Genomic DNA, 44,413 nt, shown 5'->3' with positions numbered 1-44,413 from the left:
CATGAACGTCCGACTGCACATCTGCACGACAGGTGCGGCAGAGTAACCCCTGCGGCCATGACGGCGACATCGGCTGTTCCACGCCGTCCGCCATTTTGGATGTTCAAGAGTTCTCTATAGCTCATCCTGAGCCTTATCGAGGCTCAAAGAGCCTATCTCGCCGCTGCGCCGTAGGTGCTTAGGCTCAGGATTTCTGTGGTTGCCGCCAGTGATGCAAGAGGTTTCTTACCGTGTGGGTTAGTGATCGAGTGCGGTCTTCTGTAAGGCCTTTTGACACGGCATTCAGAAGCCGCTGGCCGGTATAGTGATCCGCGGATCAGATCCAAATCTCATTGGCGAGCTTTAACGCTCTGAGTCCTGACCTGGTTTTTCTGATCCCGATCTGTTCGATCGTTTTGCCCGCTGTCGCTTCTCAACGTGCGCGTGCCTGTTCGTGATCCCATCATCGCTGCTCTCTTGAACGCCGACACAGCGGACATAGAGAACATCATCAAGACGCCTTGCTAGCTGCCTTCGGTTCACCAGGTTACGGACGAACCTGAACGTCCGGCCGTGGATCGAAAACCTACCTCTGTAAGGATCATCCCAACGCTTCGACATGCATGTCATGTCAGTTAGGTCTAATGTTACGCCAAGCTTTTGGCGTCACTCCAAAATGCCGGCGGAACAGGCGCGCGAAATGGCTGGGGTTGGCGTATCCGACCTGTAGCGAGGCTTCCATCACACCGTGACCTTGCTGGAGAAGTTGCAGGCCACCTTCCATGCGCATGCTTTGCAGATCACCGTTCACCGGCTTTCCAAATCTGAGGCGATAGCCCTCCTTCAATCTTCGCGTATTGATCGCGAACGCGCTTGCCAGTTCGGTGATCGACCATGGATGGGCCAGGTCTTGCCGCATGGTGGCACGAATTCGGTCAAGGCGGTCTTCGGTTGGTGTTGGAATCTTGCGAGGCATGGCCCGTGATGGTTCGCGCATGATCTCTCCAACGCAGCCGAAGAGAGCGAGAGCGAGTGCTTCGACATGCAGGTCGGAGGGCCGTTCTGCGAAGGCGAGTTGCAGAAGTGCTTCCGCGCGGTCGAGAATTTCGGGCGGCGCCACGCCGCTGCCCAGCCAGAACCCGGGGCACGAGGCGTGGTGCAAGGGATGTCCCGTGTCCGCGCCCGTAAAAGCCGCGATCGCGCCGGTGCGTTCCAGAAAATCTATCGACAGGCGCAGTTCCACGATACGAAACGGATCCGTCCCCTTTGCCGTTGCGACCCCTGTCACCGTTTCGCGAGCCAAGGAAATGTAGAAGTTTCCGGCACGATAGGGCGTTGCCGGTAGTCTGGTCCCCTGCCTGTCGATCTGCCCTTCACCCTCGCCGGACAGCAGCACGACAACGGCGAGGCATGGCTCTGTCGTCGCTGAGACCGGGGAAGCGCCCCGGGCATCCAGTTCGAATGCGGAAAGATCGAAGCCGGGACGGATACTAAGGCGCATGCCGCGCCCGGCGAGCGCTGCGGTCCCGTCAAAATGGGCTTCGGGCTGCAGGCCGACGGGCTTTGGCAGATCTGGTCCGGCCTGTGCCAGCAAACGTTGGGACAGGGTCAGGCGGGGATCGATGCGGTGGGGCATGAGCCCAATGTGCTCTATTGCGAATGATAGTCAATAAAGTTCCGATCGCGTTGGTTTGCGCACCGATCGCGTGCGCCGCGCCAGAATGCCGCAGCTAGGAGACCGCGCAATCGGCAGGGCATGCGGAGGCCGGAACGGAACCTCGCCTGCATATTGATAGGGGACCACCTTGAACGCACGGCATCACTTGGTTTCATCGACATTTCTGGTTGGAGCCGTCCTGTGGAGCGCGCAGGCGCGAGCACACGATGAAGCGGCCGCTCAGAACAACGGAGATTCGATCGTCGTCACCGCCGGCAAGCGGACACAACCACTCGCCAGTGTCGATGGTCAGGTCGCGATAGCAACGCCTGCCGCATTGGATCCGCGCGGGTTCCAGGGCGTGGAGCAACTGGACCGGCTGTTCGCCGACCTTTCCATCCGAGCCCGCTCCAGTCGCGCCTTCGCGAACGTAACCATTCGCGGGCAGTCGTCGGTGGACTTCTACAATCCTTCGACCCAGCTCTATGTCGACGGGTTGCCGCAGGATCAGGCGCTGTTCTTCCAGCTGATGCCGGTTGGCCTCGACCGTGTGGAAGTGCTGTACGGCCCGCAGGGCACGCTTTACGGTCGAGGCGCCGTGGGCGGTGTCATCAACGTCGTCACACAGGCGCCCGGCAACGAGCCGCATCTGCAGGCCATGGGGACAATGACGGAACTCGGCGAGACGGGCCAGGTCCGCGTAAGCACGCCGATCGTCAAGGATGCGCTGTACGCTGACGCTCTGTTTGCCGCCCGTAGGGAGCAGGGCGAATTGCGCGGCATGACCAGCGGCGACCGGCTAGGCGGCAGCAAGACGGAGACGGGCCGAGTAAGGCTTCGCTACGCGCCGGTCGACGGCAAGGTCGACCTGATGTTGTCGTGGCAGCGCAACATCGTGCGATCCGACGAAGAGTATTTCGTGCTGGAGCCGCTGTTCGCGCAGCGCCGCGCGCTGGAGATACCGTCCCACTACCGGCTGCGGACGAACAGCTATGGCCTGACTGCGGCTTTCGATCTGGGTTCGGCGACGTTGACCACGCTGACCGGCTATCAGGATCGCGATCTCGATCGCACGGTGTTCGGCAGTTATACGCCTGAAACACAGCGGACCTTCAGCCAGGAACTGCGTCTGGCGTCCAAAAGCGGCGGAGCGATCGGCTATGTTGCGGGCCTCTATTTCGAGGATCTGCGCTTCCGCCGCACCGTTCCCGCAAACGCGCTGGGCTCCTATCAGAAGATCCGTACATACGCCGCCTTCGGCGAACTCACCTGGCATGCAACCGACCGGCTCGATTTTACGCCCGGGCTGCGGGTCAGCCGGGAGGAGACGAAGGCCAACACCTATTACGGTGCGATCGGGCTGGATAACGCCACCGGGAAAACCAGCCTGCTGCCCAAGCTGTCCGTCGGCTATCAGGCAAGCGATGTCCTGCGGCTCTACGGGGTCTTCTCCACCGGGTTCAAGGCGGGCGGCTTCACCCGGGCGGTCACACCCGCGACCATTGCCTACAGCTACGCCCCCCAGCACAGCTACAATTACGAACTGGGCGCAAGGGTGCGCAGTCCCGATGGCCGTTACGAGGGGAGCGTTGCCGCCTACTATATCCTGAGCACCGACTTCCAGCTTTCGGTCGGCCCGGCGGATGGCATGTACCTTCAGAATGTCGGAAAGGTGAAGAGCAAGGGCATCAATTTCAACGCGCGCGCCGAACCGCTGGACGGACTGAAGCTGACGGTGGCGGCGGCGCTCAACGACAGCTGGTTCAGCCGTTACGACAATGCGCTGAACCCTGGCGTCGACCTGAGCGGCAATGCCATGCCCTACACGCCTTCGGGCATGCTTAACGCCAATGCCCAGTACGATATCCGCCTGCCGGGCGATGGCGGCACCATCAGCCCGCATGGCGGCATCAGCGTCATCGGCAAGACCTGGTTCGACGAAAGCAACAGCATTGCGCAAGCGCGCTATACGCTGCTCGACGCCGGGCTGCGCTGGCAGACCGGAAAGGGCATCGCCGTCGATCTCTATGGCGATAATCTGACCGACAGGCGTTATGCGGTCTATGCCTTCAATGCCGGCCCCGGGATCGGCAATGCCTATCAGCTTGGCCGGGGGCGTGAACTGGGTGTGCGACTGAGTCTGAGCTACTGACGCCCATGTCTCCGACAGCCCTGCGGCGATGGTCCGATCTGCATCGCTGGTCCTCGCTCGCCTGCACCGCGTTCCTGCTGTTGCTTTGCGCGACGGGGCTGCCGCTGATCTTTCATGACGAGATCGATCAGTGGCTGGAGCCCCGCAGCATGGCGCGGCAGGCCGGGCCGCGGCCACTCGATGAACTCGTTCAGGCCGGGAGCAAGGTCCACCCCGATCGGGTGGTCCAGTTCATCGTGTGGGAACCGGCGACGCCAGACCGGCTGATCCTGTCGATGGGCACAAGCGCCACGGCCTATCCATCCACCAATGTCAATGTCGTGCTCGATAGGGCATCCGCACTCCCTCTTGACGAGACTGCCGGCGGCGGCCTCATGGACTGGGTGCTGAAGCTGCACGGGCAATTGCTGATCGGGCCTGCAGGGCCTCCGGTTCTGGGCCTGGTCGCGCTGGCGTTCCTGCTGTCGGTGGTTTCCGGCGTGGTGCTCTATGCGCCGTTCCTGAGGCGCTTGTCGTTCGGGACGATCCGACAGGAAAAGGGCGAGCGGACCCGGCGGCTCGACCGGCACAACCTGCTGGGAATTGTACTTGCAGGCTGGTTGCTGGTCGTCGGCGGGACGGGCTGGGTGAACGCCTGGGGCGGCTATATCTTCCAGATCTGGCGGTCCACCGCCATGGCACCGGTGGCCGATGGACAGGAAGTGCCACGGCCCGCCATCTCGCCGCAGCATGCGCTGACCCGGGCCATGATCGCGCTGCCGGGCAGCGAGCCGGCCATCATCGCCTATCCGGGATCGTTGATGGCGGATGCCCGGCACTATGCGGTGTATCTGCGCGGACGCAGTGCGATCGACAGCCGCCTGATGAAAGCGGCGCTGGTCGATGCACAGACCGCGGGCTTCACGGCGGCACCGTCCACGCCCTGGTACATCGACATGTTGCTGCTGGCCCAGCCGCTGCACTTTGGCGATTATGGCGGGGTGACGCTCAAGCTGGTGTGGGCCGTGCTCGGCCTGCTGGCGATCGCGGTACTCTGGACCGGGCTGCGTCTGTGGTGGCGGCCGAGGGCGCAGCGGACATGATGCGCACTTTTGGCGTGCCTCTGCTCTGTACCGTCCTGACGATGGGCGGCCTGCTCCTCGCGCTGGCAAGCGACGGACCGATGGAGACGATCGGCGTGGCGGGCGTGGCAGCGCCTCTGCTGCTGCTCGGCTGGAAACTTCGATGAAGAATGGAGACAGGACAATGACAGACGCTGCGACGGCAAACCCGACATCCACCCTAGCAGGAGTGCCGGAGACCTTGCTCATTACACTCGCTGCAAGATTGATGGCGAACCGGCAAAATCCCGACCTACACTTTACGGATACTGCAGCGGAGGAGGTCGGCAATGCGATCGGCTTCGACCCGGCGCGTTTCTCAAGCGACAAGGCCAGCATGCGTGGTTGCGTGGCCCGTGGCCAATGGTTCGACCGCGTCGTCTCACGTTTCCTGGCTGCGCATCCCGATGGGCTTGTCGTCTCGATCGGCTCTGGCCTCGATACGCGCGCCAATCGCGTCAATTTGCCGGAACGCGCGGATTGGGTGGATATCGATTTCCCCGAAGTGATCGCGCTGCGCGAAGCGTATGTGCCTCCCCTGCCAAATGCTATCGCAATCGCGGCCGACGGGACCAACGTTGCGAGTTGGGCAGAACGAACCGGCTGGCGTGACGGACGCCCGGTCATAGTGATCGCGGAGGGCGTATCGATGTATCTTCAGCCCAGCGATGCGGAGGCATGGCTTCGGGGCCTTATCGCACAGGCCGGGATTCGTCGTTCGTCACTGACCCTCGCGCTTGATCTGGCGTCCCCCCTGATGGTGCGTCAGTCGCATCGCCATCCCAGCGTATCGAAGACCGGGGCAAGGTTTGCGTGGGGCTTGAAGCGACCACAGGATCTCGGCAAGCTTGGTGTTGGATTGCGTATCGTTGAGACATTTGACATCGCCCGACAATGCGGCCCCCTCGCATGGCTTGTCGCTAGTGCTTATCGAATGCTGACGCTCGGACGTCCGGTCTACAGCTGCGCTCTGTTTTCGACATGAATGGTACTGCCCTGCCCCCCGAAAGGTCCCTCATTTTGATGTAGAGTCTGCCCACGAAGTGTGATCCGGGACCCTTTTCTGGGCCACCCGGAGATAGCTAGAATTCCTGCCTTCTTCGGAAGACACGCCTGGTCAAGGTATTGTCGTCACCCGTTTTCGCAGCGGCATCGAACAGGCCGTTCGGACCAGCAGGCTGGGGATCACTCTCGGGGGATCTTATACCGAACGCCACCCCCAGACCCATCAGGTCGAGACCGGCTGGAACACCGTGACCGGAGCACAGGGGTGCCGCTGGGCGGCGGCGGCGACGATCTCAACGGCGATGGCCGCAACGACCCCGATCGTCTGGTCCGTATACCGGGCCTCTGCGCCAAAATGTGACCGGAGATAAAACATCATTATCTCCGGTCGTGCATTTTCAGTTCAAAATTCCTTAGAACTGGAAGTTGACCGATGCCGAAAACGTGCGAGGAGCACCGAGATAGGCATAAGTCGTTGCGGTATTGCTGATGCCTGCATCGTCGAAGGCGCCATAGTAGAACTTGTCGAACAGGTTGGTCACGTTGACCTGCACGAAGGTCTTGTCGTTGAGGCCCAGGAAGCCGAGATTAAGGCGCGCATCGAGATTGACGACCGTATAGGCCGGGACCTTGGCGGCCCAGAGCTGGTTGCCCGAACTGTCGACCACGGCACTGTTGATGCTGTTGTAGTAACGCGATCCGGTCTTTTTCACTTCCACGCCCAGCGATGCCGGTCCGGCATGCCCTTCGACGCGGCCGCCGAAGCTGTAGTGCGGGACGCCGCCTTCCATCTTGCCCGCAGTCGCGGCGTAAGTCGAAGCGCCGGTCTGCACGTCGTCGCGGATCTTCGACCAGAGATACGAACCGAACAGGTAGGCGGAGATGTGCTTGTCGGGGCGGAACGACACGCTGCCGTCGATGCCGTAGCGGTCCACGGTGCCGAGGTTGGTATATGTCGAAGTCTGGGTGTCCGGGTTGTAGGCGGACGACAGGCGGTTGGAGAAGATCGTGTACCAGCCTGCCACCGATGCCTGGAATAGTCCCGAGCGATAGCGCAGGCCGACGTCAAAGTTGTCGGTCGTCTCCGGCTTCGGGTCGGCCGAGCCGTCCGAATAGTAGAACGCGTTGGTATAGAGGTTGTCGGTGCCGGGAACCTGGAGGCCCTTCGAATAATTGGCATTCATCGACAGCGCCGGCGTGAAGTCGTAAGTGAAGCCGACGTTCGGCAGGGCCCGGCTATAGCTGAACACCTTGTTCTGCGGAGCGGCGTAAGTCGTCAGCGTGGCCTCGTAGGCCGCCAGGCTCTCGGCATCGGCAAGGCAGTTGACCGATCCGCTGCTGCTGTAGGTCACGCAGTTCTGCGTGAGATTGCGCCGGAAGAACGGTACGCGCAGGCCGCCGACGACGTGCAGCGAGTTATCCACGAAGTCGCCCGAATATTCGCCCGAGACCTGGTGCAGGATCGCGTAGGAGAGGCGGTCGCGCTTCTGGAGGACGTTGCCGTTCACGTCGGTCAGCGCACTGCCCGAATTGAAGTAGTTGGAGGCGAAGCCGTCCGCATCCAGATAGCCGAGTTCGCCGGTCTGGTGATGGCGGCCGCGGTCGTACGTATAGGCCACGCGAACGCGCTGGTTGTCCGAAAGGTCGTAACGCAGCGAGGCGATCACGCCGATGCGATAGGTTTCGGTCTGGCTGGGCGCAGAAAGGCGAACCGAGTCCAGAGTATCGCCGTCGCCATTGAGATCGACGCCGCCGAAATAGGGGGTGCCGCCGATGTAGCCGCTGGCGATCGTGCTGCTGTAACTGCCTTCCTTGGCCACGACAGTGCCGCCGCCGTTGGCGGAGGTGTACTGGAAGTAGGGGTCGACGCTCAAGGTCAGCTTGTCGCTGAGGGTGAAGCGCGAATTGATCCGGATATTCGCGGTCTTCGAGGGGTTGTAGCGATATTCCCAGGCCGAGCCGCAGGAACTGGCTGCATCGGCCACGCCTTCGGTGCCGGCGGGGATGGTGCAGCGCGCGACCGTATAGGCATCGCGCTCGCTGGCATTGGTGGGGATGCCGCTGGTGTTGGTCAGCGCCCAGTCCGACGCCATCGTGTTGTGGTTGACGTTGTAGTGGCCGGAAATCGAAATGAAATCGCCGTTGCTGCCAAGCGGCTGATAGACCTTGGCGTTGAACTGGGTCTTGTCGATCTGGCCGATACCACCGTAGAGCGCGTCGTAGGTGTCCTTGGACGCGGAGAACCAGGCGCGGGTGCCGGACGAATTGAGATCGCCGGTGTTGACCATGCCGAACACGCGCATCTTGCCGTAATCGCCGACAGTGCCAACCATGCGGGCGCCGAATTCATGGCTCGGTTCGATTGAGCGGTAGTTGACGGTCGAACCGGAGGCCGAGGCGGTCGGTGAATCGACGTCGGTGGTCCCGAGATTAACGTTGACCTGTTCGATCAGTTCGGGGTCGAGTTGCTGATTGGTATAGAGCGCATAATTGCCGGTGTCGTTCAGCGGGATACCGTCGAACGTCTGGGAAATACGGCTGTCGTCGAAACCACGGATCATCAGGCTGCCGCCCGAGGAGCCGTAGCCGTCATAGCTCTGGAAATTGACGCCGGGGATCAGGTTGATGATCTCGTCGATCGACTGGCCAGGCGTTTCCCGGCCGATCACGTCCTTGGTCAGGACCTGCTTGGCCTTGGGCGTGTTGGGAATCTCGATACCGGCAATGTCGTTCTGGGTGCGGCCGGTGACAACGATTTCCGACTTCTCGAAATCGAGGGAGCCGGTGGACTGGGCGCGAGCCGGGGCGGAACCGAGCGCGCAGGCAATCGCGAAGCTCGCCGCGGCGGCGACGAGAACGGAACGTTTCTGCATTGGATTTACGACCTCATTGGTGGTCCCCCGAAGGAACCTCATGGCTTCAGCATGCGTCTCCAAACTTCCGGAAGCACAATCGCCCGCCAACGGTCGTCTTCAAGCAGCCAGAGCGTCGCTGCTGTCGGAGTCTTAATCGGCTTTATGTGACAGTGTCGAGACAGAAGGCACCAAGTTTAATTGATAAAAACACCAACAACTCGACAGTGAGGATTCCATGCAACGCCCGAATTCTGGGTATCTCCTATATTTCAACAGAGTTTCATCAATATTAAGCGGTATGCAGAATCTGCAAACCGACTGCTACTTACAAGGAACTTCACTAAAACCCGAATCACGCCGATGCATTGTCGATGAGATTGCCAAACGCCCGGTCCACGGCATTGCGCTTTTTCCGCGCTTCACCACGAACCCTGAAGCTCATGCCGCTTGATCCCCTCATTCCCTTTCGGTTTCAAGAAAGGCCTGGATCGCGGCGGCTGCGCGGGACCACGCCTGCTCGTATTGGAGCACGAGGTGATCGCGGCTGTCGAGTTGGACAAACCTCGAATGGGGAATGCCCGCCGCCAGCGACCGTCCCGACGAAAAAGGAATGACTGCATCCTCGTCCGCATGGAGGACAAGGGTCGGCGTTGCCACCTGAGCCAGCATGTCCCGCACATCGATCGTCCCGAAGGCCTCCTGAAGCCGCACGGCATTTTCGGACGATGCTGAAACCTTCTGGAGTTCGTTGAACCAGTCAGCCGCTTCGGGGGCATGTCGGGAAAGAAAAGTGAGGTGAAAATCTGCCGGAACGCGGGGTTGTTCCGCCCCCAGCCCGTGTGCGTCAGCGTCACCATCGCTTGGCGCGTCGCCATTTCATCCGGCGTGTCGCGCAGCTTCCAGCCCAGTGCATAGCCGCCGTAGAGGACGAGCTTGCGCACGCGGCCAGGTCTTGTCGCCGGATTGGCGGCGGCGCCTTGCGGTCTCAGGAGGCTCCGCCGAGCGTCTCATCCGCACCGATCGCGCTGTAAACGGTCACGCGATTGGTGAGATCAGCCAGAATCGTCGCGATCCGCGTCTGCCGGTACGCATAGAGCGAACGCTGGGCGACAAGGGCGTTGAGCCAGGTATCCGTACCCGCTCGGTACTGTGCATCGGCCAGATCGTAGCTTTTCTGCGCCGCCGCCACCAGCCGGTCTTGCCCGGCGCGCTGTTCGGTAATGGTGCCGCGCCGTGCCAGAGCATCAGCCACGTCCTTGAAGGCCGACTGCACCGTCGCACGATAGGTCGCGAGGTAGTATTCGCGCTGCGCCTTGGCATATTCGAGGTTGCCCTTGTTGGTGCCGCCGAGGATCGGCAGGCTGGCGCTCGCGGTGCCGCTGGCGCTGAGCGCGCCGCCGGTCAACAGGTCCGATAGCGCCGTGCTGGCCAGGCCGATCGCGGAAGTCAGCGAGATGGTCGGGAAGAAGGCCGCGCGGGCGGCGCCGATCTGGGCATAGGCGCCCTTCAGCTGGTGCTCGGCCTCGACAACATCCGGACGGCGCAGCAGGACTTCGGAGGACAGGCCTGCCGGTACTTGCCCGATACGCCCATCCAGTTCGGCAAGGGAAGCGGGCAGCAGGGTATCGTCGACGGGGCCGCCGACCAGCAGTTCCAGCGCGTTGCGGTCCTGCGCCACCAGCGTCGCCTGCGAGGCGACGTCGGACTTGGCCTGTTCGAGGACGGTCTGGGCCGAAGCGAGGTCTCCGGCCGCCGCGAGGCCCGAGTTCAAAAGGCTCCGGGTCAGTTTCACCGAACGCGCCCCACTAGCCTGTGTCTGCTCGGCAAGCGCCAGGAGATCGCGGTCGGAGGCCAGCGTGACATAGGCCGTGGCCACGTTGGCCACCAGCGTCAGGCGGGCGGAGCGGTAGCCGGATTCGGTCGAAAGGTAGGTTTCCAGCGCCTCGCGGCTCTGGTTCTTGAGGCGGCCGAACAAGTCGAGTTCGAAAGCGCTGGCTCCGACATTGGCATCGTAAGTCTGGGTGTCGCCCTGCGAGGACTTGAGGCCGCGCGTTCCTGTCGCGCTCACGTTCCCGGCCAGGGTCGGCAGCTGGTAGGAGCGCTCGACATGGTATTTCGCCCGTGCCGAAGTGACATTGGCGAGGCTGGCCTGGAGGTTCTGGTTGTTCACCAGCGCCCGCTCGATCACGGTCTGGAGGCGCGGATCGGCGAACAGGGTGCGCCAGGGCATGCCCGCCTCGCCGGCTTCGGCCGGGGCATAGGCCGCGCCTTGCGGCCACTGCGCAGGCGTGGCCGCTTCGGGCTGGACGTACTTGGGCGCCATGTTGCAGCCGGCAAGAGCGGTGGCGGCGATAAGCAGCGGGATCAGGGTTCGACGCATCGACATGTTCCTCGATGAGGGTGCCCGGGACCCCGACCTGATGGGGTCCCGGGCTTCACCGGCGCGGGAGGGTGCGACTGTTCCGCGCCGGTGAAAAGGGAGTGGTGGGAAAGGCTCACGCCTCTCCTTCGGATGGGGTGCCCGGAACTTCGGCATGCGTTCCTGCCGGAAGTCCCTGGACTTCGGCATTCGGCGCGGGCCGCAGGTCCCGGGCATTGTCGTCCTTGCCTCCTCGGTGGAAGAGCTTGGCAACAACGACGAAGAACATCGGCACGTAGAAGATCGCCAGTGCCGTCGCGGTGAGCATGCCGCCGAGCACCGCGGTGCCGATGGCGATGCGGCCCTGGGCGCCCGCTCCGGTGGCGATGGCAAGCGGGATAACGCCGGCCATGAAGGCGATCGAAGTCATCATGATCGGCCGCAGGCGGACACGGGCAGCTTCGAGCGCGGCGTGGAGCATGTCCTTGCCGTCACGCCAGGCCATCTCGGCGAACTCGACGATGAGGATCGCGTTCTTGGCGGCAAGGCCGATGGTGGTGAGCAGGCCGACCTGGAAGTAGATGTCGTTTTCCAGTCCGCGCACGGCCACCGCGATTACCGCACCGATCACGCCCAGCGGGATGACGAGCAGCACGGCCAGCGGCACCGACCAGCTTTCGTAGAGCGCGGCAAGGCAGAGGAACACCACCGCGATCGACAGCGCGTAGAGGTAAACCGCCTGCCCGCTCGACTGGTTCTGCTGGTAGGACAGGTCACTCCAGGCGTAGCTGGTGCCGGGTGCGAGCTTCTGCTGAAGTGCGACCATCTCCTGCATCGCGTCACCCGAGCTGTAGCCCGACCCGGCATCGCCCTGAATCGTGTAGGACGAGCGGCCGTTGAAGCGCGAGAGACTGTTCGGGCCGGTTTCCCAACCCATCGTCGTGAAGGCGGAGAAGGGAACCATCTTGCTGGTGCCGTCGCTGTTGGTGCCCGAAGTCGAGCGGACGAACCACTTGTCGAGATCGCTCGGCAGCATGCGCGAGGTCGCCTCACCCTGGACATAGACTTTCTTCACGCGCCCGCGGTCGATGAAGTCGTTGACGTAAGTGCCGCCCCAGGCCGTGCTCAGGGTATCTGTGGCATTGCCGACCGAGAGACCGAGAACGGAAAGCTTGGCATCGTCATAGTGGATGTCGAACTGCGGCGTATCCGGCAGGGTCGAGGCACGGACTTGCGAGAGCTTGGGGTCCTGGTTGGCGGCGGCGATCAGCTTGTCGCGCAGGGCGACGAACTTCTCGCGGTCCATGTTGGTCGAATTGAGCAACTGGAAGGTGAAGCCGTTGGACTGGCCGAGGCCCTGGATCGCAGGCGGCGTCATCACGAAGACCTGCGCGTCGCGGATCTTGCCGAGCTTGGCCATGATGCGGCCGCTGATCGCCGCAGCGGTCTTGGTGGAATCCTTGCGCTCGTCGAACGGTGCCAGACTGGCGAAGCCCATGCCCGCATTCTGGCCCGCACCGTTGAAGCTGAAACCACCGATCGTGAAGCGCAGCGGCACATTGTCGCCCTCCGACTTGAAGGCTTCCTCGATCTGTTCGCGTACCTTGTCGGTCCGTTCGGACGTCGCACCGGCGGGCAGCTGGTAGACCACCATGACCTGGCCCTGATCCTCGGTCGGCAGGAAGCCGGTAGGAAGGCGGGTGAAGACGACGACGAGGACGATGATCACCAGTCCGTAGACGACCAGCCAGACACGGCGACGGGCGATCAGCTTCTCGGTCGTATCGACATAGCGGCCGGTCATGCGGTCGAACCAACGGTTGAAGCCGCCGAACCAGCCGTCGATCCGGTTCTGGACCCGCTGAACCATGCCGCGCAGGCCGGTGGCGGGCGCCCGCTCGTGATCGTCATGCGCGCGCGGCTTCAGCAAGGTGGAGCAGAGCGCGGGCGAGAGGATCAGCGCCGTCAGCACCGAAAGCCCCATGGCCGAGACGATGGTGATCGAGAACTGTCGGTAGATCACGCCGGTAGAACCGCCGAAGAACGCCATCGGCAGCAGCACGGCGGACAGCACGAGCGCGATGCCGACCAGGGCGGAACCGATCTCCTCCATCGAGCGCACGGTAGCGCGATAGGGGCTGAGGCCGTCCTCGTGCATCAGGCGCTCGACGTTCTCGACCACGACGATGGCGTCGTCGACGAGCAGGCCGATGGCCAGAACCATGGCGAAGAGGGTCAGCGTGTTGATCGAATAGCCCAGCATCGCAAGGATGCCGAAAGTGCCCATCAGCACCACCGGCACGGCGATCGCCGGAACCAGCGTCGCGCGCCAGCTCTGGAGGAAGGCGTACATGACCAGGACGACGAGCACGATCGCGATCACCAGCGTCTCGATGACTTCGTGGATCGAGAGCTTGACGAAGTCGCTGGTGTCGCGGGCGTAGGCGATCTTGTAGCCGGCGGGCAGGTCCTGCGCGAGTTCGTCCACGCGGGCCTTCACGGCGGCCACGGTCTTGAGTGCGTCGGCACCGGAAGCCAGTTCGATGCCGATGCCCGAAGCGGGATGGCCATTGAGGCGGGCCGAAGTCGAGTAGCTTTCCTGCCCGAGTTCCACCCGCGCCACGTCCGAGAGGCGGACGACGGAGCCGTCCGTCAGCGTCTTCACCACGATGTCGCGGAACTGCTCGGGCGTCTGGAGGCGCGACTTGGCCTTGACGACGGCGTTCAGCATCTGCCCCTTGGCCAGCGGCTCCGCGCCGAGCTGGCCGGCGGAAAGGTCCACGTTCTGGGCGGTGATCGCGCTGGTCACGTCGGAAGGTATCAACTGCCGCGCCACCAGCTTTGCCGGATCGAGCCAGATGCGCATCGCATATTGCGCGCCGAACACCCGCACGCCGCCCACGCCGTTCACGCGGGCGAGATCGTCCTGGAAGTTCGACACGAGATAGTCGGCTACGTCGCTGTCGGTGGTCTTGTCGGTCTCGTCATAGAGACCGACGACGAGCAACATGTCGGATGCGGACTTGGTGACGGTCAGGCCCTGCTGCTGCACCTGGGTCGGCAGGCGGGAGTTGGCCTGCTGAACCTTGTTCTGGACCTGCACCTGAGCCACGTCCGGGTCGGTGCCCTTGGCGAAAGTGGCCGTGACCGATGCCGAACCGGAACTGTCCGAACTCGACGAGAAGTAGAGCAGGTTGTCGATGCCGGTGAGCTGCTGCTCGATCACCTGGGTGACGGAATTTTCCAGCGTCTGCGCCGAAGCGCCGGGATACGTGGCGCTGACGGTGACGGAGGGCGGCGCGACGTCGGGATATTGCGCAACGGGCAGGCTCATGATGCCGGCGACGCCGGCCATCATGACGATGATGGCGATGACCCAGGCGAAGATCGGCCGGTCGACGAAATAGCGGCTGATGTTCATCGGATCAGTCGCCCAGCTTCACGGTCAAGGCCTTGACCCTGGCCCCGGCGCGGGCCTTGTCGGTGCCCTCGACGATCAGGCGGTCGCCCGCCTTGAGACCGCTGGTTATCAGCCATTTGTCGCCGATCGCCTGTCCGGTCGTGACCTTGCGCTGCTCGACTTTGCCCGAGGCATCGACGACAAGCGCCGTGCCGTTGCCCTTGGCGTCCCGGGAAATGCCCTGTTGCGGCGCAAGGATGCCGTTCTGCACCACGCCCTGCGGCGCGGAGACGTTGACGAACATTCCCGGCAGCAGAAGGCCGTCAGGATTGGGGAAACGGGCGCGCAGGGTAACCGTGCCCGCCTGCGGATCGACATTGACCTCGCTGAATTCGATCGTGCCTTCGGTGGGATATTTCGTGCCGTCCTCCAGCGTGAGCGTCACTTTCGCGCTGCCCGGCAGCATGCTGCCCTTGGCGAGCGCGCTGCGAAGGCGCAGCAGGTCGGCGGAGGACTGGGTGATGTCCACGAAGATCGGATCGAGCTGCTGGATCGTGGCCATCGCATCGCTCTGGCTGGCGGTGACGAGCGCGCCCTTGGTCACGGAAGAGCGACCGATGCGCCCGGTGATCGGCGCCAGCACGCGGGTGAACTCCAGGTTCACGGCGGCGCTGCGGCTCGTCGCCTGATACTGGTGGACGGCGGCCTGCGCGGCGCGGGCCGCGGCGATCGTGTCGTCCCGGTCCTGCCCGCTCACCGCCTCGCTGTCACCCAGAGTGCGATAGCGCTTGGCCTTTGCCTCCGCGCTGTAGAGCGTCGCTTGCGCGTTCTCCAGCTGCGCGCGAGAGGTGTCGAGCGAGGCGCGATAGAGCCTTGCGTCGATCTGGTAGAGCGGCTGCCCCGCACGGACCAGCGAGCCTTCCTCGAACAGTCGCGACTGGATCACGCCGTCCACCTGCGGGCGGACTTCGGCCACGGTCGTCGCCGCCGTTCTGCCCGAAAGCGTGGTCGAAACCGTCACCGGCTCGGCCCGTAGCGTGACCACGCCGACTTCGACGTCCTGTTGCGGCATGGCCTGTTGCTGGCCGCAGCCGCCGAGGGCCAGGGTCATCGCCCCGAGTGTTGCCCACCCGAGCGTCGCCATCGAAAGCGCTGGGGCCATGGCGAGATGTTTGAAGGAATGGCGCAAGCGGGGGGCTCCTGTGCACGATTGCAGCTTTGGTCCTGCAATTGTGCGCCGCAGCACGGAACGGCAATCAACAGCGCGTATCGTCAAGTTGCCGCCGGTAGCCTATTGTTTCATCGTGTATCATCAGGGCAGACTTCACCGGGCAGCGCGTTTATGGCCTCTTTCATGATCCCGCAGAGCGATGCGCCTGAAGGCCGCATCATCGTCCTCGAAGACGATCCCGACATTCGCGAACTGATCGCCGCGCAGCTTTCGCGCGAGCCGCAGCGCGTGGATTCGGTCGGCTCGGTCGCGGAACTGCGGGCCTGCCTCGAAGGCGATCCGGTGGACCTGCTGATCCTCGACCTCAATCTGCCTGACGGCGACGGCCTCGACATCTGCCGGGACTTGCGTGCAGCCGGACACCAGGGCGCGATCATGATGGTCACCGCGCGCGAAGGCCCGATCGACCGCGTGCTCGGTCTCGAACTGGGGGCGGACGACTACCTGACCAAACCTTTCGAACCGCGCGAGTTGCTGGCACGCGTGCGCAACCTCCTGCGCCGCTCGCGCGTGTTCGACGGCGCGCAGGGGACGGCCGGAAATCGCCCCCGCCTCGCCCGCTTCGCGCGGCTCGGCCCATGGCGGCTCGACTTGCACCAGCGCCGCCTGGTGACCGGGGACGAGCGGCTGGTCATGCTCTCGTCCGCCGAGTATCGGCTGCTTTCGCGTTTCATAGAGGCGCCCAACCATGTGCTTTCGCGCGAGGAATTGCTGCCCGAGCGTAGCGCCACCGTCGCCTTCGACCGCTCGATCGACATCCAGATCAGCCGCCTGCGCCACAAGCTGGCCAGCGAGCCCGGCGGGGACGAACTGATCCTGACCGTCCGCAGCGAAGGCTATGTCCTGCCCGGTCCCGTGGAGTTCGAATGACCTCGCCCGATCCGGCCAAGCGCACATTCCTGCAACGGCTGCGCAACTATCCTCGCTCGCTTGCCGGGCGGCTGACGCTGGTTCTTTCGCTGGGCATGGCAATTTCGGCGATCCTCGCGCTCCAGGCCTCCGACAGCCTTGGCCATTACACGTTCCGCAGGGATCAGATCGACGCCGCTCTCAACAGCGCCGTCGATATTGCGCATCGCTTCGACCAAAACCCCGAGCAGACAGCCGACCGGCTGTCGCGCGGCGTCATTCTGGGCGCGCACGATCCCAATCCCGCATGGCGCATGACCGCGCCGAATCCGGAGTTCTCACGTCGCCTGTCCGAACGCCTCGCCCGGCCTGCGCAGGTGATGCCGCTGCTGAACGGCGAATGTTTCGTCCAGCTCACACGCTATCCCCATGCCGCGGGGATGAACACCGACCCGCTGCCCGATTGCTGGCTGGTCCAGATCGATCGTGCCGATCCTCAGGGCAAAACGCTGAGCTATGTGGTCGATCTCTGGCCGGATCGAAGCTGGAACCGGCACCGCGTCGGGCCGCCCTATCTGGAACTGATCATCATCGCCGGGGCATTGCTGGGCCTACTGGCCGCCAGCCTCGCCACTGCCCCCTTGCGCCGCATGGAGCGTGCGGCGCGCGCCTTCTCCCTGGTCGGCGAATTCGAACCGATCCCGGTCAAGGGTCCCAGCGAAGTGCGTGCCGCGCTGGAAACCTTCAACCTTGCGCAAGAGCGGGTGCGCGAAGGCCTGCGCGAACGCACGCAGATACTCGCCTCCGTCACCCACGATCTTCAAACCCCGCTCACTCGCCTGCGCCTGCGGCTAGAGCAAGTGGAGGACGAAGCCCTGCGCGAACGGCTCGTCGCCGATCTTGCCGTGACGCAGCAGATGGTGCGCGATGGGCTGGACCTTGCCCGCAGCAGCGAAATCCGCGAGCCCTGGGCGGTGCTGGACATTGATTCCATCCTCTCCAGCATTGCCGAGGATGCGTCCGAATTCGGCCACCATGTGGCCTTCACCTCCGAATCCGGCGTTGAAGCGCGGGTTAAACCCAACGCTCTGGCCCGCGCTTTGGGCAATTTGGTGGACAATGCGCTGAAGTACGGCGGCAGCGCGGAATTGAGCTGCCTTCTCGAAGGCCCCGATCTGGTGATCCGCGTCGTTGACCAAGGGCCGGGCCTGCCGGAAGACGAACTGGCACTGGCATTCCAGCCATTTCGCCGCCTCTCGTCCAGCAAAGGCAACGGCACCGGGATCGGGCTGGCCATCGCCCTTGCGCAAGTCGGCACTTTCGGGGCCACGCTCCGCTTGTGCAACGGCACGCAAGGCGGACTGATAGCCGAAATCCGTATTCCCGGCAGCGCCATACAGCATAGGAAAGACGGCCTCAGAGAGTAACCTGAGGGTTGCTTCGCCTGAAGGTGCAATGAAGTAAATTCTCTCAAGATTTACACAGATGCTCTTTTAAATTTCGCTACAGTCCGGAACGAAACTGGCGGGGAGGCATCTGACTATGGTGCTGTCGATGCGCTGAGGCGATGCCGGTCATCAAACCCAAGGCCCTGCTCGCCGACAAGGCTATGATGGCAACGTTGTTCCCGAGACCCTACTGATACAGGGCATTCTTCCGGTCATACCGCCCAAATCCAATCGCAGTGGGCCCTTTCCTTGCGACTTTCGCCGCTATCGGGATCGCAACCGAATTGAACGAATGTTCAGCCATCTCAAGCAGTTCCGCCGCGTGGCCACGCGCACGACAAGACCGCTCCATCCTTCGCCAGCTTCCTCAACTTGGCCGCGCTCCGCAAATCGCTGCCTCACTTTGTCAACGCGATCTAGAGTCTTCCGGCCGTGGTCACGGTGACGGGGTGGGCGCGTCACCGGGTTTCATCAACGTGATCGGGGGCTTGTTGCCGATGGCACCCTGCGGCCGATCCTCGTTGTAGTACCTGCGCCACTCCTCCAACTTTCGCAGGCGTCTGCAAGCGTCAAGAACCTGTGAGTGTTCAAGCACTCCGCCCGGAAGCGCACGTTGAACGCTTCGATGAAGGCGTTGTCGGTTGGCTTCCCGAACTCGAAACCATTACAAATTGCGCTGGGTTCGATACGATTTAGCGGCAGCAATTAAAACATGGCGCGGACGCCGAAGACCGCCGAAACGCCAGACACACCCTCGCCAGCTCCCCGAGCGAGATCCGCCGTTCCACCAAGCTTGCGCTCCCAATTGACGCCCACATAGGGCGCCAGCGATCGGTTACGCTCATAACGAAGACGGGTGCCCAGTTCGAGACGTTCGAAGCCTGCCCCTACGCTCAGCGCCGGTACGCCCTGAAAGGCAAAATCCACCTCGACCTCGGGTTCGACTACCAGCGACTGGGTGATGCGCTGCGTATAGCCCGCCTTGCCGCGCGCATGAATGTCGCCCTTGTTCGAGACGAGCAACTGGCCTTGCAATTCGAACCAGTACGGTGCCAGCCCCTCAATGCCGATCAGTGCGTAAGTGCGCTGCGGATCCGGCCGAAAATCCTGTCGCATACCAAGTTGCAGATTGAACCACGGGTCCAGCGCGTGGCGCCAGTAGGCATTAAGTTCGATACGCTCGGCCCGCTCACCGAACGTGCCCTCACCTTCGCTGGCCAGCACGACCCGGTCGATATCGCCGCCATACCAGGCCTGTCCATCCCAGCCGAAGCCGTCGCCGCTTTTGCCGGTGCGAAATTCCAACTGGTCGACCTGAAGCGCAAAGGTGTTGAAGGTCATCTCCTTCAGCATCGCCGCGCGTGAGGCCACCATCCGGTCGGGCGCGAAGTAGCGTACGGCAGGAAAGTCTGTCGGAACCGGCGGCGGCGGGGCATCGCCCGGCTCGTCGGAATCGCTGCTTGCGGGCATGGCGTGGGTTGAGTGATCCATACCCTTCATGTCCTGCCCGCTCATATCCATGCCGGACATGTCCATCTGCGAATGGTCCATGGCGCCATGATCCATATCGGCATGCTCTTCGATTTGAAGCGGCGCAGCCTCAGCCTCCTGAACCTTCACCACAAGCGGAGTACCGGCCAGCAGCAGTGAGGTCAGGATCGGGAAGAGCCGGGCCATCAGGCTGCTCCCTCCCGGCGTACCGTAACGACGCGCATCATACCTGCGTGCATGTGCAGCAGCATGTGACAATGGAAGGCCCAATCACCCTCGGCATCGGCGGTCAGATCGAATGAGGCCTTGCCGCCCGGCAGCACGTTGACGGTGTGCTTGCGCGCACGGTTCCCCGGCTCGCCGCTGACCAGTTCGAAGAAGTGGCCGTGAATGTGGATCGGATGCGGCATCATCGTATCGTTGATAAGGTTGACGCGCACCCGCTCGCCCAGACGAAAAGGGATCGGCGCCGGGTTTGCCGACATCGTCTCACCGTCCATACTCCACATATACCGCTCCATCGCCGCGGTCAGATGCACGTCGATCTCGCGGCTCGGTACGCGGAGATCAGGATTGGGGTCTCGTGAGCGCAAGTCCGCATAAGTCAGCACGCGGTGATCGACGTTTTCCAGTCCGGTCGGGCGGTCGGCAAGCCGGTCCACCGGCATCAGCGAAAGCGTGGCGACGCCCGGCCCCATCTTCACGCCGGGCGCGACGGAAGGATCCCGCATGGACATGGAATGGCCGCTCATCGAACTGTTGGCGGGCTTGCTGAGGTCGATCACCCCGCCCTCCCCCATGTCCATGCCGTCCATGTCCATGCCCATGTCGCGCATGGTGAGAAGCGGGCGTTCACGCAGGCTCGGCGTCTCGCCAACGAGACCCGACCGCTGCGCCAGGGTCGCGCGGACGACGCCGGAGCGGTCGATAGCCTCGGCAATCACGCCGTAGCTCTCCGCCGCACCCGGTTCGACGATGAAGTCGTAGGTCTCGGCGATGGCGATCTGCACTTCGTCGGTCTCGACCGGTTGCACGGGATTGCCGTCCGCCGCCACCACGGTGAGCGGCAGGCCGGGGATCCGGAAGTTGAAGTTGGTCATCGACGAGGCGTTGATGACGCGCAGCCGCACTTTTTCGCCCGGTGCGAAAAGCCCGGTCCAGTTCTCGGCATTGCCGTGGCCGTTGACGAGGAAGCTGTAGGTCGATCCGGTCACGTCCGAGATATCGGTCGCGTCCATGCGCATCTTCCCCCAGGCGAGGCGGTCGTCCAGCGACTGGTCCTTGCCTGCCAGCAGCCCCGCCAGCGTCTGGCGCTGGCGGTTGAAATAGCCGCCCATCATCTTCAGGCGCCGCATCTGCTCGTGCGGATGGATCGGACTCCAGTCCGACAGTACCAGCACGTGCTCGCGGTCGCAGGCGATCGGATCGGAGCCGGCAGGATCGATCACGATCGGACCGAACAGCCCTTCCGCCTCCTGCATGCCGGAATGCGAATGATACCAGAACGTGCCGGAATGGGTGAGCGGGAACTCGTAGACGAACGTCTCGCCCGGATCGATGCCCGGGAAGCTGACGCCCGGTACGCCATCCATCTGGAACGGCACCAGCAGCCCGTGCCAGTGGATCGAGGTCTGCTCCTTCAGGCGATTGGTAACGGCGATGCGCACCGTTTCGCCTTCCCGCAGGCGCAGCAGCGGCGCGGGCAGCGTACCGTTGACGGTCACCGCATGACCCGAACGCCCGCCGGTCGCAAAATGGCTCTCACCGATCTGAAGCGCGATGGAGTTGCCGGAAAGAACCCCGGAATCGGTGCCGGCATGAACGATCCCCGGCGTACCGCTACGCGCCCATGCCGGGAACAGACCCCCCACACAAAAGCTGCCCGCGAAGGCGCCGCCAAGGGCCAGAAAACGTCTGCGTTGAAGCAGGGAGCGATGCAGACTGTCGTTCGGCGTCATGCAGACATTACGCCGCGATCACGCCTATCCCTCAAGTCCGAAAGAAGAAATTCAGCGAGAAAGAGAATTGCGACCGTCCCGTTCCATTTGCATTCGCTCGGCCGCATGACGTAGGCTTCGGCCATAAACCAACGCCGGAGCTTTCATGATCGACCGTCGCCGTTTCCTCTCGTCCGCATCGGCGGGAGCCGCCGTCGTAGCGGCCGGACCTGTACTTGCACGCGCATCCGCATCGCCGACGGGCTCGAACCCCGCTCTTGCCGCGTTCATGGACAAATACTTCAATGCCCAGGTCGATGCTTCGCCCGAGACTGCGACGCAGCTGGGACTGGACACAGGCACTCGCGCCGCTCTGAAGTCCCGCCTGACCGTTCCCACGCGTGAGGAAGAGGAAAAGAACCGCAATCTCGTCCGCACCGCCCACGCGCAGCTCTCCGCGCTCGACCGGACTTCCCTGAATGCAAGGGATGCGATCTACTACGACACCGTGGCCGCAAACCTCGACGCCACCATCAAGACTTACGCCATCCCTTACGGCCAGGGCGGATGGCCGCAGATCTATCGCGTCAGCCAGGGCGGCGGTGCCTACCTCAATACCGGTGATTTCCTCGACAACCAGCATACGATCAAGACTGCCGCCGATGCGGAAGCCTATGTTTCGCGCGTGAACGATTTCGCCGATGTACTCGGCGCCGAGACCGACCGGATGCGAGAGGATTTCGGCCTTGGCGTCATCCCGCCCGATTTCATCCTGAGCAAGACCATCGGCCTCCAGGCCGGAATGCTGGGGACGGCTGCCGGCGAATCCACCTTGGTCCAGTCGATCGTTCGGCGTACGCACGAGCAGTCCATCCCGGGCGATTGGGGCGACCGGGTCCGCAAACTGGTCACCGAGCGGGTCTATCCGGCCCTCCAGCGCCAGAACGATGCCCTGAAGGCCGTGCAGCCCAAGGCTGGCCACGACGCTTCGGTCTCGCGCCTGCCGCAAGGCGCGCAGTACTATGCCAATAGCCTGAACTACATCACCACGACCCGGCTCTCCGCCGAGGAGATCCATCGTATCGGGCTGGAACAGGTGGCGGACCTGACGGCGCGTTCGGACGCCTTGCTGAAGTCGCAGGGGTTCACGCAAGGGACGGTCGGAGAGCGCATGGCAGCGCTGATCGCCAACCCCGCCAATGTCTATCCCAACACCGACGCCGCGAAAGTGGAACTGGTCGCCCACCTCAACGAACAGATGGCGGCAATGCAGGCGCTCTTGCCCAAGGCCTTCGGCCGCCTGCCGAAATCCGGCGTGCAGATCAAACGCGTGCCGCCCGAAATCCAGGAAGGCGCATCGCAGGGCTACTACAATTCGCCCAGCCTCGACGGCACGCGCCCGGGCATCTACTGGATCAACCTGACCGACACCGCCAACTGGCCCAAGTTCGGCCTTCCGACCCTGACCTATCACGAGGCGATTCCGGGCCATCACCTGCAAATCGCGCTCCAGCAGGAAAGCCCGGCGGCGCCCAAGCTGATGAACCTGCTGTTCTTCTCCAGCTATTCCGAAGGCTGGGGCCTCTATGCCGAGCAACTGGCCGACGAACTGGGCGCCTATGACAACGATCCGCTGGGCCGGGTGGGCTTCTACCAGAGCCTGCTGTTCCGGGCGGTGCGCCTGGTCGTCGACACCGGTATCCACGCCAAGGGCTGGAGCCGCGAGCAGACGATCCGCTACTTCATCGACAATACCGGCCGGGCGGAAGGCGGAGCGACTTCGGAAATCGATCGCTATTGCAGTTGGCCGGGCCAGGCCTGCGCCTACAAGGTCGGGCACAACGAATGGGTCCGCCTGCGCGAAAAGGCCAAGGTAGCGCTGGGCAACCGCTTCGATATTCGCGGCTTCCACGATACCGCGCTGGCCGGCGGCGGCATGCCACTGACTGTTCTCGAACGCGTCATCGACGACTGGGTGGCAACACGCAAGTCATCTGCCGCCTGACGACGAAAATGCGGGGGAGGACGGGGCTGCGAACCTGTCCTCCCCCGCATTCCGAAAGTCAGTCGTTCAGATCCGTCTTCATGAATGCAGGAGGGGTACCACCGCCAAACTGTCCGACGAGGTCAGGAACAGCGACTTACCCCCCTGTCCTATGCTGCAATTGGCAATGGCCTTGCCGGTCTCGATAACCCCGAGCAGGCGCGCGTCGGCCGTACAGACATGGACGCCGCCGGGTCCGGTCGCGAATACGTAGCCCGAGGCGCCGACCTTTATGCCGTCCGGCAAGCCGGGTTTGCCCGCATCCAGCTGCGCTTTCATATCGAGAAACCGGCGGCTTTCGCGCGGCATGCCGTCCGGCCCGAGGGCATAGGCCAGAACTTCCGGCCGGGTTTCATCCGACAGCGAGAGATAGAGCGTGCGCTCATCGGGCGAAAGCGCCACGCCGTTGGGACGGCGATGGCTGCGGTCGAGCAGATCCACCTTGCCTGTCGGAGAGAGGCGGTAAAGGCCGCAGAACGCCAGTTCCCGCAGTGGGGAATCATCTCCTTCGGCAAGCCCGTAACTGGGATCTGTAAAGTAGACCGCACCGGACTTCGCCACGCAGACATCGTTGGGGCTGTTGAAGCGCTTGCCCTCGAAGCGATCCGCCAGGGTCGTGCGCTTGGCGGACTTGAGGTCGATCCGCACGATCGCCCGCGATCCGCTGTCGGCGCCGATCAAGGCGCCGCCGGCACCCAGCGCCAGACCGTTGAGGCCGGGTTCACGAATGCTTTCAGGCACGGGCGCCTGAAGGCCGGACGGACGCAGGAATACCTCCACACCTTTCGCCTCGCTCCAGCTATGGAGCGTATTGGCGGGCGGGTCGGTAAACAGTAGGCAGTTCTCGCCCGGAACCCAGACCGGCCCTTCCGCCCAGCGAAATCCCGAAGCGAGGCGGCGGATCGAAGTCCCCGGCGCGACGATGCGGTCCAGTTCCGGATCGAGGCGCCGCACAGTCCCGAAGGACTCTTTCGCCGCAGCCCGCGCCGCGTAAAGTAAAGGCGCGACGGCAAGACCGGCCAGCACGTTACGGCGATCGGTCATGCCGTCAGTCCGATGTGACGCCGTTCCACCATCGAGCGGTAGATCGCCTCGATAATCCGCATGTCCGCCAATCCTTCTTCGCCGGAAACGATCGGTGTCGCTCCGGTCAGCACGCATTCGGCCAGGTGATCGAGTTGCGACGCGAACTGATTGCGGGCAGCAGGTGGCAGCGTCCTCGGCGCGATGACACCGTCCTTGCGGATCGTCATTGCCTGCCCGGTATAGGACGTCGCCGGTTCCATCGCGATCCAGCCCTGCGTGCCGGTCACGCGGTAGCCGTTATGCGCGGAACTGTAGCTGGAGATGCAATTCGCCTGAATGCCGGACGGGAAATGCAGCACGAAACCGATGCGGTCCTCGACCGTGGCAAAGCGCGGATCGGAGCGGTCGGTCGATTCCACCGCGCTCACTTCGAGCGGTTCCTCCCCGGTCAGATAGCGGGCGGCGTTGAGGCTGTAGATGCCGATGTCCATCATCGAGCCGCCGCCCGAAAGCGCCTTGTCCAGTCGCCACTGGCCGGGCTGGATGGGAAAGCCATGCTCGGCGGTGATGAACCGCGTCGGGCCGACATGGCCGCCACGCGCCAGTTCGATGGCGAGCCGATTGTAAGGCTCGAACCTTGATCGATAGCCGATCATCAGCTTCTTTCCGGCCTTGCGGCAGGCTGCGATCATTGCCTGGCATTCCGCCACCGAGGTCGCCATCGGCTTTTCGCAGAGGACGTGCTTGCCCGCCTGCGCCGCACGAATGGAGTATTCCGCATGGAGACTATTGGGCAGGACTATGTAGACGGCATCGATATCCGGGTTGTCGCGAAGGGAGTCGAACTGGGCGTAGCTGTAACGATGGGTCTTCGGAATGCCGTATTGCGTGCCGTATTGCTCCAGCTTGGCAGGCGTCCCGCTGACCAGTGCGACCAGCCGCGAATGTTCACATCCGGTAAAATTGGGCATGATCTGCCGGGTGGCGTAATAGCCCAGCCCGACGACGGCATAACCGATCTTGCGGTCTCGCCTGCTTTCTGCCGCGAAGGCCCTTGAGGCGAAGCCGGGCATCAGGCCCGCCGCCGCCATGCCCGCACCGATACCGAGAATTTCGCGCCGCGATCCCATGGCCCGCTCCCCTCCGCAAGATCAGGCGCGCGCCAATTGCCCGGCCGCTATCGCCACTTGCGTACGGTTGCGCACGTTGAGCTTGCGCATCAGCGCGGTCATGTGAACTTTCACCGTCGCTTCGGCCATGCCGAGTTCGTAGGCGATCTGTTTGTTCAGCAACCCCGAACGAACGCAGCGCAGCACCTTGAGCTGGGTCGGCGTGAAATGGAGGGCCGCTGCCGGAGCGTCGCGCACGGCGACATCCTGGCTGGCGGGAACCGTGCACAGATCTGCAACGAGGTGCATCCCTTTTCTCCCTGACTGACTCGATTCTTGTGGTGCCGCCCTGAATCGAAGACCCGCCGCACCGGAGTTCGTTGAACATGGTGATATCGGAATCAGTCAGACAGGTTCAAGCAAAATCTGCATCTACGACCTAATTTCTGTAGAATATGGCGATCATCCAGCTATAATCTGTCCAACAGATTTGGGTTGGTACTGCTAGCCCGACAACAGAGCGAACAAGGGAGAGGCGAGGGATGACACCGTCATTTCGTCGAGCGCGGCCGTTCGGCCCAAGCAAGAATGCAGCCGTCGCGAAACCCGAATCGCACAGCGCAGGATCGACCGGATCATGACTTCCGAAGACATCAGGCTGATCCTTGCGGCCGTGATCGGTATCGCGCTGTCCATCGCGCTGATCGTGCGCGGGCGGCTCCATCCTTTCGTCGGACTGCTCTGCGGCGCCTTCACGGTCGGCATTCTCGCGGGGATACCACTGGAAGAGACCGCCAAGTCGGTCGAGAAAGGGGCAGGCTCGATCCTCGGCGGAACCGGGCTGGTGGTCGCCTTGGGCCTCGGCCTTGGCGCCATGCTGCAACTCTCGAACGGCGCCGCCGGTCTGGCCCATGCCGCGCTGCGCATATCGGGTGTCAAAGGAGCGCCCTGGGCCAGCCTGTTCACCGCGCTGCTGATCGGCCTGCCGCTGTTCTTCGAGACCGGCCTCGTGCTGCTGTTGCCGATCGTCGCTTCCGCCGCCGCCGCCCTGCCCAAAGGCATGGACGACGACGAATCGAAGCTGCGGCTGATGCTGCCTGCCTTGTCCGGCCTTTCGGTGGTTCACGCGCTCGTGCCGCCGCATCCGGGCCCGCTGCTCGCCGTCAATGCCCTCGGCGCAAACCTAGGGTTGACGCTTGCCTATGGCCTGCTGGTCGGCATTCCCACGGCGATCATCGCCGGGCCGGTGCTCGCCCGCTTCACTTCGCGCGGCGTCAAGCTCAGCCCGCCCCTGCTCGCGCCCGAGACGATGGACGTGCCGACACCCTCCGTCGCCCGCGCCCTGATTGCCGTGCTGCTGCCGGTGGTGCTGATCGCCGCCGGGCAAGCCGTCGCGATCGCCCCACCCGGCATCGCCGCCGGACTGGCCTGGCTCACCTGGGTCAGCGATCCGGTGGTCGCCCTGCTGATCGCCAACCTCGTCGCCCTGCCGCTACTGTTCGGCGGGCGTCTGGGCGAGCGCCGCATCCAGGATGCGATCTGGCTGGAAGCCATGGCGCCCGCGGGCGGCATCCTGCTGGCGATCGGCGCGGGCGGCGCGCTCAAGCAAGTCCTGGTGACGGCGGGCCTTTCGGACATGCTGGTCCGACTTGCGGGCGACGGCGCGATCTCTCCGATCCTGCTGGCCTGGGGCGTTTCGGTCTGCATCCGCCTTGCGACCGGCTCGGCGACCGTCGCCACGATCACCACGGCGGGCGTGATGGAAGGCCTCGTCGCCACATCGGGGGTCGCGCCGGAATGGATGGTGCTGGCCATCGGCGCCGGCTCGCTGTTCTTCTCCCACGTCAACGACCCCGGCTTCTGGCTGGTGAAGAGCTATCTCGGCACCGACATGCCCGGGACCTTCCGCACCTGGTCGATCATGGAGACCGTCGTCGCGGTGGTCGGCCTGCTGCTGGTGCTTGCCGCGAGCAGCATCATCTAACAAAGGGGGCGGCATGATGAGCAGGCAGACGTTTCGATGAACCAGGCACGGCTTTCCGACCATGCCTATGCGGGCATCGTCGAGATCATCAAGTCGAAGGATCTGGAAGTGGGCGCGCGCCTGCCTTCGGAGGCGCGGCTGGCGGAAATGTTCGGCGTGTCGCGGGCCATCGTCCGCGAGGCGCTTGTGCGACTGGCCTCCGACGGCATCACCGAAGCGCGGCGCGGGGCAGGCTCCTTCGTCAAGAGCCGCCCCTCGGACCGGCTCGCCGCCTTCATGCCGATGAGCGAGCTTCCGGCGACGCTGGGGAGCTACGAAGTGCGCTTCGTGCTGGAAGCGGAAGCCTGCCGCCTGGCCGCGACCCGGCGTACCTCGATGGAGATGGCCCATGTCGAGGAAGGCATGGAGATGCTGCGCGAGGCGCTGCTCTCCAACGCTCCCGCCCATGCCGAGGACATGGAGCTGCATCGCCGCATCGCCGCCGCGACCGGCAACCCCGCGTTTCTGATCGCTTTCGATGCACTCTGGTCCGACGTCGAGAAGGTTATGCGCGCCGGTGTCGACATCTCGCGCTCGCGCCCGCCCGAGGTCATCGCCACGATGCTGCGCGAGCATGAAGTGATCGTCGCCGCCATTCGCGCGCAGGACGCCGAAGGTGCGGCACTGGCGATGCGCTGGCACCTGTGGGAAGGTCGCCGCCGCCTGATGCCCTGAGAGTCTGTTTGGCCGAGGCTCAGTCGCTACGAAGCCTGCGCAGCACGGCGTCGCGCAGGATTTCCGGCGGCTGCTCGCTAGCCAGGATCACGGCCTGTTCGCTGTCCAGCGGCACTTCAAGCGTAGCGAGTTGGCTGTCGAGCAGGCTCGCGGGCATATAGTGGCCAGGGCGGTTTTCCAGCCGTGCGAAGAGGTTCTCGCGGCTGGTTTCCAGCAACACGAAATGCGCGCGCCCGCCTATCGCGCCGCGCAGGCGGTCGCGATAGGCCAGCCGCAACGCAGAGCAGGCGACCACGACCCTCCCCCTTTCCGCAACGTCTGCGGCCGCCGCCGCGCCCAGCCGGTCCAGCCAGGGCCAGCGGTCCTCGTCGGTCAGGGGGTGCCCTGCACGCATCTTCGCCACCGCTTCGGGCGCATGGAACGAGTCGCCTTCGAGGAAGGCACAGTCCAGCGCTTCGGCCAGCAATGCGCCGAGGGTCGACTTGCCGCAGCCGCTGACGCCCATGACGATGATCGCGCCTCGCGAAAAAGCGCCGCTTTCTGAGGATCTTGGCAAAACGAGGTCCTTGCAGCCCGGCGACGGCACAAGGCCCATCGCGATGATGGGCGAGCTATAGAAGCCCCGACCGCCGGCTGGGAACTACGACCTTTGTCGCAAGTGCCAAGCCTGCCCGCTCGCTTTAGCAAAAGGCGCGAGAACGAACCCAGAGGGATACGGCAATGATCGGACGCAGCGGAATGATGGCGGGCCTGCTGGCGGCAAGCGCGCTCGTTCCCCTCGGCAGCGCGCAGGCGTCCGGTCCCTCGGTCTTTCCCGTCGCCCCCGCCGAACCCCGCGCCGTGACCGTGAAAGCCACCGGCGACGGCCGCACCGACGATACCGCCGCGATCCAGGAAGCGCTCGACAAGGCCCGTGACGCGGGAGGACACGGCATGGTGTTCCTGCCCTCGGGCCGCTACCGCATCACCCGCACCCTGATCGTTCCGGCAGGCGTCAGGGTCTACGGCGTCGGACAGGAACGCCCCACGATCGTTCTCGCGCCGCGCACGCCGGGCTTCCAGAAGGGCGTCTCGACGATGATCGTCTTTGCGGGAGACGATCAATACACCGTCGGCAAAGTGCCCGTCCCGGTGCCGACCGTCGTCCCCCGCGACAAGACCGTCCGCGACGCCAATTCGGGCACCTTCTACTCGGCCATGAGCAATCTCGACATCGAGATCGGCGAAGGCAATCCCGCCGCCGCCGGGGTGCGCTTCCGCATGGCCCAGCACGCCTTTCTCAGCCACATGGACTTCCGCCTCAGCTCGGCCTTCGCCGGGGTCTACCAGGCCGGAAACGTCATCGAGAACGTCCACTTCCACGGCGGCCGCTACGGCATCGTGACCGAGAAGACATCTCCCGCCTGGCAGTTCACCCTGCTCGATTCCAGCTTCGACGGACAGCGCGATGCCGCCATCCGCGAGCACGAAGTCGGGCTGACCATGGTGAACGTCCTCATTCGCGACACGCCGGTGGGGATCGAGGTCGATCGCGGTTATGGCGATTCCCTCTGGGGCAAGGACGTCCGGTTCGAAAACGTCAGCAAGGCGGGCGTGGTCATCTCGAACGAGAACAACGTCTTCACCCAGATCGGCTTCGAGAATGCGCTGGCCAGCGGAACGCCGGTCTTTGCGCGTTTTCGTGACAGCGGGCGGACCGTTGCAGGCAAGGGTTCGGCCTACAAGGTCTCCGCCTTCTCCTATGGTCTCGCGGTTCCCGCGCTCGGCAGCGACGGTGCCTATGCGACCAAGGCGGAGATCGAGGGACTTGCCGCCCTCCCCGCCCCGCGCCAGGCCGCGATCCGAGATCTGCCGCCGATGACGGACTGGGTCGACGTGCACGGTCAGGGCGTAGTGGGTGACGGCAAGGCCGACGATACCGCCGCCATCCAGCGCGCCATCGACACCAACCGCGTGCTCTACTTCCCTGCGGGCTTCTACAAGGTAACCAACCGCCTGACCCTGCGGCCGGACAGCGTGCTGATCGGCCTGCACCCGGCGATGACGCAACTCTATATTCCGGACGGCAATGCCGCCCATTCCGGCCTCGGCGCGGTTCTGCCGATCCTCGAAAGCCCGCGCGGCGGCGATAACGTGCTTTCGGGCATCGGCCTGTTCACCGGCCGCGTCAATCCTCGCGCCGCCGCGCTGCTCTGGCGCTCGGGTGAGAACAGCCTGGTCGAGGACGTGAAGATCATGGGCGGCGGCGGCACCCCGACCTCCGACGGCAAGCCACTCGGCTCGCTTTCCGCGCGCAGCGGCGATCCGGTCGCGGACGGGCGCTGGGACGCGCAATACCCCAGCATCTGGGTGACGGACGGCGGCGGCGGCACTTTCGCGGACGTGTGGAGCCCGAACACTTTCGCGCAGGCCGGCTTCATGGTGACGGACACCGACACCCCCGGCCACGTCTACGAGATGTCGGTCGAACACCACGCCCGCAACGAGATCGTCCTCGACAACGTGCAGAACTGGGAGTTCCTGGCGCCGCAGACCGAGCAGGAAGTGGGCGACGGCCCCGATGCGGTCTCGCTGGAGATCCGCAATTCGCGCAATCTCCTCTTCGCCAACTACCACGCCTACCGCGTGACGCGCAGCTATCACCCGGCGCTCAGCGCGGCGAAGCTGTTCAACTCCAGCGAGATCCGGTTCCGCAACGTCCACGTCAATGGCGAAAGCGGTTACGCAACCTGCGACGACGAAGGCTGCGGCACTTTCCTGCGTGCCAGCAAGTATCCCTTCGACAACGCCATCGTGGGCGTGACCGGCAAAAGCATGGTGCGCGAGCGCGAGTTCGCGAGCCTCGATATCGGACCCGCGGGAGCAACGACCGAGGCTGCGGCATCGTCCGTCGCGGTCGAGAAACTGGCCGACGGCTTCTGGTCGATCTCCGGAGCCGCGACGGATGCCAAGGGCGTGCTCTACTTCATCGACCGCCGCTTCCAGCGCATCCACCGCTGGACCGGCGAGCGCGGTCTGGAGGTGGTACGCGACAACGCACTCGATCCGGTGAACCTCGCGGTGGATGCCTCCGGTCATCTGCTGGTGCTGTCCTCACTGGGCGCAAAAGCCGGCGTCTATTCGATCGACCCCGCCGGTCCCAAGGATCAGACGACCGTGATCGCGCCGACGCCCGTGCGCGACAAGCCTGCCGCCGAAACACTGGTTCCGGTCAACTGGTGGGTCAACGGCGAATTCCGCGACCAGCTCGATCACAAGACCTACCAGTTCACCACTCTGGCCGAACTGTTCGCTCAGGATGCCGGTTCGGCCAAGGCCCAGGAATATGTCTCGCCCGACGGCAGCCTTGCGCTTCCCGCGTTCCGCGTGTGGCAGCAAGGCCCGGTCGATCATGTCGGCTGGCGCTGGTCCCACAGCCTCAACGCCAACGGGCTGATCTCGGGCCGTCCGGGAGAACGGGTTTTCGTCACCAACGGTTCGGAGAACCGGACTTACAGCGCCACGGTCGGCAAGGGCGGTGCCCTGCAGAATCTCAAGCCCTTCGCCGATCGCGGCGGCGAGAGTGTCGCGGTCGACCGGCAGGGCCGGGTCTACGTCGCCAACGGCCAGGTCTACATCTACGCGTCGGACGGCAAGCCCCAAGGCCGCATCGACGTGCCCGACCGCCCGCTTCAGATCCTGTTCGGCGGCACCGACGGCAGCACGCTGTTCATCCTGACGCACCACGCACTCTACGCAGCAACCATAAGAGAATAGACGGCCGCCCCAAAAGCGGCCCGGAAGGAAGAGGGGAAGGATCGATGAAAGTGAGGACCATCATTCACCGCCAGCGCAGCAGGGCCAGCCTTGGGGCCAGCCTCATCGCGCTCGTCGCCGTATCGCTCGCGGGTACGGCACATGCGCAGGAACAGGCCCCGGAACCTCCGGCACCGGCCGAAACCCCCGCTGCTCCGGTTTCCGAACGCCAGGCATCGGAAATCGTGGTCACCGGCTCGCGCATCACCACCAGCGGCTTCAACGCGCCGACGCCCACGACCGTGATCGGCGAAGAGCAGATCACCGCCAATGCGCAGCCCAACATCTTCACCACGATCGCGCAGTTGCCCTCGCTTCAGGGTTCGACCGGCGCCTCGACGGGCACGTTCTCGACATCGAGCGGGCAACAGGGCCTCAGCTCCTTCTCGCTGCGCGGCCTCCAGCCGATCCGCACGCTGACCCTGCTCGACGGACAGCGCGTCGTCGGCGCCAACGTGACCGGCGTGCCCGACATCTCGATGTTCCCGCAGCTGCTGGTCAAGCGCGTGGACGTGGTGACGGGCGGCGCTTCCGCCTCCTACGGCTCCGATGCCGTGGGCGGTGTCGTCAACTTCATCACCGACACCCGGTTCGAGGGCTTCAAGGGCAACATCCTCGGCAGCATCACCAAGTACGGGGATGACGAGACCGCGCTCGTCCAGGCAGCCTGGGGCAAGTCGTTCCTCGACGACCGCCTCCATGTCGTCGTCAGCGGCGAGTACGATCACGAAGGCGGCGTCGGCGCGGGCGACTTCGGCACCGACCTTGCAGGCAGCCGCGACTGGTATCGCGCGACCACGCTGATGAACACTGGCCAGACCAACAACGGGTTGCCGCAGTTCAACTACCGCGACTACGCCCAGCCCTACCAGTATGCCCGCTACGGCCTCATCAACAACGGCCCGCTTCAGGGCATCGCCTTCGACGCCAACGGCACGCCCTACAACTTCAACTACGGCTCGAACGGCCAGCCGCTGGGCAACGGGCAGGTCAGCAACTGCTATCGCGGCAACAGCTTCTGCGAAGGCGGCGACCTTTCGGGCGCGCCGGGTTCGGGCGCCTCGCTCAAGTCCGCGCTGGAACGCATCAACGGCTATGGCCGCATCGGCTACGACTTCGCCGAGAACAACGAAGCCTACGTCACCGTCAACATCGCCCAGGTAAAGACCAACAACCAGCCCAGCCCCGGCTACGGCAGGCCCTCGCTGACAGTGCAGTGCGCCAATCCGTTCCTGCCGCAACTGGTGCGCGACCGTTGCGCCGCCGCCGGCATTACCAGCTTCGGCTTCGGCACCAGCAACGCCTCGTTCCCCGACCCGCGCGTCTATACCAACCGCAAGCAGTACCGCTTCGTCGGCGGCCTCAAGGGCGCGTTCGACGCCGCCGGAACCTCGTGGAACTATGACGCCTACTACGAGCATGGCATCACCATCTCGGACATCCGCGTCCGCGACATCGTGCTCCAGAACCGCTACGTGGCGGCGACCAATGCGATCAGCCTCAACGGCGCCATCGTCTGCGCCGACCCGGTCGCACGCGCCAACGGCTGCCAGCCGATCAACGTATTCGGCAACTTCGCACCCTCCGACGCCGCGCTCGCCTATGTCGCGCCGCACGACAATGGGCCGTTCCAGCACACCAAGCTGACCCAGGACGTCCTCAGCGCGAACCTCTCGGGCAGTCCCTTCGAATCCTGGGCAGGCCCGGTCTCGGTGGCGTTCGGCGGCGAGTACCGCCGCGAGTTCTACCGCGTGAACGCCGACCCCTATGGCGCGGGCGTTTCCGACCTCAGCCCCAACAGCGCCGACTATCCGGCCGATCCCCTGCTCAACTCCACGCTCGGCAGCAACTGGGCGGCAGGCAACTACAAGAACGGTCGCGGCAAGTACGAGGTCTACGAAGGCTATGTCGAAGTCGACCTGCCGCTGCTCAACAGCGACAGCTTCGGCCGCGCCAACCTCAACGGCGCCGCACGCGCCACGCACTACAGCACATCCGGCACCGTCTGGACCTGGAAAGTCGGCGGCACCTGGGACACCCCGCTCGACGGCATCCGCCTGCGTGCGGTGACCTCGCGCGACGTGCGCGCGCCCAATCTCTCCGAACTCTTCGCCGCGCCGACCGTCACCACGGTGCCGAACTTCAACGATCCGTTCAGCAACCAGGCCGTGCAGATCTTCCAGAACACGGTCGGCAACCCCGCCCTGAAGCCGGAAGTGGCGCGCAACACCGAACTGGGCATCGTGCTTTCCCGCCCCTCGTGGCTGCCGGGCCTCAGCCTTTCGTTCGACTACTACCACATCAAGCTCGACGGTGTGGTCTCCACTCTCTCGGCCGACCAGATCGTGCGCTTCTGCTTCGACGGTAACCAGGCCTTCTGCGGCGGCTTCCAGCTCGACGGTCCGCAGGGCACCAACTTCGTCAACGTCCAGCCGTTCAACCTCGCTTCGTGGAAGACCAGCGGCTTCGACATCGAGGCCAGCTACCAGTGGCAGCAGCCCCTGGGCTTGCCGGGCAACTTCACCGTCCGCGCGCTGGCCACGCATATCCAGAAGTTCATCGTCAGCGCAGGCATCGCGGGTGTCGATCCGGTCGACCAGGCCGGCAACAATGCCGGCGCCACGCCCGACTGGAAGTGGCTGGCCGTGCAGACCTACGACAGCGACCGCTTCAGCCTGACCGTGCAGGAACGCTGGATCAGCGACGGCACCTTCGGCAACCAGTACGTCGTCTGCCAGTCGTCCTGCCCGGTCTCGACCGGCAACCACCCGACCATCGACTACAACACGATGAAGGGCGCCTTCTACGTGGACGTCGGCGCGACGATCAAGTTCGGCGACAACCTGCAACTCTACGGCAAGATCGACAACCTGTTCGACAAGGATCCCACGGCCTCACCGCAGACCAATACCGGGCTGGACGTCAACCCGGCACTCTACGACACGCTGGGGCGGATCTATCGCGCCGGTATCCGCTTCAACTTCTGACAATTCCCGCCGTCCCGGACCCGCTCCGGGACGGCGATCCGATGACTTACGATGAAACAGGGGACATGATGCGCGCGATCTTCGGAGCCTCCACGGCGATACTGGCTCTCATGGCCGCCGCGCCGCTCGCCGCATCACCCTCCGTCTATGCGACAATGCCGGACGAGCCTACCGCCGTCACCGTCATCGCCCGGGGGGACGGCCGCGCCGACGATACGGACGCGATCCAGCAGGCGATCGACAAGGCGGCGCAGGGTCCCGCGGGCAAAGGCGTGGGCGGCGGCATCGTGTTCCTGCCGCAAGGCACCTACCGCATCACCCGCACGCTGTTCCTCTGGCCCGGCGTGCGCATCTTCGGCGTGGGCGAGAAGCGCCCGGTCATTGTGCTGGGACCGAAGACCCCCGGCTTCCAGCGCGGCGTCGCCCACATGCTCGTCTTCGCAGGCTCCGCGCGGGAGCGCGATCCCAAGGACGCCCGCGAAATCGCCTTCCCGCCGCCCGGCTCCGTACCGTTCAACAAGAACGTGGCGGACGCCAATCCGGGAACGTTCTACTCGGCACTCGGCAATATCGATTTCCGCATTCTGGACGGCAATCCCGCCGCCACGGCGATCCGCTTCCACTCGGCCCAGCACAGCTTCGTCAGCCACGTCGATTTCGACATCGGCTCCGGTCTTGCCGGACTCTATCATGTTGCCAACGAGGCCGAGGACCTGCACTTTCGCGGCGGCCGCTACGGCATTCTCGCGGAAAAGCCCTCGCCTGCCTGGCCCTTCGCGCTGGTCGATTCCACATTCGAAGGCCAGCGCGATGCCGCCATCCGCGAGCATGAGGCCGGGCTGACCCTGCTCAACGTCTCGATCCGCGACACCCCGGTCGGCATCGAGATCGACAAGGGCTACGGCGACTGGCTCTGGGGGCAGGACGTTCGGTTCGAGAACGTCTCGAAAGCGGGCGTGATCGTTTCCAACGAAAACAATGTCTACACGCAAGTCGGCTTCCAGAACGCAGTGGCCTCGCGCACGCCGGTCTTCGCCCGGTTTCGCGAGAGCGGGCGGACGGTTCCCGGCAAAGGCGAGCGTTACAAGGTCGCTTCGTTCACGCACGGGCTGACATTGCCGGCTTTCGGCAAGATGGGCGAGTATCGCACCGAGATCGATGCCGCATCGCTTTCCGACCTCCCCGCCCCTGCCGCGCCGGCCATCCGCGCCTTGCCGCCGGTGTCAGAATGGGTGAACGCCCGCAGCCTCGGCGCCAAGGGAGACGACCGAAGCGACGACACCGCCGCGCTCCAGAAGGCGATCGACACACACCGTGTCGTCTACCTGCCTGCGGGTTTCTACAAGGTCAGCGACACCCTCCGCCTGCGTCCGGACAGCGTCCTGATCGGCCTGCACCCCAGTCTCGCGCGGATCGTCCTGCCGGACGGTTCGGCGGCCTACGCCGGGATCGGCGTGCCCAAGGCACTGGTGGAGAGCGCCTCGGGCGGAGACGCGATCGTGGCCGGGATCGGACTCGACACCAGCGGCAACAACCCGCGCGCCACGGCCCTGCTGTGGAAGGCGGGAGCCCGCTCGATGGTGAACGACGTCAAGTTTCAGGGCGGCCACGGCACCAACCGTTTCGACGGCACAAGGACCGATCCCTACAACAACAACGCCACCGCCGATCCCGATGCTTCCCGGCGCTGGGACGGGCAATACGCCAGCCTCTGGGTGACGCAGGGCGGCGGGGGCACGTTCGCCAATATCTGGAGTCCCAGCACTTTCGCCAACCCCGGCATCCTGATCTCCGACACCCAGACCCCAGGCCGCTTGATCCAGGCCTCGGTCGAGCACCACGTCCGCACCGAGATCGGTCTCAATCGGGTCTCCAACTGGGAACTGCTCGCCCCGCAGACCGAAGGCGAGGCAGGCGAAAGCGGCGATGCCGTCGCGCTGGAAATCCGCGATTCCAGCAATATCCTGGTCGCCAACCTCCACGCCTATCGCGTGACCCGCACCCGCAAGGCAGCCCCTGCTGCCGTCACCCTCTACAATTCGCACGACATCCGCTTCCGCAATGTCCATGTGAATGCCGAAAGCGGTCTCGGCACATGCGACGAGAACGGCTGCGCCACCTTCCTGCGCCTGACCAAGTTCCCCTTCGAGAACGCCCTGCGCGACGTGACCCACGGCCTCGATGTCCGCGAACGCGAATTCGCGGTGCTGGACGTAACCGCCTCTCCCGCGCCGGTGGTTCCCGCGACATTCGAAGGCGCCAGGATCGAGAAACTGGCGGACGGCTTCCACTCCATCGGCGGCGGCGCGGTGGATGCGGCGGGCAAGCTCTACTTCATCGACCGCCAGTTCCAGCGCATCTGGAGCTGGTCCGACGATCGCAAGCTGGAGATCGTGCGCGACGCCGCCCTCGATCCCGTCAACCTGACGGTGGATCGATCCGGCAACCTGCTGGTGCTGTCCTCGTTCGGCCGCAACGGCACCGTCTACAGCCTCAAGCCCGGATCGCCGGATACCGAATTGACCGTGATCGCGCCGCGTCCCGCCGAACGCATCGGCAGCGCCGCCACGGTGCTTCCGGTCAATTGGTGGATCAATGGCGAGTTCAAGGATCAGATCGATCCGAAAACTTACACCTTCACCACCCTTGCCGAGATGTTCACCCGCAACATGGCCAGATCCCAGACCCGGGAATACCCCTCCCCGGACGGCAGTGTGGCGCTTCCGGCCTGGCGGGTGTTCGCACAGGGACCGTCCGACCACCGAGGCTTGCGCTTCTCGGATGCGCTGGATAGCTATGGTTTCATCCAGGCCAGACCGGGCGAGCGCGTGTTCCTGACCAATGCCTCCGAAAACCGTACCTATAGCGGCGTGGTCGGCGCGGGCGGTAGCGTCACCGGCCTCAAGGCTTTCGCCGAACGCGGCGGAGAAGGCGTGACCAGCGACACCGAAGGCCGCGTCTACGTCGCCAACGGGCAAGTCTTCGTCTACTCGCCCGAAGGCCGAGAGATCGGGCGGATCGACGTTCCGGAACGGCCGCTGCAACTCCTGTTCGGCGGCGCGGATCGCAGGACGCTTTTCGTGCTCACCCATCACGCCCTCTACGCCGCGAAAGTCGGCCGATGATGCGAATGTTCCGAGCGCTGCTGACCCTGCTCGCGCTGCTCTTGTTCTCACTGGGATTGCCGACAAGCGCCCGGGCTGACCCCCAGTACAAGCTGCTCGTCCTCGCCATCCCGAACAAGTACCACTACGAGTACATCCCCATCGCGCGCGAGAGCCTGGAACGCCTGTCCCGGCTCCACGATTTCGACCTGACTTTCACCAACGACCCGAAAGTCTTCGAAGGCGATTTGCAGCGATACGCGGCGGTCCTATTCCTGAACACGCCCGGCGAAGAGCTGAACCCGGCCCAGCGACGGAACTTCGAGACCTACATGCGCGGCGGCGGCAACGCCGTGATCGTGCACCGCGCCCTTATCATGAAACCGGACGACTGGCCCTGGTACGAAAAACTGGTCGGCCGCAGCTTCGTCATCCATCCGATGTACCAGACCGGCGTCGTCACGCCGGCCGATCCGGGGTTCCCCGCGACGTTCGGCCTCCCCTCGCGCTGGATCTGGAGCGATGAATTCTACGTGACGGCGAACCCGCACGGCGTGAAGATCGAGCCGGTGCTCAATGTCGACGAAACGAGCTACGATCCCACCCGCATCTGGCCCGGACAAGTGGCCAGGCCGATGGGCAAGGATCATCCCGTCGCCTGGTGGCATCGTTACGAAAAGGGCCGCGTTTTCGTCACCACGCTCGGCCATGACGGCAATGCCTACCGTGATTCGGCCTATCTTTCCCATCTGCTTGGCGGCATCTATTGGGCCGCGACCGGGCTTGGCCGACAGCCCTGACCCGCTCGGGAACAGGCCCTAGCGATAACGCCCCATCGTCACCTTGAGCCATTGAGGCCGTAGTCGGTCTGGTCGCCATTCCAAACGCATCGTACGGATATGTCCTCAGGGCTGGTCTTGCAGGGAAAAGATGCGGGCAGCCGGGGTCCACTTGCTGTCCGCAGAGGCCCAGGCGAGCGGGCGTTGCACGCTGTCCATCAGGCTTTCCCATGCCTGGACGTCCCCATCCGCTGCATCCGCCGCCGCCTTGTCGGCAGGATCGAAGCCGGGGTCGGTCTCCATGATCATGACCAACCGGTTCCCCGTTCGATAGATTTCCATGTCGCGAACCTGCGCGGCACGTATGCCGTTCACCACGGCGCCGGGAACCGCGCCTGCCGCGTGCCATGCCTCATATCGCGCAATGGCTTCGGCTTCGTCCGAAAGATCGATGAGCAGAACCTGTCGCATGCCCTCTCCTTTTTGCCGCTTGCTACCGGCCGTCCGGTAGCAAGCGACATCACTCCCGCAAGACGGATCAGTAGGTCAGGCGAGCCGTCAAACTGATGCGCCGATCGTTGAGCACGTTGGACTGCGGCCTGCTGGCAATGCCGTAATACGTCCGGTTCTCGGTATTGGTCAGGTTCACCCCGTCCACGGTGAGCGCGAAATTGGGCGTCACGGTGTAGGTGATCGATGCGTCCAACTGGCCGCGCGCATCGTTGAAGATCGGCAGGTTACCGCTACCATTTCCGCGCGTCGTAACCACGTACTTGCTGCGCCAGTTATAGGCCACGCGCGCCGAGAGCGGTCCCTTGTCGTAGAAGCCGATCAGGTTGTAGCTGTACTTCGATAGCAGTTCGAGCGGCACCGTCAGCTTGTTGCCTTCGTTGTCGGCGGCATCGGGACTAGGCGCCTTGCTGTCGACATAGGTGAAGTTCGCCTGGACGCCGAAGCCGGAAACAACGCCCGGCAGGAAATCGAAGAAGGTATTGCCGCCGATCTCGAAGCCCTTAATCTTGCCGTTGTCGCCGTTGAGCGGGCGGGTGACGTCGACGTTGAACGGGCCGTTGCCGAAATCGTAAGTCTCGGTGCTGGTGATATTGGCGATGAAGCCGTCCACCTTCTTGTAGAAGGCCGCGCCGTAGAGCGAGCCGGTCTGCGAGAAGTACCATTCCAGCGAGGCATCGAACTGCTTGGCTTCCAGCGGCCGCAGGAACGGATTGCCGCTAGAGGCCGTGCGCAACCCGCTGCCCGAATTGAACTCGACGATATTGATGTTGGGGTTGAGCTGCGAGAAATCAGGCCGGGTCAGCCCCTTCGAAGCGGCGAGGCGCAGTTGCAGCTTGTCGTTGAAGTGATAGCGCAAGTTGAGGCTGGGCAAGGCCTTGGTATAGCTGGAGTTCACGCCCAGCGCGACGTAGGAGATCGGACCGTTGCCCGGCTGGCCACCGACGATAACTTGCGGGGTCTGGACGATGAAGCCGTCGGTCGAGACTTTGGTCTTGACCACGCGCACGCCGATGTTGCCGTCGAGCGGGAAGCCCGCATCCTCGAAGTCGAACTTGGCGAGGCCATAGGCGGTATAGGTCTTCTCGCCCTGGGTGTTGCGGTCGCTGGGGACATAGCTCACGCCGTCGAGCAAGGACTGCCGCTGGGAATCGCTGACATAGGGCGCCAGCGCCTGCCGCGTAGCGTCATAGTCCAGCACGATCCCGCGACTGAAGAACACCCCGCCGTCCGGCACGCCCTGATAGCCACGATAGAGATCGCCCCGGAACGGGTGAACCTCGTAGAGGTCGTCAGCCAGGGCAGTGGTGCCGTAGTATGCGTAAGTGCTGGAATCGGTGACCGCCGAGCGGTCGGTGTAGCGCAGCCCCGCCGAGATCGAGCGCAGGAACCCGCCGTCGAACTTGTACTCGGCACCCAGGCGTCCGGCATATTCCTTGCCCACCGAGTGCTCGATATGATCGAGGTAGCCCCCGCCGAGCGGGGCATAGTTGGCTATATCGGTGACAGAGCCGGAGCCGTTGGTCGGATCGTTGTCCGGCAGGATGTCCATCGTCGGCACGCCGCTGCCGACGACCTGATGGAGCCGCTCCGCGTTGGAATGGAGGATGACGATCGAGCGCTGACCGTCCGTCGTGCCGCGAATATACTGGAAGTCGCCGTTTACCGTCAGGTTGTCGGTCGGATTCCACTTCATGTTGAGCGAAAAGTCGTTGGTGACCGACTTGCGGCGTTCCAGACTGGTGTTGGAATCGATCGGCACATTGGCGAACGTGCCGCTGCGGAAATTGCCGTCGTCGTCGAACGTGAACGGCTGGGTGTAGTCCGGGATGATGGGATTGTCGCCGGTATAGGCGAAGAAGCTGTAGTCACCGTACTGGAACTTGTAGTCCGAGCGGACGTATTCGCCGGTAAACAGCAGGTTTTCCGTGGGCTTCCACTGGATCGCCGCATCCACGCCGAAGCGGCGGCGATCGCCCAGATACTGACCGATGCCGACGCCGTGCGGCAGATAGGTAGCCTTGCCGAGACGCCCCAGCCCCGCCGCCACCGCATAGTCGGCGGCATTGTTGGGATTGCCGCTGGCATCGAGCGACTGGTTCAACTCGTAGAAGGGCTGGCTGGAGATCTGGTCCTGCCGGAAGGCGGTCTTCTGGTAGGCGAAATCGACCATGATGCCGATCTCGCCGATGCCGGTATTCCAGCGGTCGGACAGCAGCAGGTTGGCCTGGGGCTTCGACTTTCCGTAGAGATCGTAATAGTTGATACTGGCACTGGCCGAAGCCTTGAAGCCGTCGAAGTCGAACGGCTTGCGCGTGCGCAAGTTGATGAGGCCGCCGATGCCGCCCTCGATCTGGTCGGCCGAGGGGTTTTTGTAGACGTCCACGCCGGCAAGCAGTTCGGAGGGCACGTCTTCCAGGCTCAGGGTGCGGCCGCCGTTGGCGGTGAACACGTCGCGCCCGTTCACTTCGGTGCGGACCTGGCTGAGACCCCGGATCGAGACCGAACTGCCTTCGCCGAAGCTGCGCTGGATCTGGATGCCGGTGATGCGCTGAAGCGCTTCGGCGACGTTGCGATCCGGGAGCTTGCCGATGTCCTCGGCCACGATGGAATCGACGATGACGTCGGAATTGCGCTTGATCGACTGGGCACTGCTGAGACTGGCGCGCACGCCGGTGACGATGATGTCGTTGGCTTCCGCCTCGCTCACTTGCGGCGTGCCGCTATCGGCCTCCTGCGCGCTCGCCGGCGCGATCGCACCGCATGCCATCGTAACCGCCGAAATACCCGTAAGCAGACGCGCGCGGCGCGATGCCTGAATAATCGTCCTCATTGGACTTTCCTCTCCCTGGCTCCTGAACGAAGCACATCCTCACAAGTCTTGTCGTCCGGCGGCTTGGCTCATCGAGCGGCCCTGCTTCGCCTTTCCGCGCAGATCGATGCGCCGACCGCGACTCAATTACTCCCAATCGACATATTGTGAAATATAAAATTTGATTTCACGGGTGGATTGCGATCGATGATATATGGCATCAACCGCAAGGAACGCTGACAAGCAAAGGCAGGCCGCCGACAGGGTAGTCGGTCGCCGGACTGGTCCGCGTGATGGGTGCAAAGGGCACAGGACAATGACCGGAAACACCCGCCGCGAACGGGGGCCGGGAGCCGCCGGTTTTCCGGACAGCCCTTGCGGTCGAGGCTCGATTACCAGTCCGTCACGACATGGATGTCGCGCGCCTTCGACAAGGCCATTGCCGCCGTGCCCGACACCGCCTAGGCGGAAGACGGCTTTATTCCGAAGAGACGATCGATGACGCTTCAGACCTGGTGGCTCTATGCTTTCGCGGTGTTCCTGCTTTCGGGAACGCCCGGCCCGAACATGCTCCATGTCATGGCGCGCAGCGTCGAGTTCGGTTTCCGGCGCAGCGTAGCCGCCATGGCGGGCTGCATGCTGGCGATCACGCTGGTGCTCGCGGCCTCGGCGGCAGGACTAACCGCCCTGCTCAAGGCGATCCCTGGCGCTTTCGAAGTGCTGCGCTATCTCGGCGTGGCCTACCTGGTCTATCTCGGCATCAAGTCGTGGCGGGCACCGGTCTCCGACGACGCGGCGGACGAGCGGCTCGATCGCCGGAGTTCGCCCATGGCGCTGTTCCGCGGCGGTTTCACGATCGCGATCAGCAATCCCAAGCTGCTGCTCTTCGCCGCCGCCTTCTTTCCCCAGTTCATCAACCCCGCCGAGCCGAAGGTTCCGCAGTTCGCCATTCTCGTCGGAACTTTCGCCGTGATCGAGATGCTCTGGTACTGCACTTACGCGCTCGCCGGCGGCTCGCTTTCGAACCATTTGCGCCGCCCCTCGGTGAAGCGCCTGTTCAACCGCGTCACCGGATCGATCTTCGTGGGCTTCGGCGCCGCGCTGCTGACCTCGCGCAGCGCCTGAAGGTTCAGCCTGCGGCCTGCTCGGCCAGGAGGAAGGCACCGACCAGTCCCGAAGGCTCGGTACAGGCAGGCGGAACTATGAGCCGTTCCATCGCCGCCTCATCCCGCGCCGCCTGCACGTAACCGCCGAGCAAGTCCGCCGTGCGCGCGCGGATGAGCGGGATCAGCCGTTCCTGCTTCATGACGCCGCCGCCGAGCACGATGCGCTGCGGTGCCATCGTCAGGAACAGCGTCATGCAGAGCTGCGCCAGGTAATCGGCCTCGACCTCCCAGAACGGATGGTCTGCCGCCAGTTCCGAAGCCGGCGCCCCCCATGCGCTGCTCACTGCGGGACCCGCGGCAAGACCTTCGAGGCAATCGCCGTGGAACGGACAGGTTCCCGCGAAGCCCTCATGCGCCGGATGGCGCCGGACGAGAATGTGCCCGGCTTCGGGATGGCCGATGCCGTGGACAGGGCTACCCTCGCTGACCAGCCCGACGCCGATCCCGGTTCCCACCGTGACATAGGCAAGCTGGCGCATGTCCGGGCCTGCCGCACGCACTTCGGCCAGAGCCGCCGCATTGACGTCGGTGTCGATCGCCATGGGCACGTCCAGAAAGGCGCGAATGCGAGCCAGCAGATCGGTGCCCTCCCAGCCCGGCTTGGGTGTCGCGAGGATCTTGCCGTAATCCGGCGAGGCCGGGTCCACCCCGACCGGGCCGAAGCTGGCCACGCCGATCCCGGCCACCGGACCGAAGTCCGCCGCATCGCGGAAGAACGCCGCGACTTCGGCAAATGTCGCGTCCGGATCTCGGGTGGGGATCGTCGCGGTGCGCAGCGATCCCGTCGCGGCGCTACCGACCGCGCAGACGAACTTGGTTCCGCCTGCCTCTATCGCCCCATGGATCGTCATGCCCTGCCCTTTCGTGCCCTTTTGATTGCCGGAGCCTCTGCCACCGCATCGCGGCGCCTACAAGCGATT

31 protein-coding genes are annotated in these 44,413 nt (G+C 64.1%); 14 read left to right on the top strand and 17 right to left on the bottom strand.

All coding sequences use genetic code 11. The features are described 5' to 3' along the window. Window positions 1-610 precede the first annotated feature (610 nt). Entirely contained in the window at window positions 611-1,615 is a 1,005-nt protein-coding gene (locus tag V7066_RS25275) for a helix-turn-helix transcriptional regulator (protein WP_334185727.1), read from the bottom strand. 169 nt (window positions 1,616-1,784) lie between these two features. On the opposite strand from V7066_RS25275, the gene V7066_RS25270 reads away from it, so the two are divergent. From V7066_RS25270 to V7066_RS25255, 4 genes are read left to right on the top strand one after another with little or no spacing between them, the layout of a single operon-like run. Then, window positions 1,785-3,788: a TonB-dependent receptor gene (locus V7066_RS25270; RefSeq protein ID WP_334185726.1), complete on the top strand. Its 2,004-nt coding sequence runs from the start codon at window positions 1,785-1,787 to the stop codon at window positions 3,786-3,788. A 5-nt stretch (window positions 3,789-3,793) separates the two neighbouring features. Next, complete coding sequence (locus V7066_RS25265) at window positions 3,794-4,870, top strand: PepSY-associated TM helix domain-containing protein (protein WP_334185725.1); 1,077 nt, start codon at window positions 3,794-3,796, stop codon at window positions 4,868-4,870. After that, window positions 4,867-5,016, top strand: coding sequence for a hypothetical protein (locus V7066_RS25260; RefSeq protein ID WP_334185724.1), 150 nt, complete (start codon window positions 4,867-4,869; stop codon window positions 5,014-5,016). Before V7066_RS25265 ends, V7066_RS25260 begins: the two co-directional genes overlap by 4 nt. Window positions 5,017-5,033: 17 nt before the next feature. Continuing rightward, window positions 5,034-5,873, top strand: coding sequence for a class I SAM-dependent methyltransferase (locus tag V7066_RS25255; protein WP_334185723.1), 840 nt, complete (start codon window positions 5,034-5,036; stop codon window positions 5,871-5,873). A 243-nt stretch (window positions 5,874-6,116) separates the two neighbouring features. Here V7066_RS25255 and V7066_RS25250 read toward each other — a convergent pair whose 3' ends face one another. The 6 genes from V7066_RS25250 to V7066_RS25225 form a co-directional block, all read right to left on the bottom strand. Next, entirely contained in the window at window positions 6,117-6,272 is a 156-nt protein-coding gene (locus V7066_RS25250) for a hypothetical protein (protein WP_334185722.1), read from the bottom strand. Between the two features lie 34 nt (window positions 6,273-6,306). Next, entirely contained in the window at window positions 6,307-8,766 is a 2,460-nt protein-coding gene (locus tag V7066_RS25245) for a TonB-dependent receptor (protein WP_334185721.1), read from the bottom strand. 438 nt (window positions 8,767-9,204) lie between these two features. Continuing rightward, window positions 9,205-9,417 carry an alpha/beta fold hydrolase gene (locus V7066_RS25240; RefSeq protein WP_334185720.1) on the bottom strand — a complete coding sequence of 71 codons (213 nt, stop codon included), beginning with the start codon at window positions 9,415-9,417 and terminating at the stop codon, window positions 9,205-9,207. Between the two features lie 316 nt (window positions 9,418-9,733). Then, window positions 9,734-11,128 carry an efflux transporter outer membrane subunit gene (locus V7066_RS25235; RefSeq protein ID WP_334185719.1) on the bottom strand — a complete coding sequence of 465 codons (1,395 nt, stop codon included), beginning with the start codon at window positions 11,126-11,128 and terminating at the stop codon, window positions 9,734-9,736. A 115-nt stretch (window positions 11,129-11,243) separates the two neighbouring features. Continuing rightward, on the bottom strand, window positions 11,244-14,528 hold the full coding sequence (locus tag V7066_RS25230) for an efflux RND transporter permease subunit (RefSeq protein ID WP_334185718.1): 3,285 nt from the start codon (window positions 14,526-14,528) through the stop codon (window positions 11,244-11,246). Window positions 14,529-14,532: 4 nt separating this feature from the next. After that, entirely contained in the window at window positions 14,533-15,618 is a 1,086-nt protein-coding gene (locus tag V7066_RS25225; RefSeq protein ID WP_442947376.1) for an efflux RND transporter periplasmic adaptor subunit, read from the bottom strand. Between the two features lie 243 nt (window positions 15,619-15,861). Between V7066_RS25225 and V7066_RS25220 the strand changes: the two genes are divergently transcribed. Next, a complete protein-coding gene (locus tag V7066_RS25220; protein ID WP_334185717.1) occupies window positions 15,862-16,608 on the top strand; it encodes a response regulator transcription factor in 747 nt (248 codons plus the stop codon). After that, a complete protein-coding gene (locus V7066_RS25215; protein WP_334185716.1) occupies window positions 16,605-18,014 on the top strand; it encodes an ATP-binding protein in 1,410 nt (469 codons plus the stop codon). Before V7066_RS25220 ends, V7066_RS25215 begins: the two co-directional genes overlap by 4 nt. 457 nt (window positions 18,015-18,471) lie before the next feature. Here the strand turns inward: V7066_RS25215 and V7066_RS25210 are convergent, their stop codons facing one another. The 3 genes from V7066_RS25210 to V7066_RS25200 all read right to left on the bottom strand — a co-directional run bounded on the left by V7066_RS25210 (window position 18,472) and on the right by V7066_RS25200 (window position 21,484). Then, window positions 18,472-18,630, bottom strand: coding sequence for an integrase core domain-containing protein (locus tag V7066_RS25210; RefSeq protein ID WP_442947374.1), 159 nt, complete (start codon window positions 18,628-18,630; stop codon window positions 18,472-18,474). A gap of 110 nt (window positions 18,631-18,740) precedes the next feature. Further along, entirely contained in the window at window positions 18,741-19,712 is a 972-nt protein-coding gene (locus V7066_RS25205) for a copper resistance protein B (protein WP_334185715.1), read from the bottom strand. Beyond that, window positions 19,712-21,484, bottom strand: a complete 1,773-nt coding sequence (locus V7066_RS25200) for a copper resistance system multicopper oxidase (protein WP_334185714.1) — start codon at window positions 21,482-21,484, stop codon at window positions 19,712-19,714. Before V7066_RS25200 ends, V7066_RS25205 begins: the two co-directional genes overlap by 1 nt. A 145-nt stretch (window positions 21,485-21,629) precedes the next feature. Here V7066_RS25200 and V7066_RS25195 point away from each other — a divergent pair, with 145 nt between their 5' ends. Continuing rightward, entirely contained in the window at window positions 21,630-23,468 is a 1,839-nt protein-coding gene (locus V7066_RS25195) for a DUF885 domain-containing protein (protein ID WP_334185713.1), read from the top strand. Window positions 23,469-23,546: 78 nt separating this feature from the next. Here the strand turns inward: V7066_RS25195 and V7066_RS25190 are convergent, their stop codons facing one another. The 3 genes from V7066_RS25190 to V7066_RS25180 are packed head-to-tail and all read right to left on the bottom strand — an operon-like array spanning window position 23,547 to window position 25,951. Beyond that, complete coding sequence (locus V7066_RS25190) at window positions 23,547-24,551, bottom strand: SMP-30/gluconolactonase/LRE family protein (RefSeq protein WP_334185712.1); 1,005 nt, start codon at window positions 24,549-24,551, stop codon at window positions 23,547-23,549. Beyond that, window positions 24,548-25,663, bottom strand: a complete 1,116-nt coding sequence (locus V7066_RS25185) for a Gfo/Idh/MocA family protein (RefSeq protein ID WP_334185711.1) — start codon at window positions 25,661-25,663, stop codon at window positions 24,548-24,550. Before V7066_RS25185 ends, V7066_RS25190 begins: the two co-directional genes overlap by 4 nt. 21 nt (window positions 25,664-25,684) lie before the next feature. Then, the gene (locus V7066_RS25180; RefSeq protein ID WP_334185710.1) at window positions 25,685-25,951 is read right to left on the bottom strand and encodes a helix-turn-helix domain-containing protein; all 267 of its coding nucleotides are present in this window, start codon (window positions 25,949-25,951) and stop codon (window positions 25,685-25,687) included. Window positions 25,952-26,279: 328 nt separating this feature from the next. On the opposite strand from V7066_RS25180, the gene V7066_RS25175 reads away from it, so the two are divergent. Both V7066_RS25175 and V7066_RS25170 read left to right on the top strand, forming a co-directional pair. After that, window positions 26,280-27,626: a GntP family permease gene (locus V7066_RS25175; protein WP_334185709.1), complete on the top strand. Its 1,347-nt coding sequence runs from the start codon at window positions 26,280-26,282 to the stop codon at window positions 27,624-27,626. A 36-nt stretch (window positions 27,627-27,662) separates the two neighbouring features. Further along, entirely contained in the window at window positions 27,663-28,340 is a 678-nt protein-coding gene (locus V7066_RS25170; RefSeq protein WP_147216908.1) for a FadR/GntR family transcriptional regulator, read from the top strand. A 19-nt stretch (window positions 28,341-28,359) separates the two neighbouring features. On the opposite strand, the gene V7066_RS25165 is transcribed toward V7066_RS25170, so the two are convergent. Beyond that, entirely contained in the window at window positions 28,360-28,845 is a 486-nt protein-coding gene (locus tag V7066_RS25165; RefSeq protein ID WP_334185728.1) for a gluconokinase, read from the bottom strand. Window positions 28,846-29,060: 215 nt separating this feature from the next. On the opposite strand from V7066_RS25165, the gene V7066_RS25160 reads away from it, so the two are divergent. The 4 genes from V7066_RS25160 (at window position 29,061) to V7066_RS25145 (ending at window position 39,026) form a co-directional block, all read left to right on the top strand. Then, complete coding sequence (locus tag V7066_RS25160; RefSeq protein WP_334185708.1) at window positions 29,061-32,096, top strand: glycosyl hydrolase family 28-related protein; 3,036 nt, start codon at window positions 29,061-29,063, stop codon at window positions 32,094-32,096. 44 nt (window positions 32,097-32,140) lie between these two features. Further along, on the top strand, window positions 32,141-35,122 hold the full coding sequence (locus tag V7066_RS25155; protein ID WP_334185707.1) for a TonB-dependent receptor plug domain-containing protein: 2,982 nt from the start codon (window positions 32,141-32,143) through the stop codon (window positions 35,120-35,122). 65 nt (window positions 35,123-35,187) lie between these two features. Next, a complete protein-coding gene (locus V7066_RS25150; protein ID WP_442947375.1) occupies window positions 35,188-38,247 on the top strand; it encodes a glycosyl hydrolase family 28-related protein in 3,060 nt (1,019 codons plus the stop codon). Continuing rightward, window positions 38,244-39,026 (top strand): ThuA domain-containing protein, encoded by a 783-nt coding sequence (locus V7066_RS25145; protein ID WP_334185705.1) that lies wholly within the window; start codon window positions 38,244-38,246, stop codon window positions 39,024-39,026. Before V7066_RS25150 ends, V7066_RS25145 begins: the two co-directional genes overlap by 4 nt. A 105-nt stretch (window positions 39,027-39,131) precedes the next feature. Here V7066_RS25145 and V7066_RS25140 read toward each other — a convergent pair whose 3' ends face one another. Further along, a complete protein-coding gene (locus V7066_RS25140) occupies window positions 39,132-39,476 on the bottom strand; it encodes an L-rhamnose mutarotase (protein WP_334185704.1) in 345 nt (114 codons plus the stop codon). 67 nt (window positions 39,477-39,543) lie between these two features. Beyond that, the gene (locus V7066_RS25135) at window positions 39,544-42,348 is read right to left on the bottom strand and encodes a TonB-dependent receptor (protein ID WP_334185703.1); all 2,805 of its coding nucleotides are present in this window, start codon (window positions 42,346-42,348) and stop codon (window positions 39,544-39,546) included. A gap of 477 nt (window positions 42,349-42,825) precedes the next feature. Here V7066_RS25135 and V7066_RS25130 point away from each other — a divergent pair, with 477 nt between their 5' ends. Next, on the top strand, window positions 42,826-43,452 hold the full coding sequence (locus V7066_RS25130) for a LysE family translocator (protein WP_334185702.1): 627 nt from the start codon (window positions 42,826-42,828) through the stop codon (window positions 43,450-43,452). Between the two features lie 4 nt (window positions 43,453-43,456). On the opposite strand, the gene V7066_RS25125 is transcribed toward V7066_RS25130, so the two are convergent. Continuing rightward, entirely contained in the window at window positions 43,457-44,344 is an 888-nt protein-coding gene (locus tag V7066_RS25125; RefSeq protein WP_334185701.1) for an ROK family protein, read from the bottom strand. Between the last annotated feature and the right edge of the window lie 69 nt (window positions 44,345-44,413).

It is taken from the genome of Novosphingobium sp., from assembly GCF_036820275.1.
GTDB lineage: Bacteria > Pseudomonadota > Alphaproteobacteria > Sphingomonadales > Sphingomonadaceae > Novosphingobium.
This window is presented reverse-complemented; position numbering and strand designations above follow the sequence as displayed.

Excerpts from the sequence above, each read along its gene's own strand:
- V7066_RS25215 (WP_334185716.1), top strand. The coding sequence starts at position 16,605 with ATGACCTCGCCCGATCCGGCCAAGCGCACATTCCTGCAACGGCTGCGC.
- V7066_RS25155 (WP_334185707.1), top strand. The coding sequence starts at position 32,141 with ATGAAAGTGAGGACCATCATTCACCGCCAGCGCAGCAGGGCCAGCCTT.
- V7066_RS25175 (WP_334185709.1), top strand. The coding sequence starts at position 26,280 with ATGACTTCCGAAGACATCAGGCTGATCCTTGCGGCCGTGATCGGTATC.
- V7066_RS25205 (WP_334185715.1), bottom strand. The coding sequence starts at position 19,712 with ATGGCCCGGCTCTTCCCGATCCTGACCTCACTGCTGCTGGCCGGTACT.
- V7066_RS25240 (WP_334185720.1), bottom strand. The coding sequence starts at position 9,417 with ATGCTGGCTCAGGTGGCAACGCCGACCCTTGTCCTCCATGCGGACGAG.
- V7066_RS25260 (WP_334185724.1), top strand. The coding sequence starts at position 4,867 with ATGATGCGCACTTTTGGCGTGCCTCTGCTCTGTACCGTCCTGACGATG.
- V7066_RS25165 (WP_334185728.1), bottom strand. The coding sequence starts at position 28,845 with ATGGGCGTCAGCGGCTGCGGCAAGTCGACCCTCGGCGCATTGCTGGCC.
- V7066_RS25180 (WP_334185710.1), bottom strand. The coding sequence starts at position 25,951 with ATGCACCTCGTTGCAGATCTGTGCACGGTTCCCGCCAGCCAGGATGTC.
- V7066_RS25190 (WP_334185712.1), bottom strand. The coding sequence starts at position 24,551 with ATGACCGATCGCCGTAACGTGCTGGCCGGTCTTGCCGTCGCGCCTTTA.
- V7066_RS25220 (WP_334185717.1), top strand. The coding sequence starts at position 15,862 with ATGATCCCGCAGAGCGATGCGCCTGAAGGCCGCATCATCGTCCTCGAA.
- V7066_RS25255 (WP_334185723.1), top strand. The coding sequence starts at position 5,034 with ATGACAGACGCTGCGACGGCAAACCCGACATCCACCCTAGCAGGAGTG.
- V7066_RS25265 (WP_334185725.1), top strand. The coding sequence starts at position 3,794 with ATGTCTCCGACAGCCCTGCGGCGATGGTCCGATCTGCATCGCTGGTCC.
- V7066_RS25130 (WP_334185702.1), top strand. The coding sequence starts at position 42,826 with ATGACGCTTCAGACCTGGTGGCTCTATGCTTTCGCGGTGTTCCTGCTT.
- V7066_RS25235 (WP_334185719.1), bottom strand. The coding sequence starts at position 11,128 with ATGCGTCGAACCCTGATCCCGCTGCTTATCGCCGCCACCGCTCTTGCC.
- V7066_RS25275 (WP_334185727.1), bottom strand. The coding sequence starts at position 1,615 with ATGCCCCACCGCATCGATCCCCGCCTGACCCTGTCCCAACGTTTGCTG.
- V7066_RS25145 (WP_334185705.1), top strand. The coding sequence starts at position 38,244 with ATGATGCGAATGTTCCGAGCGCTGCTGACCCTGCTCGCGCTGCTCTTG.
- V7066_RS25230 (WP_334185718.1), bottom strand. The coding sequence starts at position 14,528 with ATGAACATCAGCCGCTATTTCGTCGACCGGCCGATCTTCGCCTGGGTC.
- V7066_RS25195 (WP_334185713.1), top strand. The coding sequence starts at position 21,630 with ATGATCGACCGTCGCCGTTTCCTCTCGTCCGCATCGGCGGGAGCCGCC.
- V7066_RS25245 (WP_334185721.1), bottom strand. The coding sequence starts at position 8,766 with ATGCAGAAACGTTCCGTTCTCGTCGCCGCCGCGGCGAGCTTCGCGATT.
- V7066_RS25125 (WP_334185701.1), bottom strand. The coding sequence starts at position 44,344 with ATGACGATCCATGGGGCGATAGAGGCAGGCGGAACCAAGTTCGTCTGC.
- V7066_RS25185 (WP_334185711.1), bottom strand. The coding sequence starts at position 25,663 with ATGGGATCGCGGCGCGAAATTCTCGGTATCGGTGCGGGCATGGCGGCG.
- V7066_RS25160 (WP_334185708.1), top strand. The coding sequence starts at position 29,061 with ATGATCGGACGCAGCGGAATGATGGCGGGCCTGCTGGCGGCAAGCGCG.
- V7066_RS25135 (WP_334185703.1), bottom strand. The coding sequence starts at position 42,348 with ATGAGGACGATTATTCAGGCATCGCGCCGCGCGCGTCTGCTTACGGGT.
- V7066_RS25170 (WP_147216908.1), top strand. The coding sequence starts at position 27,663 with ATGAACCAGGCACGGCTTTCCGACCATGCCTATGCGGGCATCGTCGAG.
- V7066_RS25225 (WP_442947376.1), bottom strand. The coding sequence starts at position 15,618 with ATGACCCTGGCCCTCGGCGGCTGCGGCCAGCAACAGGCCATGCCGCAA.
- V7066_RS25140 (WP_334185704.1), bottom strand. The coding sequence starts at position 39,476 with ATGCGACAGGTTCTGCTCATCGATCTTTCGGACGAAGCCGAAGCCATT.
- V7066_RS25250 (WP_334185722.1), bottom strand. The coding sequence starts at position 6,272 with ATGATGTTTTATCTCCGGTCACATTTTGGCGCAGAGGCCCGGTATACG.
- V7066_RS25150 (WP_442947375.1), top strand. The coding sequence starts at position 35,188 with ATGATGCGCGCGATCTTCGGAGCCTCCACGGCGATACTGGCTCTCATG.
- V7066_RS25200 (WP_334185714.1), bottom strand. The coding sequence starts at position 21,484 with ATGACGCCGAACGACAGTCTGCATCGCTCCCTGCTTCAACGCAGACGT.